22 protein-coding genes and 1 tRNA gene (2 of these 23 cut by a window edge) are annotated in these 57,671 nt (G+C 69.0%); 16 read left to right on the forward strand and 7 right to left on the reverse strand.

The window, feature by feature from the left end; translation table 11 throughout:
• Positions 1 to 1,879, forward strand: partial view of an ATP-binding protein gene (locus K8O92_27380; GenBank protein ID UAK31467.1) — the 3' portion only. Its footprint begins 2,531 nt before the window's first position; the window shows 1,879 of its 4,410 coding nt (coding positions 2,532–4,410); the start codon falls outside the window, past its left edge; it ends in the stop codon at positions 1,877 to 1,879.
• Between the two features lie 224 nt (positions 1,880 to 2,103).
• Here K8O92_27380 and K8O92_27385 read toward each other — a convergent pair whose 3' ends face one another.
• The 6 genes from K8O92_27385 to K8O92_27410 form a co-directional block, all read right to left on the reverse strand.
• Entirely contained in the window at positions 2,104 to 4,392 is a 2,289-nt protein-coding gene (locus K8O92_27385) for a hypothetical protein (GenBank protein UAK31468.1), read from the reverse strand.
• Between the two features lie 360 nt (positions 4,393 to 4,752).
• Entirely contained in the window at positions 4,753 to 6,156 is a 1,404-nt protein-coding gene (locus tag K8O92_27390; protein ID UAK31469.1) for a hypothetical protein, read from the reverse strand.
• Positions 6,153 to 7,238: a site-specific integrase gene (locus K8O92_27395; protein UAK31470.1), complete on the reverse strand. Its 1,086-nt coding sequence runs from the start codon at positions 7,236 to 7,238 to the stop codon at positions 6,153 to 6,155. Before K8O92_27395 ends, K8O92_27390 begins: the two co-directional genes overlap by 4 nt.
• Positions 7,235 to 7,693: a hypothetical protein gene (locus tag K8O92_27400; GenBank protein ID UAK31471.1), complete on the reverse strand. Its 459-nt coding sequence runs from the start codon at positions 7,691 to 7,693 to the stop codon at positions 7,235 to 7,237. Before K8O92_27400 ends, K8O92_27395 begins: the two co-directional genes overlap by 4 nt.
• 109 nt (positions 7,694 to 7,802) lie before the next feature.
• A tRNA-Leu gene (locus K8O92_27405) sits at positions 7,803 to 7,887 on the reverse strand.
• Between the two features lie 123 nt (positions 7,888 to 8,010).
• Entirely contained in the window at positions 8,011 to 8,880 is an 870-nt protein-coding gene (locus K8O92_27410; protein UAK31472.1) for an NAD(P)-binding domain-containing protein, read from the reverse strand.
• Positions 8,881 to 9,023: 143 nt separating this feature from the next.
• Between K8O92_27410 and K8O92_27415 the strand changes: the two genes are divergently transcribed.
• From K8O92_27415 to K8O92_27440, 6 genes are all read left to right on the forward strand, one after another.
• Positions 9,024 to 9,380, forward strand: a complete 357-nt coding sequence (locus K8O92_27415) for a helix-turn-helix transcriptional regulator (GenBank protein UAK31473.1) — start codon at positions 9,024 to 9,026, stop codon at positions 9,378 to 9,380.
• A gap of 172 nt (positions 9,381 to 9,552) precedes the next feature.
• Complete coding sequence (locus K8O92_27420) at positions 9,553 to 31,353, forward strand: SDR family NAD(P)-dependent oxidoreductase (GenBank protein UAK31474.1); 21,801 nt, start codon at positions 9,553 to 9,555, stop codon at positions 31,351 to 31,353.
• Positions 31,350 to 43,514, forward strand: coding sequence for an SDR family NAD(P)-dependent oxidoreductase (locus K8O92_27425; GenBank protein UAK31475.1), 12,165 nt, complete (start codon positions 31,350 to 31,352; stop codon positions 43,512 to 43,514). Before K8O92_27420 ends, K8O92_27425 begins: the two co-directional genes overlap by 4 nt.
• Positions 43,511 to 45,313 carry an acyltransferase domain-containing protein gene (locus tag K8O92_27430; GenBank protein UAK31476.1) on the forward strand — a complete coding sequence of 601 codons (1,803 nt, stop codon included), beginning with the start codon at positions 43,511 to 43,513 and terminating at the stop codon, positions 45,311 to 45,313. The genes K8O92_27425 and K8O92_27430 overlap by 4 nt, the downstream gene beginning before the upstream one ends.
• A gap of 15 nt (positions 45,314 to 45,328) precedes the next feature.
• Complete coding sequence (locus K8O92_27435; GenBank protein ID UAK31477.1) at positions 45,329 to 45,742, forward strand: hypothetical protein; 414 nt, start codon at positions 45,329 to 45,331, stop codon at positions 45,740 to 45,742.
• Positions 45,743 to 45,854: 112 nt separating this feature from the next.
• The gene (locus K8O92_27440; GenBank protein UAK31478.1) at positions 45,855 to 46,580 is read left to right on the forward strand and encodes a hypothetical protein; all 726 of its coding nucleotides are present in this window, start codon (positions 45,855 to 45,857) and stop codon (positions 46,578 to 46,580) included.
• On the opposite strand, the gene K8O92_27445 is transcribed toward K8O92_27440, so the two are convergent.
• Positions 46,558 to 47,316, reverse strand: a complete 759-nt coding sequence (locus K8O92_27445) for a polyprenol monophosphomannose synthase (protein ID UAK31479.1) — start codon at positions 47,314 to 47,316, stop codon at positions 46,558 to 46,560. The two genes, K8O92_27440 and K8O92_27445, sit on opposite strands and share 23 nt — an antisense overlap.
• 86 nt (positions 47,317 to 47,402) lie before the next feature.
• Here K8O92_27445 and gmd point away from each other — a divergent pair, with 86 nt between their 5' ends.
• From gmd to K8O92_27490, 9 genes are all read left to right on the forward strand, one after another.
• Positions 47,403 to 48,425, forward strand: a complete 1,023-nt coding sequence (gene gmd / locus K8O92_27450) for a GDP-mannose 4,6-dehydratase (protein UAK31480.1) — start codon at positions 47,403 to 47,405, stop codon at positions 48,423 to 48,425.
• Positions 48,422 to 49,675 (forward strand): class I SAM-dependent methyltransferase, encoded by a 1,254-nt coding sequence (locus tag K8O92_27455; protein UAK31481.1) that lies wholly within the window; start codon positions 48,422 to 48,424, stop codon positions 49,673 to 49,675. Before gmd ends, K8O92_27455 begins: the two co-directional genes overlap by 4 nt.
• Before the next feature lies 1 nt (position 49,676).
• Positions 49,677 to 50,630: a GDP-mannose 4,6-dehydratase gene (locus K8O92_27460; GenBank protein ID UAK31482.1), complete on the forward strand. Its 954-nt coding sequence runs from the start codon at positions 49,677 to 49,679 to the stop codon at positions 50,628 to 50,630.
• A complete protein-coding gene (locus tag K8O92_27465) occupies positions 50,627 to 51,811 on the forward strand; it encodes a class I SAM-dependent methyltransferase (protein ID UAK31483.1) in 1,185 nt (394 codons plus the stop codon). Before K8O92_27460 ends, K8O92_27465 begins: the two co-directional genes overlap by 4 nt.
• 4 nt (positions 51,812 to 51,815) lie before the next feature.
• Positions 51,816 to 52,991, forward strand: coding sequence for a DUF1205 domain-containing protein (locus K8O92_27470; GenBank protein ID UAK31484.1), 1,176 nt, complete (start codon positions 51,816 to 51,818; stop codon positions 52,989 to 52,991).
• Positions 52,992 to 53,016: 25 nt separating this feature from the next.
• A complete protein-coding gene (locus K8O92_27475) occupies positions 53,017 to 54,582 on the forward strand; it encodes a DUF2029 domain-containing protein (GenBank protein UAK31485.1) in 1,566 nt (521 codons plus the stop codon).
• Between the two features lie 220 nt (positions 54,583 to 54,802).
• On the forward strand, positions 54,803 to 56,080 hold the full coding sequence (locus K8O92_27480; protein UAK31486.1) for an NAD(P)-binding domain-containing protein: 1,278 nt from the start codon (positions 54,803 to 54,805) through the stop codon (positions 56,078 to 56,080).
• Positions 56,081 to 56,091: 11 nt separating this feature from the next.
• Complete coding sequence (locus tag K8O92_27485; protein UAK31487.1) at positions 56,092 to 57,441, forward strand: cytochrome P450; 1,350 nt, start codon at positions 56,092 to 56,094, stop codon at positions 57,439 to 57,441.
• A 115-nt stretch (positions 57,442 to 57,556) separates the two neighbouring features.
• A protein-coding gene (locus K8O92_27490) for a hypothetical protein (protein ID UAK31488.1) crosses the window boundary here: on the forward strand, positions 57,557 to 57,671 show its 5' portion. Its footprint extends 59 nt past the window's final position; 115 of the gene's 174 nt are visible here — the first part of the coding sequence; its start codon is at positions 57,557 to 57,559; its stop codon lies beyond the right edge, outside the window.

Here is a 57,671-nt window from a genome sequence, read left to right on the forward strand (position 1 = left end):
CTTGCAGACCCAAACCCCTTCCCTCAGCCGCTGGGGCCGACCGCTCAAAAACGCCCGCACGGTGGACGATACGATCTTCGCGGCGGTCGAAAAGGCACTTCAGAGTCTGGCGATAAGCAACCCACAGGCGGCTTCGGAGGCAATCGGCCCATACCGAGGCGCAGCAAGCGAGGCACTCCGGTTCCTGGTGTGCAGAACGTTGACTGCATCGCCTGACTCCGATGATGCCATCGACTGGCTTATCGCCGATCAGCGCAACCTCATGCTCGGCTGGTACGACAGTCCAAGATACGCCTCTTACCAGCTCATCGCCGCCCATTCAGCGCGGTGCGCTGAGCAGCTTTGCAGGCAACTAGAGACAGAAATTCTCCGTGGCGACAAAGGATTCAGACCTCACCATGGGCAAGTCGCCCTGCTGTATGGCATCGATCCCGAACGAATGAGCACTGCGGCTCGTCGTCGATTAGAGGAGCTGAAACGACTGTTCGTTGGACCGCCCCTGAGCCCCACACCCATTGTTGCGTCGTTCGTCGGCCCGCCGATTTCCAGCGACGCGTCCAAGCGGATGGGCGACAAAAACTGGCTATCCGCGCTACGAAAGCACACCTCCGAGCACACCAGAGAGCGTAGCGGTGTCACCGTTGGAGGCGCATCGAATCTCGCGGTAGTGCTGGGTACCAGGGCAAATGAAGACCCAGAGAGATTCGCTAGGCTAGCGCTGCAGTTCGACAGCAGTATCCCCATGACCGCGACCAAGCATGTCATTCAGAGTGTCGGCTCGAATATCGACCCTGCTCTCTTCGCTCTACTCTGCGAGCACGCGCTAACAACCTACGGCGATGAGGTATCTCACGCTGTCTGCACAGCCATATCGGACTTCTCCGCGATCGACGACCGCTTGATCTCGCTCATCGATCAACTCTCAACCTCCACCGATCCGAATCCCGAGCACACATCGGCTGACCTTCGTGATCTCTACATCACCGGCCTCCGCTCCACGCGCGGTACCGCCGCCCTCGCAGTTGCGGCCGCGCTATTCCAAGGTGCACAGCATCTCGACCGGCTCCTGACACTGGTCAGGCGACTCGCGAACGATCCTTCCGTAGCAGTCCGAACATGCGCTTCGCACGCTGTGGCAGCACTTCTCAACCACGACCAAGACGCCGCTCTGAATACCGCCGAGAGACTATTCGATGCCCCGCTGATCGTGTTCGACACGCCCGCGACCGAACGGCTATTGACCTACTGCCTCTTGCGTTCACCGACTCGCTTCATCCCTCACCTTCAGCGTGCCCTCGAAGGACCCACCAGCATCGCCACACGCGCAGGCCGCGTATGGGCGGTGGCACACCACCGCGGCGCGATCGCCCATCCGATCAGCGAAGATGTACGAACTCTGGCAACCCCCTCGCGGCTCGGAGCCGCGCAAGTACTGGCCGAAAACATCGCAGACAGCAGCCAAGAACTAACGGCGCTCTTCGCAGATCCGGACCCGGATGTCAGGGAAGCCGCATCCGCAGGTCTGCGCAAACTCTCTGATGTGCAACCGAACTTGCAGGACGGATTGGTAGATGGCTTCCTCGCCAGACCGGCCTTCACTGAAAACATAGAGACGCTCATCGACGGCCTGGAGAACCTCGGGACAAGGTTGCCACGAGCAGCGCTTCAAGCCTGCGAGAAAGGAATAGAAACGGCAGGCACTGGACTAGGCAGCCTTCAAGGGCGCGGCAGCTATGTCGGCAGAGAAATAACAACCATCGTGCTTCGCTTATATCGTCAAGCTGACGAGATCACACGGACACGATGCCTTGACATCATCGATCGGCTATTCGACCTCAACGCATACGGTCTCGATAAGGCATTGGCTGAGGAACGGTAACTCAGCCGCCCCTAACAGCAGACGTTCTGGAGGACTGGTGCAGGGGTGCGGTGCTGTGCTCGTCGAGCCATCATCGCGTCAAGCCGGTTTCGGCGTCGATCGTGGGCGCGATGGCACCCTGATTGGGCCTCATACGCGTTCGGTCGTCAACCATTACATGCCGAACACACCGAAACATTGTGGACTCTCCGGTTTACGTAGGGCTCCGCCTCGGCTGTCGCCCGCTACGAACCTGTGTCAGGAACGCGTTCCCACGATGGTGAGTTCCGAAGGAGAGCTGCCGGAACAGTGGAAGGCACCTTCACCCCTGTGGGGCGCTCGTAGATTACAGTCGCGTCTGCTTTGATCAGCCAACGGCCACCAGCGATCGGCGCGTCGGATGTCTCCACGTAGATCTCGACTGGGACGCGCGCGTGGGGAGGGTCGGATGTCGTGTGCGCGCGTTCATCGATGGTGCTGGCCGACGATCGCGCGCGCTGAGCGGACAGGCCGGGCCATGCACTGCGCTCGTAGTCGCCGGTCTCGGGCACGCCGCGCGCGGATCCGCCCCGCACGGTGGGCGCAACCGCCACGGCACTGGGTGTGGTCACGTGGGGCGGGCATTCCGCCCCACGGGCGTTCCCGAGTCGGGGTCTGTCGGACGCCGCGGTGCATGCGCAGGGGTTGAGGTTTCTTCTTGCCTCGGGTCGATGGAGCACAGTGGCTATGCCGTTCGGCCGCTGCTGCCCGCTCATGGAGCGGAGTTGAGGGTCGGAATGGTCGGGTCCGGTGTGCTGGTTGAGCCAGTGTTTCCAGGCCGCGCGGTGTTGGTGGTGGCGGGTGAGGCGTTCGATGCGCCGGTGGTGGAGGCCATGCGCGTGGGCGATGTCATCGAGGCTGGTTGTTCCAGGTTGTAGCCGCCCGTGGGTATGGGTGAGCAGTCCTGCGGTGGTGAGGACGGCCAAGGCGTTGTATCCGGCGCTCGAGCTGATGCAGGCCGCAGCGAACACATCGGCTGGAGTGCTGAGCCCCTCGCGGGTGACGAGTTCATACACATGTCGGCAGTGCAGGCCGAGGACCGACCAAGCGGGATGGACGGGTTCAACCCTTGTGCGGCCGGTTTGGCCGGCGTTGGGGCGAATGGGGCGGACGCCGTGGTGTGGTGTGACCAAGGCGTAGCGGTCGGCGAGCAGTTCTTGGCCTGGGCGGATGCGGAAGATCGGTGCGCCGGGTAGTTCGCGCAGTTCCCGCAGGACGCCCCAGACGGTGGATTCGGGCAGATGACCCGCGGCCACCGACAGAGACCGGCCACCGAACTCGACGACAGGCACACCACGCGCGACCTGCCCGCCCACTGCTGAGGCCCACGCCAATGCCTGCAACACCGCCAGCACCGTCCACCGCCGCGGGGACCGCGGCCACTGCGCGTGCGCCCACGACGTCGCGGCCGCCAGCCACCGCTGCTGCGGGTGCGCCGACGGCCGGGGCCCGGTGGATCCCCCTGTGTCTTTCCTCTTGTGCGCCACAGACAGGAATTCGGGGACAGTGCGCTCGGCCCACCGGCAAGCCGAGACCCAGTCGCGGCGCATCGCGGCATCGGCGCCACGTCCGTAGCGGCGGTAGGCGTCGGCGAACCCGCGCCAACTGCCGCCAGCGGCAGGTAGTTGCGCACGCACGTCCAGGTAGCAGTAGCCGCGCACGAGGGCGGCTGCGAGCACGGATTGGCGTGCTGCGGAGCGATCCAACCGGCCCGCGCGCGTCATCCAGCGGCCATCAGCGGGCGCGACGCCGCCGCGCGCGAAGGCCTCGACGGTCGCAGAAATCGGACCGTGGCGGCGGTATTGCGCGCGCAGCCGCGCGCGCTCGCCCTCGCCCTCCCACAGCTGCATGTCGCGCGCGATTGCGTCGGCTGTGCGCGGTGCGCGCGGTGTCGTGCATGCTGTGCGCGCGGTGGTCGTGTCGTGCGCGCTCCCGGCCACCAGTTGTTGTAAGTGGGAGAGGAAGCCGGGCGCCGATCGGGTAGCGAGGGTGTCGAGGGCGTCGTCGATGCTGCCGTCGAGGCGGCGGTATCCGCCTTGTTTGCAGCGTGATCCGGGAGGGGTGATGCAGCCACTGTCCGCGTTGAGCATCGGTGTGATGTCCAGGGTGGGCAGTCGCTCGGCCAGCAGGCGCACGACCGATTCGGCCTCGGCGAGATCGAGGGTGACTCCGAGCGGCAGCGGGATGAGGATGTGACGGCCGCCGCTGGTGGAGCGGTCGGTGATCGCACGGCCGCCGGCTTCCCGAATCCAAGCCAGGCACCGGTCGACGTCGCGCTCGACCGCGACGGTGTGGTCGCGGGTGCTGTCGAAATCCAGCGCCAGCAGGCGGGTCCGGCCGTCACGATAGATCGGAACCGCCGCCGGCTGGTCGGGCAGTTTCCGGGTCAGTGTTTGGGCGCGGTCGTTGTAGCCGTCCAGGCTCGGGTTCCACAGGCGCATCGAGCGACGCGCGGCCAGCAGCGGCGCCAGCCGCAGGAACACCGCACGCGCCATCGCGTCATCCGCATGATCGTGACCGGTTGTGCGCGAGAACGTTTGGGGAAGCGGGGGCAGCTCGGCCCTGGTGTGGCGCGCGTGGTCGCCGCTGCGGTCGGCAGCGGTTGATGACGCACCCAGGCGTGAGCTACCCTTGGCAGTGCTTAGCATCAGCAGCCTTCAGGGTTGTGTTGTTGGTAGTGCCCTCAGCCGCTAACTGAGGGCACTACGCGTTTTCGGGGCTGTGGACCGAGCGGCGAAGCCAGCCCACCGCGGTATGTCTCTGTAGTAGCGTCCTTTCTGACCGGAACTAGTGCGTCTGCAAGGGGGGTGCGACACCAACAGTGTCCGCGGGCACCACGCCAAGCAAACAATGGGCTAGGCGGCCACCCCCTGGTCGGCCGTGGCGGGGTCGAAACCCAGGGATTCGGCACGGGCGATGATGCGGTCGACTGTGGAGCGCGCCCACGGCGTCGAGGTGATTGCGCTCATTTCGGTGGCGATCCGGTTGGCATTGAACCCTTGGGCGGCCAACTGCAGAATGGCCACGATCTGCGGGGCGGGCTTCTGCACGAGTTTGCGCAGCACCAACTGCTCGGCGATCTCACCGCACCGGTCGGCCGTCACCGTGGTCATGGTGTCGCCATCAGCTCTCGCCGTGGCTTCAGCGGCCGGGTGAGATATTGCCTGCGCACCGAGATCGACTGGCGTGGCAGCAGCGGTTTCCATATTTCGGGGAACCGGTGCGGAACCCACCGATGTGGACGCAGCGGCCGCGATGGTGGTCGCCGAGGCGTCATACACCGGACGCGGCGTCACCGGCGACAGCACCGGCCGACCAGACGATGCAATCGCGCGCTCCGCAGAGCCTGTGCCGCTGGCGTCCGATGCAGGAGATTCGTGCGCGGCGGTTTCGGTGCGGCGGGCAGCGACCGCAGAGATCATTTCGGCGTTGCGGGCGGTGAGCCAGGCGTGCAACCACATCAACACCACCACCATGATCGGGGCGACGGAGTATTCCGCGGCGCGGCCGAGATCACCGGCCGCCAGGTGCGGGCCGCTGTTGAGTCCGACCGTGGAGGTCAAGAGCACGGCTTCGAACAGCAGGATCTTGGTGCGTTGCACGGTGATACCGAGGCGTGCGGCGGTGGCGGCCTGGGCCATGATCTCGAGGATCGGCACCGAGATCATCGCCTCGATACCGAAAGTCAGCGCCCACAGCAGCCACCAGCTCACCTCCCCGGGCGCGCCGTCGGGGGTCAGGTTGCGGCCGACGTTGACCGCTGACCAGAGCAACCCGATGGCCATGACCGCGCGCAGCCGCCACGACGAGCGGGTCGCGCGACGGTGCAGCATCCCCTCCAGCGCATCAGGGTTGGTTTCGCGACGCCGCTGAGCGCGAGCGCGCCGGTGCCAGCGTTGCTCGGTGGCGTCCTCGCGCTCGATCGCAGCCGAGGTGCGGCGGTCACGCTCTGCATCGGCCAGTTCGGCACGGAAGACGCGTTTGCGCTGGCGGCGCTGCTTGGCGCGCATCCACACGTGCAGGGCCCGTTCGGCGGCGATCTCCCGTTCACTGTGCACGTCATACAGCGCGCTGTGGCCCTGCCAGGGCACCTGCTGCTCGGCCAGCGCGACCCGCTGCGCCAGATCCGTCGGCATCAAATTCTGGCCACGACGCGTCCACCACCGGCCGGACTGGACCATGAATCCGTCGTGACCCGTGTCGGATACGTTGGAAGCGGGTTTGTAGGTGGATTGGTCGGTGTGAAGGCTCTTGGTCATCGCGCACCTTCCAGAGCAGGGATGGTCGCCACGCCGCTCCCGGCCGGATCCCGGGCCGGGTCTGTGGTGGCCAAGGGGTGGGGTTCGCCGGTGAGGTGGGCGAGGGCTGCGGCGACTTCGTTGATGGTGGCGGTGGTGTAGATGCCGGTGGTGCCGCTGCCGTTGTGGGAGTGGCGGGCGAACTCGCTCGCTACGGCCGGGCCGTAATGGCGTTCGACCCACGTCGTGGTGGTGTGGCGCAGCCAGTGAATCGAGATTCCGTGAGAATGAACCCAGGGCAGGTGGCGGCCGAGGCGTTCGAACAGTCCGTTGTAGCGGCGGCGGGTGATCGGTTTCCCGTTGCGTGCGCGCAGCAGCTGCTCGTTCGGTGCCGCGCCGCGCTGCTCGGCGTGACGGCACAACGCGCGCATCAGGGTGGGGGAGACCGGCTGCCACAACTGGGTGCCGCCCTTCTCCCGCAGCAAGATCAGCGACTGCACCGGGTCCAGATCCTGCGGCCGCAACGCCAGCGCCCCACCGCGGCGGCACCCGGTTTCGGTGTGCAGCCGCAGCAGCAACGTATCCAGTTCCGGATCGTTGCCCGTGGTGGCCGCGACGTGAACGATCTGCGCGAGCAGATCGCTGTGCAACGCGCGACGATTCGAGCGAGTGCGCTTCGGCTTGGTCAACCGGACCGCTGGATTGTCGCGCGGGTCGATGACGCGGTTGTCCTCGGCGTGCTTGTACAGCCGCCGCAACGCATCGATCACGTGACGCAGCACCTCGCGGCCACCGCGGTCGCTGCGGCGGATCACCCGTTGTGCGCGGATCGCCTCACACAGCACCTGTAGGTCCGCCGTCGTCGGCTCGTCCAAGCGCCGCTGCGCCCACCCGGGCTGGGCGAGAATCTTGTTCCAATACGTGCCGTAGTGAGTTCGGGTCCGTCCCTCTGGCATCGCCGCCAGCACTGTCGGGACGTACTCGGCGAAAGCCGGTGTCGCTGGTGCTGCCCCGGTCCCGGCCGACAGGTCGGCGATCGTGAGCCCGAGACGTTCCATCATCATCTGGATCGTGGCGATGTCGGCCGCGGCGCGCGCGCTCATGCGTGCGCTCCCTCTGCGAAGCGGCGCGCGAGGATCTCATCGAGCACCTGCGGCGGGTAGACAACCAGCAGCTCCTGCTGCGGGTCCGCCGCCAGCAGAACCCGGTCATGGATGCGGATGCCCGCCCCGCGACGGACCGGCGCCGGTAGCGACAGGTGCCCGTACTTGGTGACACCGCGGCGGCCGTACCCGGGGCGGTTGATCACGATCAGCCCGCCCGCGAGCCGCCACGACAACTGCTCACCGGGCCGCCAACCCAACGCGGTCAGCACGGCCTTGTCGACCACACGGCCATTGGAATCAACCGGGCGGATGCTGTACACCGCCGTGCGCGCGGGAGGTTGCTCGACATTGCCCAGAGGCAAGCCAGGCACACCGCAAATCGCTCGATTGCCTGCGGGCTGATCGACCGCGGAGAAGGACGGAAGGACCGACAGGAGTGTGTTCTCGGTCACAATTTCACCCCGCCCAGGGGTAAAACCGCAGGTCACGGGCTCTGCCGAAGGACGAGTGTCCGGTCAGTGCCCGGACACGTTTTCTGTAGCAGAAATGGGTCGTTTTCTGTGTCCGGAGGGGGACTTGAACCCCCACGCCCGATAAAGGGCACTAGCACCTCAAGCTAGCGCGTCTGCCATTCCGCCACCCGGACCGGTGTGCTCAGCAAGATTATCGGATCCCTCCGCGTGGACCAAATCGCGCCTGGACCTGCGCATTCTCCGGAGGCGGGGAAGGGAGTTGCGCGGGCCGCGAGGAGTGCGGCCCGCGCGGGGAATCAGCGCAGTTCTTCGAAAATGCGTTCGAATCCCAGGGCGCCGTGGCCGTCGGCCACCTGGCGGTCGAGGAGGGTCTTGATGGGGGCGACGAAGTCGAGGGTGACGTTGGCGTCGCGGCTGGCGCGGGTGATCGCGTCGAGTGCGGCTTTGTGGAAGGCGATGGACTGGACGGGGTCGGTGTAGGTGGCGCTGTCGATGACCTGCCCCTGGTCCGGCAGGAACTGGGCCATCGCGGTGACCCATGCGGTGGCTCGCCTGCCGAAGTCGGCGGCGGAGACGCCGACCGAGCGCATCATGGCCGCGCCGTGCATGAAGCCGCCGAACATGGCGTACATGGTGGCGAGCAGGGCGAAGTCGTAGGTCGAGGCGAAGCCGGCGTCGTCGCCGAAGTACTCTGCGGCGGCGAGCAATTCGAGGGTTTCCCGGTGGGCATCGAAGACCGCTTGCGATCCGCTGTAGAGGATGGAGGCGCCGTGCTGCCCGATCATGGGTGGCACCGCCATGATTCCGCCGTCGAGGTAGTCGCAATCGTGGCTCGCTGTCCAGGTGGCCAGTTCGCGGGCCTCACCGGGGGCGGTGCTGGTGAGGTTGATCAGTTGCCGTCCGGCCAGTCGGTCGGCTACCGGGTCGAGGGTGGCGTGCACCGATGCGTGGTCGAGCAGTACGGCGATGATCGGGCCGTCGGCGTCGATCGCCTCCGCGACGGTCGCGCCGCCGACGGCTCCGGCCGCGAGGAGGTCTGCGTCCTTGCCGGGGGTGCGGTTCCACACCCTCGTCGGCAGGCCGGCCTTCAGGAAGGTGGCGGCCAGCGCTTGGCCCATCGCGCCGAGGCCCAGGATGGTCACCGGGGTCTTCGTGGTTTCCGCCATTGCGGGTTCAACTCCTAGAGGTCGAGTACGTCCTGGTCAGCGCGCTGCAACCAAGAGTGCTAGTTTCCCGGCAGAGGAGCAAGTACCTACTATTTTGTCGGGTACTTACCAATTGGTTTGTGAACAGGTAGAGAGGGCGGGCAATGGGCACGAAGCGATCGGGACCATACATCTGCGGCATCGACGCCGCGATGGATGTGGTCGGCGGCAAGTGGAAGGCGCTGATTCTCTGGGAACTGGACGCGCACGAGGTCCGACGCTTCGGTGAACTGCGCAAGGGGCTGCCGGGAGTTTCGGAGAAGATGCTGATCCAGCAGCTGCGAGAGCTGGAGGAGGACGGCATTGTCAGCAGAACCGTCTACCGCGAAGTTCCGCCGCGAGTGGAGTACCGGCTGACCGATGTCGGTGCCGCGCTCAACGCCGCGCTGGAGCCTTTGGGGGCGTGGGGACGCGCACGGATCGATCGGATCGGCGCGCAGCGAGTGCCTCAGCAGGCCTGAAGTGAATCCTTCGAATGTGAATGTTTCATCTGGGCAACATCATCGAGCGGAAGATCAAGCTACTAGTTGGTAACTTCGGTTAACTTTGTGCATACACAAGTCAATTGACGCATAACCGGGCCCGTCGTATGTTCCACGTCACAACTTTTGCAAGATGTGGGTGGCTGTGCAGATGTCGGAAGATGGGTATGACCTACGGGTCTTGCTGACGCGGGCACTCCGCCGAATTCAGGAGTTGGAGGCACGGCCGCAGCGCGAGCCGATCGCCATTGTCGGGATCGGTTGTCGCTTGCCCGGCGGCGCGGAAACCCCGCAGCAGTACTGGGAACTGCTGTCCTCAGGCCGCGACGCGATCGTCGAGGCGCCGGAAAACCGTTGGACGGTAACGGATTCGGCGCCTCGGCGAGCGCGGCGACGGGCCGGAATGCTCGCCGGTCCGATCGATGCCATGGACGCGGAGTTCCTCGGCATCGCGCCACGCGAAGCGGCCTCGATGGATCCGCAACAGCGACTGGCGCTCGAAGTCGCTTGGGAGGCCATGGAAGACGCCGCACTGGCGCCGGACGGCCCGGACGCGGCGCGCACGGGAGTTTTCCTCGGCGTCAGCTGGCAGGAATACCAGCGCACGATCACGCCGGACTGGGTGAGTTCGGTAAACGCGCACACGCTCACCGGGACGATGTCGAGCATCGTGGCCGGGCGGGTGTCCTACGTGCTGGGGTTGCGCGGCCCCGCGGTGACGATCGATACGGCGTGTTCGTCGTCGCTGGTGGCCGTGCACCAGGCGTGCCGCAGCCTGCGCGCGGGGGAGTGCGACGTGGCGCTGGCTGGGGGAGTGAATCTGCTGCAATCCGAACTCACCTCGGAGGCGCTGGCCCGCATGGGCGCGCTTTCGCCGGACGGGCACTGCCGGCCCTTCGACGCGCGGGCGAACGGTTATGTGCGCGGTGAGGGCGCGGGTGTCGTCGTTCTGAAGACGCTTTCGCGGGCCATCGCCGACGGCGACGCCATCAGGGCCGTGGTCCGGGGGTCGAGCGTGAACCACGACGGTCGGTCCATGGGGTTGACCGCGCCGAACCCGACGGCGCAGCGTGAGCTGCTACGCGACGCGCTGACCGATGCCGGGTGCACCGCCGACCAGGTCGGCTACGTCGAAACCCACGGCACCGGAACACCGCTGGGCGATCCGATCGAGATCGAGGCGTTGTCCCAGGTACTCGGCGCGGCGCGGGCGGACGGGTCGGTGTGCCTGCTGGGTTCGGTCAAGTCGCAGATCGGGCACCTCGAGGCGGCCGCGGGCATTGCCGGGCTGATCAAGGTGGTGCTGCAGCTCGAGCACGAAAGAATCCCACGCCAGCACGATTTCGCCACAATGAACCCCAAGATCGCGCTCGACGGCACGGCGCTGGCAGTGCCCACCCAGGAGACCGCCTGGCCGCGCACCGAGCGGCCGCGGCTGGCGGGGGTGAGTTCGTTCGGCTTCGCGGGCACCAACGCGCACGTAGTGCTCGAGCAGGCACCCGAACCGGAGCCGCGTCTGAATTCCGAAGGGGCTGCGCTGCTCGTTCTTTCGGCGCGCACCCCTTCCGCGCTCGATGCGCTGTCCCGCCGGTACGCAGAGCACCTGGACCGGCACGAGGTGCCGCTCGCCGACGTCGCCGCCACCGCGGCGCTGGGACGCACGCATTTCGCGCACCGGCGCGCGGTCGTTGCGCGAACGGTCGAGGAGGCTGCGCGCGAGCTCGCAACCCCTTCGAGTCGGTCGACCGACCCGGTGTCGGAGAAGCCGCGCGTCGCGATGCTGTTCACGGGGCAAGGCGCCCAGTACGCGGGGATGGGTGCGGCGCTCGATCGCAAATATCCGGCGTTCCGCGCGGCGCTCGATCGATGTGACGAGCTACTGGGGCCGCTGCCCGGCGGGATTCGCTTGCGGTCGCTGCTGTTCGATGCGGACGAGCAGTTGCTGACCCGCACCGAATACGCACAACCGGCCCTGTTCGCGATCGAATGGGCGTGCGCCGAACTGTGGTCGGCGTTCGGTATTCGCCCTGATGTGGTGCTGGGACACAGTCTCGGTGAGCTGGTGGCGGCGACCGTCGCGGGGGTGTTCGACCTTGCTGCGGGGCTGCGTCTGGCCGCCGAGCGCGGCCGGTTGATGCAGGCGGTGACGCAACGCGGGGCGATGGCGGCGGTCTTCGCCGCGCCCGCGCAGTTCGAAGCGCTGCTGGATGAACTCGCGGCGGGTGTGTCGGTGGCTGCGGTCAACAGTCCTGGACAGTTCGTCGTTTCCGGAGCGGCGGACGGGGTGGACCGGGTGATGCGGGCAGCCGAGGAACGCGGAATCCGCGTTGTGCGACTGCCCGGCGCGACCGCCTTCCACTCGCCCTTGCTCGACCCGATGCTGGACGACTTCGGGGCCGCGGTGGCCGAGTTGGTGCCGAGCCCGCGGGCGGCGGCGGTTCCGCTGGTGTCGAACGTGACCGGCGCGCGGATCGAAAGCCCGATGGATGGCGCGTATTGGCGCGCGCACGCCCGTGGCACCGTCCGTTTCGCGGAGGGTGTGCGTTCGGTCGCCGAATTCGGTGTGGACGCCTATGTGGAGGTGGGACCGCAGCCGGTACTGCTGGAGTTCGGACGGCACACTGCCCCCGACGCGTTGTGGGTGCCGAGTATGCGCCGGACATCCGCCGACGACGAGGTGCTGTTGACCGGTCTGGGCGACCTGTACTGCGCGGGCGCGGAGATCGAATGGACGGCGGTGGTGCCCCGTGACGCGCGGCGGCGCAACGGCCTGCCCACCTACCCTTTCGAACGACAGCGGCTCTTCGTGCCGATCGCGGGCGCGCCGCCGAACATCGACTACCTTGCCGAGCATCGTTTCCGGGGTCGCGCGGCGGTCCCGGCGGCGGAACTCGCGCTGCGGGCGTTGCGTGCGGCCGGAGACACCGGCCACGAACTGATCGACTTCGTCGCCGCTCGGCCGGTGCCGCTGGAGGAATTGGCCGAGCCGCTCGTATCCGACGCGGGAGACCGCACCGAAGTTCGTTTCCAAGTCGGCAACGGCGGCGTCACCGCGGTGTCCGCGGCCGTTCGAGCCGCCTCGGATCGGCCGCGCGATGCGAGCGAACTGTCCTCGGCACGGCTCGCGTCGTCCACCGATGGAGACGTGGACGAGTTCTACCGACGATGCGCGGACGGCGGGTTGACGTTCGGTCCACGGTTCCGCTGGATCACACGACTTCGGCTCGGTGCGAACAGCGTGCTCGCCGAACTGACGCGTCCGGCGGAACTGGCCGACGAACCGGACGCCTGGCTGCCGTGTCTGCTCGACGCCGCGGTACAAACCGGCCTGGCCCTGGTGTCCGGGGAAGGTCACGTGGACCGATTGCCGGTTGGCATAGGCCGTTTGCGGCTGTCCGGCGCGGACGCGGGGGCGACGGCGTGGGCGCTGGCGCAGCGCACCGGCCGCACAGTTCGCATCACCGTCTTCGATACCGCCGACGAGATGGTCTGCGATATAGAAGACGTATGGTTCGCCGAGTCCGGCACTGCCGGGCGATCGCAGGATCGGGATCGTATGTCCGGCCTCATTCACCGTCCGACTTGGGAGTCCGCCGCGCCACGTCCGAGCGAGCGGAATCTCGCCGACGCGCTGGTGATCGGCGTCGGCCCGCAGGCGGACCGGCTCGCCGCCGCGTTGCGGTCCGCGGGCACAGACTCTGTGGCGGTGGACCGTACGACCGATCCGGACGTCTGGCCCGACGGCCACGGGGCGGTGATCTACCTCGCGGATGCCGAGGCGGACGACAGCGCCGGCGCGGCGCGGGTGGAGACGGAGTTCGCCCTCGGTGTGGTGCGGGCAATGGCTCGGACGGTCGACAGCGGACCGCTGTACCTGGTGACCGTAGGCGCCACCGGAGCGCTGCCCGGGGAACCCGTGCGTCCGGCTGCCGCGACATTGTGGGGACTCGGCGCGGTGGCGCGGACGGAACTGCCCGAGTTGAGCTGCCGGCTGATCGACCTGCCCGTGGGCGCCCGCTGCGACGACCATCGGCTGGTAGACGAAATCCGATCCATGGCAGGGGATCACGCGGTCGCTTTGCGTGGACGTCACCGGTACACGATGCGGATGCAGACCACCGAGGACGTCGAGGCAGTCCCGTGGCTGGATCGCGGGGGAGCGTATCTGGTAACCGGGGGGCGTGGAGCGCTGGGATCGGCAGCCGCGCGGACCCTGGCCGAGGCCGGGGCGGGCACCATCGTGCTGGCCGGTCGCAGCGCGCCCGGCCCGGAGTATGAGCCGCAGCTGGCGGGAATTGCCGCCCTCGGTGCGCGCGTCGAGAATGTGGTGGTCGACGTCGACGACCGGAACGCTTTGTCCGAGTTGATCGCTCGCTTCGGCGGCGAGTTCCCGAGGCTGGCCGGGGTGGTGCATTGCGCTGGTGTGCTGGACGATGCCCTGCTGATCGAGCAGACCTCGGGGCACATCGAGCGGGTATTCGCGGGGAAGGTCTCGGGTGCTTGGCATCTGCACGAGCTGACCGCGGGTAGATCGCTCGACGTGTTCGTGCTGTTCTCGTCGGTCAGCGCTGTGGTGGGCACCGCGGGGCAGGGCAACTACGCCGCGGCGAACGCCTATCTGGATGGCCTGGCCCGCCTGCGCTCGGCTCGAGGGCTGCCCGCGGTGAGCATCGCGTGGGGTCCGTGGGCGGGCACCGGCATGGCCGGGGGCCTGAGTGACGCGGCCCGTCGGGCGTGGGTGCGCCACGGCGTCGCCGAACTGGCCGCCGCCGACGGTGCTCGCGCGCTGCGCTCGCTGGTGTCGGCAGAGGGAGTCGTCGCGGTATTCCCCGCTATCGCGGGTGTTTCGGCGGAACCGGAAACGGTCTCCGAGGTCGACTCGCAGGACATCCAGGACCCCCGCGACCCGGCGGAACTGCTGGAGTTGGTGCGTACGCACGCCATGACGACGCTCGGTCGCACGACGGCCGTAACCGACCGTACCCCCCTGCGCGAACTCGGACTCGATTCCATGATGGCCGTGGAACTGCGCAACGCGCTCGCGGCCGATCTGGGGGTACGCCTGCCCGCGACCTTGCTGTTCGATCATCCGACCGTCGCCGCGGTGTCGGAGGAAATCGCCCGGCTCGGCGCGAAGTCCGCGCGCGAGCGCGACGCCCCGCCCTCTAGGGCGCGCGAGCAGGCCGCGCAGCGACCGATCACGCGCATCTCCGAGCAGCTCACCACCCCGTTGTACCCCACCGAACTCCCGGTTACACCTACTACCCCCAACATGTCTCACCTCACATCGGGCGAAGCCGACTCTGATGCAGGCGTTTACGCCGACGCGATAGCGGTGATCGGCATGGGCTGCCGCTATCCCGGTGGTGTTCGCGGTCCTGCCGACCTGTGGCGCCTGCTCGCCACCGAGACCGACGCGGTGACCGAGGTCCCGGCACAGCGCTGGGATGTGGACGCCGTCTTCGATCCGGATCCGGATGCCGAAGGCAAGACCTACACGCGCTGGGGCGGTTTCGTGGACGGTGTCGAGGAATTCGACGCCGGATTCTTCGACATCTCCGTCGGGGAGGCGCGGATGCTGGATCCCCAGCAGCGGCTACTGCTCGAAACAGCCTGGGAGGCACTCGAGCACGCCGGATATCCGGCGAGCCGCCTGGAAGGCAGCAAGACCGGCGTTTTCGTCGGATTGATGTCCAATGACTATGCCGAGCGGATGGCGCGGGCCGATGTCGCCCCCAATGCCTGGTTCGGCACCGGCAACCTGTCCAGCGTCGCCTCCGGTCGGCTGTCGTATTTCCTCGGCGCGCACGGTCCGAGCCTCACCATCGACACCGCGTGCTCCTCGTCGCTGGTGACGGTGCACACGGCGGTGCGCAGCCTGCGCAGTGGTGAATGCGATCTCGCGCTGGCCGGTGGGGCGACCGTGGTCCTCACACCCTCGCTCGACATCTACTTCGCGCGGGCGCGCGGTCTGGCGGCCGACGGCCGGTGCAAGAGCTTCGACGCGCGCGCCGACGGTGTGGTCTGGAGTGACGGCGCAGGGGTGCTGGTGCTCAAACGACTGGCGGACGCGCAGCGGGACGGCGATCGGGTGCTGGCCCTGGTGCGCGGATCGGCGGTCAATTCCGATGGGCGTAGTCAGGGGTTGAGCGCGCCGAACGGTCCGGCACAGGAACGGGTCGTCCGCGCCGCGCTCAGGGACGCGGCGGTCGAGGCCGCGGATATCGATTACGTCGAGACGCACGGCACCGGCACGGCACTGGGTGACCCGATCGAGGTTCACGCGCTCGCCTCCGCGCTGGGGGAGAACCGCACCGAGGCCGCGCCGTTGTGGATCGGCTCGGTGAAGTCGAATCTCGGCCACACCCAGGCCGCGGCGGGCATCGCCAACATCATCAAGGTGATCGAGGCCCTGCGGCACGAGCGCATTCCCGCCTCGCTGCATTTCCGTTCGGGCAATCCGCATATCGACTGGGATTCGGTCGCGATCCGCGTGGTCGCCGAGGAGCGTCCGTGGCGGCGTTCACGGCGGCCGCGACGGGCGGGTGTGAGCGCGTTCGGGATCAGCGGGACGAACGCGCATGTGGTAATCGAAGAGGCGCCGCGGGCGCCCGAGGCCGGTGTCGCCGACGATTCCGGGCCGTACCTGCTGGTTTTCTCGGCGAAGACCACCGATGCCCTACGCGAACTGGCGACACGCTACCAGGATCTCCTGGCCGCCCACCCGGAGACGGCACTGGGGGATTTGTGCGCGTCCGCGGCGGTAGGCCGTACCCATTTCGGCGAGCGGGTGGCGATCGCCTTCGACACCGCCGCACAGCTGCGCGCGGCGCTCGAGGATGTCGCCGCGGGGATCACCGCGAGCGGGTCGGTAGCCGAGATGTCGAGCGGTGCGGTAGAGCTGGCGCGCCGGTATGTCAGCGGTGCCGAGATCGACTGGGTGACGGTGTATTCCGAACGTTCGTGGCGCCATATCGACCTACCGGGCTATCCCTTCCAGCGCAAACGGCACTGGCTGGAACTGACACCACGCCCGGAGGGCACGCACTCGTCGCGCACCCTGCGGCTCACCCCGGAGATGTTCGCCGGGCACCGGCTGCGTGGTCTGCCGACAGTGCCCGCGGCCTGGCTGTGCGCTCAGCTGAACGAAATCGCCGCTGAGCTGCCCGGAGCATGGGACGTCACCCAGCTGCGGCTGATCGCGCCGCTGGAGGTCGCCGCCGAGTCGACGGTGCGGGTGACGCTGGATCCCGGCCCGGACGGGTACGGGGTGCGCTTCGTCCGTCCCGAGGACGCTCAGTCCAGCTATGCGCAGGCGAAACTTTCCGCCGCCGCGACGGCTCCGCCGGAACCGCCCGCGGGTGTGGCGGCCGGCGCGGACGCGGGCAGATGGCCCGCCTATTACGACACTCTGGCCGGGCTGGGCCTCGAGCTGGGCCCTGACTACCGCTGCGCCGTCGAGTTCCGGCGGATCAGCGAGTCCGAAGCCGAGACCGTGTTCCGGTTGCCGGACAAGGCCTCGGCGATGCTCGACCCGATCCTGCTCGATGCCTGCCTGCACAGCATCGTGGTGACCGCCGCCGCGGACGGGATGTTCCTGCCCTCTGGGATGGATCGTGCTCGATTCTTCGGTAGCCGGGCTGTCGCGGATACGACCGTCCTGTGCCGGGTGCGGGTGACCGAACGCGGTGCGCGCGTTGTCGTGGGCGACGCGACACTGCACTCCGCGTCCGGGCGGCTGCTCGCCAGTTTGGAAGGGGTCAGCTTGCTGGCGGCGAAACCCGATTCCGCGCCGAAAGCCGTTGCCGGGACCGATCCCTCCAGGCTCGCGCGCTTGCTGCATCACGTCGAATGGGTTCCCACGGACAGCGGCGCGCCTGCCCGGGACGAGCCCGTGGGCCGCTGGTTGGTCTTCGGTGACGGGCCGGTCGGCGACACCGTCGCCGCCGGACTGGCCGCGCGAGGCGCCGCGACCGTGGTCGTTCGCCCTGAGAACGCAGCCTCCACTTTCCCCACCCTGCCTTCGGTGCAGGGCGTCGTCTTCGCCTGGACCACGGTGTCCGCGCAGACCCGCGTCGACGCCGCCCTGCGGTTGGCGCGCGCGGTGGACTCGGCAGCGCACCAGCCTGCCGCGCTGTGGTTGTTGACCGTGAACGCCCAGCGCGTCACCCCAGCCGACCGGCCGGATCCCGATCAGGCTCTGTTGTGGGGCCTCGGCCGCGCAGTGGCCACCGAGCATCCCGAGTTCGGGTGCCGGTTGCTGGACTTGCCGACCGAATTCCTCGAGGACAGCACGATTGTCGAGGGTTTGCTCGGCGTCCGCGCCGCCGGTGAGTTCGCGATCCGCGACGGACGCTGGCTGACCGCTCGCCTCGCCGCCGGTCCCGCGCCCTCCGATGACTACCGGTTGGTCGCGCACCGCTCCGGCGAATTCGACCGGATGCGATTGGAGTCCGGTGCCCGCCGCGCTCCGGCCGCAGGGGAGGTCGAAATCGCGGTCGCCGCCACCGGCCTCAACGCTCCCGACCTGTGGGTTGCCTCGGGCATACATCCGGATGGCGTGCTGCCGCTGGGTGCGGAATGCGCGGGCCGGATCACCGCAGTCGGTGCGGATGTCGAAGGTCTCGCGGTCGGCGACCGTGTCGTCGCTTTGGCGCGTGACAGTTTCGCTCGCTACGTGACGGTCGACCAGGGCACGGTCGCCGTGCTGCCGGATCACCTCGCCTTCGCCGAGGGCGCGACCGTGCCGTACGCCTTCACCACCGCATGGCATGCGCTGTTCGACGTCGGCGGCGTGCGAGCCCGGGACCGGGTGCTCGTGCACGCGTCCGCCGACGGCGTCGGCATGGCCGCTGTGCAACTGGCCGTGCACGCCGGCGCCGAGGTGTTCGCGACCGCCGCACTGTGTCGCTGGGCAGGGAAGGAAGGCTTGCCGGTCGCGCGTATCGATACCTGGCGGGACGACGAGCTGGCCGAACACGTCCGAGCGGCGACCGCGGCGCACGGAATGGACGTCGTCGTGCACACCCTCGGAGACGACTTCGCCGCGCACGCCTCCGAGGTCTTACACGCGGGCGGTCGACTCGTCGAGGTGGTCGACCCGGTGCAGACCGCAACCGCCCCCCGGAGCGGTCGTGTGGATCACCGGGAGATCGATCCGGCCGCTGTGGACCAGCGACGGCTCGGCGCGATCCTGCGCAGCGTGATGACGCTGTTCGAGCAGCGTGCATTGCGTGCGCTGCCGCACGCGGTGCACGGTATCGAGCGGGCCGCCGAGGCGTTCCGCGCCATGTCGCAGCGGAATCATCCCGGCCGCGTCGTCCTGCTCGGCAGGGACACCCCGGGCGCCGCGCATGGTGACCGGTTGACCGAGGGCACCTACCTGGTGACCGGAGGATTCGGCGGTCTCGGTGCCGCGGCCGCACGGTGGCTGGCCGACCACGGAGCCGGCCACCTGGTGCTGGTCGGCAGACGCGCACCGGACGCGGCGGGGTCGCGGCTGCTGGAGTCGCTGCGCGCCAACGGCGTTCACGTGACGGCGCGCCAGGCGGATATCAGCGACCGCGCGGCCGTCACGGCACTGCTGCGGGACATCGCGGACTCCGGGTTCCCGCCGCTGCGCGGCGTGGTCCACTGCGCGGGAGTGCTCGACGACGGTGTGGTGACCGAGCAGACCTGGTCGCGGTTCGAGACCGTGCTCGGACCCAAATATCACGCGGCGCGCCACCTCGACGAGCTCACCCGCGACCAGCCGTTGGAACTCTTCCTCACCTATTCGTCTGTGGCGGGCGTGCTGGGCACCCCTGGTCAGGCGAACTACGCGGCGGCCAACGCGGCCTTGGACGCGCTCGCGTGGCGGCGTCGTGCCGAGGGATTGCCCGCGCTGAGCATCGCGTGGGGGCCGTTCGCCGACGTGGGTATGGCCGCAGGCCGGGCTGATGTCACCGCGCGGCTCGTGCGGCGCGGTCTACCGCCGCTGTACGAGGACGACGCGGCCGCGGCGCTGACGCATCTCCTTCGACATGACAGCACCACCCCGGGCGTCTTCGAATTCGTGCCGGAGCGGTGGCACGCGAACCGCGCTGGCCACGTCGCGGGAACGACCGCGCCGTTGCGGAGCGAGCCGGAGGCCGAGACGACCCTCGTCGGCCCCGGGCTCCCGGCTCCCCGCGGCGTCCGCGCCTCGGAAACCCGTGGCGCGTCCGACGATGTCGCTGCCTGGGAGGCGCTTGTGCAGCGCGTCGCGATGCGGGTGCTCGATCGGGCGAGCGAACTCGACCCGGATGTGCCGTTCCACGACACCGGAGTCGACTCCTTGACCGGGATGGAATTGCGGGCAGCGCTTGCCGCCGAGATCGGGATGCCGCTGCCCGCCGGACTGGTCTTCGACTACCCGACGGTGCGTGACATCGCACGGTTCCTGCACCGTAAGGGCGCGGCCGCGCCCACCGTGGACAATGCGGCCGGGTGGGGGCGGCTCGCCCATGACGAGCACAGGGCTGTGCCGACAGCGAGCATTTCGGAATCGATGACGTCGGCGCCGCCCGCATCGCGGATTTCGCAGTCGACGACACAGACATCCCAGATGCCGGAGGCGACTACGCAGACACCGCCGGCGCCCGAGGCGATTACGCCGGAACCAATTGTGCAGCAGAGTGCTTCGGCGTCCATTTCGACAGACGAGAGCGATCAGACCCACCACGACGACGACCCGATCGTCATCGTGGGCATGAGCTGCCGCTTCCCCGGCGGGGTGCGCACGCCGGAGGACTTCTGGGATCTGCTGTGGCAGGGCCGCGACGCGATCACCGAGGTGCCCGCGCAGCGCTGGGACATCGACGCCTACTTCGACCCCGACCCGGCCGCCCTGGGCAAGATGTACACCCGCTGGGGCGGTTTCGTCGACGGCGCGGACGAATTCGATCCCGCCTTCTTCGGCATCGGCGCGTCGGAGGCACGCGCGATGGACCCGCAGCAACGCCTGCTGCTCGAGACCAGCTGGGAGGCGCTGGAGCGCTCCGGCCGCGCACCCGGCGGTCTGGCGGGCAGCCGCACCGGGGTGTTCGTCGGACTGTGCTTCAGCGAGTACCCGGCAACGCCGGTCCGGGCCGCCCATCCGACCGCGATCGGCGCCTACTCGGTGATCGGTTCCGCGCCGAGCGTCGCGGCCGGGCGGCTGGCCTACGTGCTGGGGCTGCAAGGCCCGGCGATGACGCTGGACACGGCGTGCTCCTCCTCACTGGTAGCGCTGCAAGCAGCTTGGGACGGCCTGCGCGCAGGCCGTTGCGATCTCGCGCTCGTGGGCGGTGTCAACCTTCAGCTGGCTCCGGAGACCACCATCGGATTCTGCCGTCTGGCCGCGCTGTCGCCCGACGGACGGTCGCGGGCGTTCGACGCCGACGCCAACGGATACGTCCGCGCCGACGGTTGCGGCATGCTGGTGCTGACCCGGCTGTCGGAGGCCCGCCGCAACGGCGATCGGGTGCTGGCCGTCGTTCGTGGCGTCGCGGTGAATCACGACGGGCGATCGAACGGGCTCACCGCGCCCAACGGTCCGGCCCAGCAACGCGTCGTCACCGACGCGCTGGACCGGGCGGGCATGCGGCCGAACGCGGTGGACTACGTCGAGACACACGGCACGGGCACCCCGCTCGGTGACCCGATCGAGGCCACCGCGCTGGCCGAGGTCTACGGCGCGGGACGCACGCAGCCGCTGCTCATCGGGTCGGTCAAGACCAATATCGGGCACACCGAGGGTGCGGCCGGTGTCGCGGGAGTCATCAAGGCCGTGCTCATGTTGCAGCACCGCCGGATACCGCCGAGCCTGCATTTCCACACACCGAACCCGCTGATCGATTGGTCGGCAGCACCGATCGAAGTCGTGCGCGAGGCGCGAGACTGGCCGCGCACCGGGCACGAACCGGCGATCGGGATCAGCTCTTTCGGAATGAGCGGCACCAACGCGCACGTCGTCTTGACGCAGGGAGACCCGGCACCGGCAGCGCGCCCGGAATCACCGACCCCGCAGGTACTCGTACTTTCCGCACGTGACGAAACCGCCCTCACCGACGCAGCGCGACGCTGGGCGGACGAAGCCGACTCCGCACGCGCGTACCTCGGCGATCTGGCCTACACCGCCGCCACCGCGCGCGACCATTTCGAAGAACGGCTCGCGGTGGTCGCCGAGACCGGCGCCGCCGCCGCGCGACACCTGCGGGACCGGTCGCCTGCCCTGCTCCGCGGCCGGGTGGCGCGAACAGCGAGCACGAAGGTGGGGCTGCTGTTCACCGGTCAGGGATCCCAGTACCCCGGTATGGCGCGCGAGCTGTTCGACTCCGAACCGGTCTTCCGTGAGTCACTGCGGCACTGCGACGCGGTGCTGGGACCGATCGAGGGCGGCGTCGGGCTCCTGGATGTCGTGTACGGCGAGCACGGCGCGGAGCTGCTGCGCCGCACGGTGTTCACCCAGCCCGCGTTGTTCGCCGTCGAATGGGCGCTGTGGGAGCTGTGGCGGAGTTGGGGGATCACCCCGGCGGCGGTGCTCGGGCACAGCGTCGGGGAGTACGTCGCCGCCTGCGCCGCGGGCGCCATGACCATGGAGGACGCTCTTCGGCTCGTCGCCGTGCGCGGCCGGCTCATGCAGCGCCTGCCGGACGGGGGCGGGATGCTGGCGGTCGACGCTTCCGCCGAGCAGGTCTCGCCGCTGGTGGCGCGGTATGAACCGGCGGCGTCGATCGCCGGATACAACGGGCCGGCTCAGGTGGTGATCGCCGGGCAGCGAGCCGCGCTCGACCTGCTTCGCGACCGGTTGTCCGCAGACGGCATCCGGACCGCGGCCCTCACCGTGTCGCATGCCTTCCACTGCGCGGCGATGGATCCGATCCTCGACGACCTCGCCGCGGCGGCCGCGCGTGCCACCATGACCGATCCCGCGATTCCGCTGGTCTCGAATGTCACCGGTGCGCCGTTGCGCCCGGGGGAGCTCACCGCGGAGTACTGGGCGCGCCACGCGCGTCTGCCCGTGCAGTTCGCCCAGGGCATGCGCGCCTTGGCCGAGGTGGGGATCGAGGCATTCCTCGAGATCGGTCCGCAGCCGACGTTGTCCGTCCTCGGCGGGCGAGTGCTGGGGGACTCGGTACGGTTCATCGCGTCGCTGCGCCGCGGACGCGGTGATCGCGAGACTATGATGACGGCGCTCGGCCATCTCTATGTCGGTGGCCTGCCGGTGAACTGGGAACGAGTTCACCGGCCGCACGACCACCGGCGGGTCCTCGCTCCCACGTATCCGTTCCAGCGGCAGCACTATTGGATCGAATCCCGCTCCGCGCTTCCGGCACCGAGCAGCGCTGCCGCAGGGCACCGGGATCTCCTGGCGCACACCGGGGTGTTCCCGGGGCCGAGCGCCACACCGACGCGAGACGCAGCGATCACCCCGCTCGGCGACGCCCTGTGTACGACCTCGAGCGTCGCTACCGTAGAGCATTCGTGGTCCCCGATGGGCGCTCCGAGTCCGGACTCCACGCCTACCGTTGCGGCGCGATCCGATCACGCGCTTCCCGGTTCAGGTATCACGCCCGCAGACCACCCCGGCGGCGCGGCTTCCACGCCGGACGCGAGCCTTCCCGCCCGACCCGGGCACGCGCTGCCGGGTTCCAGCACGGCTTCCCTCGGGCAGACGAGCCGCCCGATGCGAGCCGCCGACACTGCGATTCCGGCCGCCGTTCCCCAGGAACAAGCAGCGCCCACCGAATCAACGGATACAACAACATGTTTCGACTTCACGCTCGGACCGGATTCCCCGCGCTACCTGGCCGACCATGTCGTGAATTCGGCTGTCGTCGTGCCGGGCGCCTGGTTCGTCGCGACCATCGCCGACACCGCGCGCGAACTCGTCGCTGATGACGTCATCGCGATCGATGACCTCGTGATCACCAGCGGTCTCACGCTGACCGGCCCGCGGCAGGTGCGAGTGAGCTTTCAGCCGTCCAGCGGCGGGTGGGCGGTGGAGGTGACGACGCAGCGATCCGGTATCCACGCCCGTGCCCGCCTCCTCAGCGCGACGCACCGCGTTCCGGCCGGTTCCAGCCCGGCGGAGGTCCTTGCCCGGTGCCGGGAACAGCTTGCCGGAGTGCACCTCTACGAGCTGCTGGCCCGAGCGGGGCTGCTTTACGGTCCTGCGTTCCGCCGTATCGCCGACGTGCGCTTCGGGCAGCACGAAGCCCTGGTGACGCTGACGGATCCCGACACCGGAAACGGCGCGGGCATCGTGCACCCCGTTCTGCTGGACGCGGCGTTCCAGGCGGCATACGCGGCGATGTCGCCGCGGGCCGCCGAGCGCACGTGGGTGCCGTTCGCCGTGGACCGGGTGCTCGCCTCGGTCGCGGCGGGCACCGTTCGATTCGGCCATGTGCGCGTCGTCGAGCAGACGCCACAGCTGTGTGTCGCCGATGTTCGACTGCTCGATGAGGAGGGCTGTCCGGTGCTGGTCGCGAACGGATTGCGAGTGATGCCGTCACCCACGCCGAGCTCGTCCGGGCAAGCGCCCGCCCGTGTACCCGATGATCGGTCGGTCGCGGACACCTACCGAATCGACTGGCGCGAGGGGGAATCGGTGCTACCGGCCACGGCGACCGGGCGCTGGCTGGTCATCGGTGCGGCCGGAGACTTCGCCGACGGTCTCGCCGACGCCTTGCGGGCGCGCGGCGCGGACTGCGTACTCGCTCGGCCCGGTCGTGGTTTCGCGTTCCGAACCGACAACGAGTTCGAAGTCGACCTGGGCGTGCCCGCGGCGGTCCGTGCGCTACTCGGGGCGGTCGGCGACGGACGCGCACCGCTGCGCGGGATCGTCTCCGCCATCGCGCTGTCGGCCGACGACGCACCCGCGCCTGTCCGCGCCGAACGTCTGGTGGTAGGTGCGATGCATCTGGTGCAGGCCGCGCCACTGGCGGGAGAGCCCGCACTGTGGCTGCTGACCCGTCGCGGGCAGCGGGTCGATGCCTCCGACCTGGTGGCGCCGGAGCAATCAGCGCTGTGGGGTTTCGCCCGCAGCGCACAGCTCGAGCATCATGAAATCACCTGTCGGATAGTTGATCTCGACGACAAAGCCGATATCGGCACAGTGGCCGACGCCCTTGTCGCGTCCTCGGCACCGCGCCAGCTCGCGCTGCGCCAGGGAAGCATGCGCGTGCCGCGGCTCGTGCCGTTGGCGGCCTCGCCGGGCGGCCTCGGAGTTGTGTCCGGCACGGGGACGGTGCTGATCACCGGTGGCCTCGGTGGTGTGGGGTTGCGGCTGGCTCGCTGGCTGGTCGACCGGGGCCGGCCGCAGGTGGTGCTCGCGGCGCGGTCCGCGCCCGACGCTCGGGCGGAGTCGGTCATCGCCGAATTGCGGGGACGTGGAGCGCGGATCACGGTGCGGTCGCTCGATGTCACCGATCGTGGCGCCGTGGCGGCCACGCTGGACTGGATCGACCGCGAGCTGCCGCCTCTGGCGGGAGTGGTGCATCTGGCCGGAGTGCTCGACGACGGGGTGATCGCCGAACAGACCGCGACACGGGTAGGGCGGGTTCTCGCGCCCAAGACATTCGGAGCGTGGAACCTGCACGAGCTGACCATGTCTCGTCCGATGCGCTTCTTCCTGTTGTTCTCCTCTGCCGCGGGAGTGGTCGGTTTGCCCGGCCAGTCGAGCTACGGCGCCGCCAACGCCTTCCTGGACGGACTGGCCGAGTCGCGAAATGTGTCGGGCTCGCCCGCGCTGTCGATCGCGTGGGGGCCGTGGGCGGACACCGGAATGGTCGAGCGGCTCAGCGGCGGCGCGGTGGAGCGGCTCGCCCGGCGCGGCTACGGCATGTTACGTCCTGAGCAGGCCTTCGACACGCTCGGCCAGTTGATCGATTCGGCGACGGCGGCAGCGGTCACGACGATGCCGCTCGCGCTGCCGAGACCGGCCATCGATGTACCGGACGTGCTGCTGGATTCGGTGGCAGCTGTCCCTGCGGCTTCCGAAGACGCTGCCGCTGCCACGGATCTGTCCGCCCGAATGGAATCCCTGGTGCGGCGCTGCCTCGGACTGGCGCCCGGCGCCGATCTCGATCGCCCCCTGCACGAACTCGGGCTCGACTCGGTCGCGGCCCTCGAGATCCGCGACGAACTGTCGCGCTCCAGCGGTCACCGACTGCCCGCGACGCTGGCCTTCGAGTACCCCACACCGCGCGCGGTCGCCGGCCTGCTCGTGCGGTTGGAGTCGGTGCGAGAGCCGTTCGCGCCGGAGCACGGCGATCCGTCCGATCACACGGCACGGACGCCCGCTCCCACGGGCGACGACATCTCGGTTCCAGGGATCACCTCGACTGCGCCGAACGGAGCCGTCCTGCCGCAAGTGCCGGACAGCGAATTCACGATGCCCGCGAACGGCGCGTCGGTCGCTGCCGATCTGCCGCCCGCCGACGGACGGCTCAGTTCCGAACAGCGACCGAGCACCTCGCGTGTATCGGCCGACTCGGTCACGTCATGGGCGGCACCGACCGCGCCCGACACGGCCGCCGACTCGGAGCCCGGCCATCATCCCGACGCGGTGGGGGATATCGCGATCGTGGGCGTAAGCGGGCGGTATCCGGGCGCGGACGGACTCGACGAGTACTGGCGGGTGCTGATCGAGGGACGCGACTGCGTCACCGAGATCCCACCGCACCGCTGGGACCACACCCGCTATTTCGTTCCGGACCGGCACAACCCGTTCACCTCCTACACCAAGTGGGGCGGGTTCCTCGACGACGTCGACTGTTTCGATCCGCTGTTCTTCGCCATCTCCCCGCGCGAGGCGGAGATACTCGACCCGCAGGAGCGGCTTTTCCTGCAAACCGCCTGGGCCGCCTTGGAGGACGCCGGTCATTCCCGGGCCGACCTGGCCCGTGGCGGCCTGCGACCGGAGCAGGCCGGGGTGTTCGTCGGCGTCATGTGGGGCACCTATCAGATGTTCGGAGCGGAGGAGTCCCGGCTCGGGCGCGGCACGCTGCCGGGCTCGACGTTCTGGAGCGTCCCGAACCGCGTGTCGCACGCCCTGGACTTCCAAGGGCCCAGCATGGCGGTGGACACCGCGTGCTCGTCCTCGCTGACCGCGTTGCACCTGGCCTGTCAGAGCATTCGCACGGGCGAATGCCGGTTGGCGGTGGTCGGCGGCGTGAATTTGTCGCTGCATCCCTACAAGTTCGTCGCGCTCAGCCAGGGACAGTTCGCCTCCACCGACGGCCGCTGCCGCTCCTTCGGCGCGGGCGGTGACGGATATGTGGCCAGTGAAGGTGTCGGCGCGATGGTGCTGCGGCCGCTCGCGGACGCCGAAGCCGACGGCGACACCATCTATGGCGTCATCAAGGGCACCGCGATCAATCACGGCGGCCGGGTCAACGGGTTCACGGTGCCCAATCCCGACGTGCAGGCGGCGGTGATCCGCTCGGCGCTGCGCGTCGGCGGGGTCGACCCGGCGTCGGTGTCCTACATCGAAGCGCACGGCACGGGCACCGCGCTGGGTGATCCGATCGAGATCGCCGGTTTGGCGAAAGTTTTCGGTAACGCGGGAGTGGCCGAGTTGCCGATCGGGTCGGTGAAGTCCAATCTCGGCCACCTGGAGGCGGCGGCCGGTGTGGCGGCGCTGACGAAGGTGCTGTTGCAATTGCGCCACGGGGTCATCGTTCCGTCGCTGCACGCCACACCGCCGAATCCGAATATCGACTTCGCGGTCACTCCGTTCCGGATTCCGGCCGAGCCGCTGCCGTGGCCGGGCGGAAACCCTGCCCGGCCGCGTCGGGCGACGGTGAGTTCGTTCGGAGCGGGCGGGTCCAACGCCAACGTGGTGATCGAGGAGTACGTCGACCGCAGGCCGCGGACCCGGTTCAGTGGCGGGCAGGTGGTCCCGGTCTCGGCTCGCGACCGGGAGCGGCTCGCGGATTATGTTGCGGCGCTGGACCGTTTCCTGGCCGCCCAGCAACCCGACCTCGCCGATCTGGCGTACACCATGCAGGTCGGCCGTCAAGCCGGCAGTGCTCGCGCCGCGTTCGTGGCACGCGACATCGACCAGCTGCGCGCCGCCGTCCGCGGGTGGGTCGACGACGCACCCGGCGCCCGGTCGTGCCGGGACGCGGCGGAGGATTCCCGCCTCGCGCGCTGGCTCGGCGGCGGCGACGTCGATTGGAGCACTGTCCGCGATCCTGGACCTCGACGCCGTATTCCCGCGCCGACGTATCCGTTCGCCCGGGAGCGGTACTGGATTCCGGACGTCGCGCCCGCGCCGAAATCCGGCCCCGGCTCACAATTCGGCCCGGCCTCGCGGACCGCGCAGGGGTCGCAGTCCGCGGCCGCACCATCGTTACGGGCCGCATCACTGCGCCCGTCGGTGCCGGGATCCGGTTCGATGACCGATCCTGCGCGGTACCAGCCCAGCTCTACACCGCAGATGACTCCGCTGCCGCAAGCCGACCCTAGGGAATCCGCGCCCCATACGGTCATGCCGTCGCCGCAACCCCCGCCCAGGCACGGGTCGGCACCTCTACCAGAAGCCACCCGGCCGCAGACCTCGCCGGGTCGACAATCGGTGCCGGAGTTCACGCCACTGCCGCAGTCCGGATCAGCCCAATGGCCCACGCCCATCGCCCGACCCGCGCTTACGGAACGACGATCGCTGGTTCCGGTCTGGCGTGAAGCTCCGCTGTCCAGCGCTGACCTGCGCTCCCGGCACACCTTGGTCGTGTACGACGCACGGACCCCACACCACTTGGTCGAGGCGCTGGGCGTCGCGAGCGGCGATCCGGGACGTCTGGTGCGGATCTCGGACGTGCCGGGCGACCCGAGCCGCGACGACTTCGCCGCGGGCGCGGCTCTCGGAAGGACGCTGGCGGCGCGCTACCCCGACACCGACTGCGTGCTGGACGTGTGTGACCTCGTTCCCGCGCCGTCCGGCCGTCCCTCCGGCGACCTCGGCCGGATGGGGCTCTACCAGGGCGTAATCGAGGCGCGCACCGGTTCGCTCACGCTGGTGCACGTCACCGCCGGCCACCCCGGCGCGGGCGGCCCGGAGTCCGCGCCGCTGGGCGGTCTGGTCGCCGCGCTCGCCGAAGAAATCCGTGACGTGCGCACCCGCAGCGTCCACGTGGTCGCGGAGCACGACGCGGTGTGCGCCGATCCGGCCCGGTTGCTGGCGATCCTGGGCGCGGAGAGCGGCGCCGCCGAGGACAGGTCGCCGCGAGTGCGGTATCGCGGCGGAGTACGCGAAGCGGTCGAACTGGCGGACGCGACGCCTCGCGACGGTCTCGTCGTGGACCCCGCCCGCACCTATGTCGTGACCGGCGGCACGCGTGGCCTCGGCGCGGAGTTCGCCGCGGCGCTGGTGGAGCGCGGAGCGCGCCGCTTGGCCATCCTCGGCCGGGAACCGCTGCCGCCCGAACCGGAATGGGATCAGGTGGCCGCCGGGGCCGGGGCCCTGGCGGACAAGGTGCGGCGGCTGGTCGCGTTGCGTGATCGCGGCGTCGCGGTGCGCACCTACTTCGGCAGCCTGACCGACGAGACCAGCTTGTCCGGCTTCCTCGACGCGGTGCGGCGCGAACTGGGCCCGATCGGTGGCGTGCTGCACTGCGCGGGAAGCGTTTCGACCGAGAGTCCGGCGTTCGTGCGCAAGACCGGCCCCGCCGTCGCGGCCGTGCTCGCGCCCAAGCTGGCGGGCACCGCCGTCCTCGCCGACGTGCTGGCCGCCGACCGGCCGGATTTCTTCGTGTTGTTCTCGTCGGTGTCGGCCGTCCTGCCCGGTCTGGCGGTGGGTCTGTCGGACTACGCGATGGCCAACGCGCACCTGGACCGCTTCGCCGAGGCCCAGCACGCCGCGGGACGGCCGTGGTTCCGGTCGGTGAACTGGCCTTCGTTCCGCGACACCGGGTTCGGTGAGGTGACCACCGCGGCCTATCGGGCTACCGGCCTGCCCGCATTGACCGCCGCGGAGGGGTTCGAACTTCTCGACGCCGTGCTGGGCCTGCCGGATACTCCCGTGGTCTTGCCGTATCACGGCGCGCTGTTGCGTCTTTCGACGCGCACGAGTGTGCCCCCCGCGCGCGAGATGACGTCCGCGGCGGCTGCCCGGTCCGCAGTGGCGAACGGGTCCGCGGTGGCGTATCGGGAACTGCTGCAGATCTTCTCCGACGAGCTGAAGCTGGACCCGGCCCGTTTCGAGGGCGACAAGCGGTTCGAGGAGTACGGCGCGGACTCGGTGCTGATCGCCTCGGCGGTGCGCCGGATCGAGCAGGTCGTCGGTCAGCCCTTCGACCCGGCGCTGGTGCTGGAATTCCCGACGCTGGACGCGCTGGCGGGTCTGTTGACCGAGCAGTTCCCGGAACGCTTCGCGCCCGAACCGTCGTCACAGTTGGCGGCTGATCCCCAGCCGACCCCGGATGATCCGCCGCGCGCGGGGGAGACCGCACAGTCCCGTCTCAGCGCGGCCACCTGGGCCGCCGACGCCCGCCGCGGCCGAGCGGCCGAACCCATCGCCGTGATCGGCATGGGCTGCCGCCTGCCCGGCGGCGATACCCCGGACGCGTTCTGGCGGCTGCTCGCCGCGGGCGAGTCCGGCATCCGCGAGGTGGACCCGGCGCGCTGGGATCCCGCCCGCTTCTACCGCCCCGGCGGCGGCCCCGGTCTGACCAACAGCAAGTGGGGCGGGTTCGTCGACGGTGTCGATCTGTTCGATCCGGAGTATTTCGGGGTCACCGACGAACTGGCCTGGCAGATGGACCCATTGCAGCGGTTGCTGCTCGAGGCGTCGGTGCTGGCCACCTCCGATGCCGGATACCGGCGCGACGAGCTGGCGGGCAAGCGGGTCGGCGTCTACGCGGGCAGTCGTTCGGCGAACTACTTCCACCGGATCCCGGTCGCCGATCGGCACACCATCATCGGCATCGGGCAGAACTTCATCGCCGCGCGCATCTCCGACTTCTTCGATTGGCACGCGGGCAATGTCGTGCTCGACAGCGCGTGCTCCTCGTCGCTGCTGTCGGTGCACCTGGCCTGCCAGGCACTGCGCGCCGGAGAGGTCGACGCCACGCTGGCCGGTGGCGTGGAGGTGCTGCTCGACGAGTTGCCGTTCGTCACCCTGGCGGCGGCGGGCGTGCTCTCACCCCACGGCCGGTGCGCGACGTTCTCCGAAGACGCGGACGGTTTCGTGCCGGGCGAGGGCGCGGCGCTGCTGCTGCTCAAGCGGCTCGACGACGCGCTCGCCGACGGCGATCGGGTCTACGCGGTGCTGCGGGGCTCGGCGATCGGCAACGACGGGCACACCATGGGCATCACCACACCGAATATGCGGGCGCAGATCGAGGTGGTCACCGCGGCGCTCGAGGCAGCGGGAATGTCGCCGGATGCCCTGTCGTATCTGGAGGCGCACGGCACCGGCACCATGATCGGCGACCCGATCGAGCTGAAGGGGTTGGCGACCGTGCTGGGCGACCGCTCGCGCGGCCCGGAGCCGTGTGCGGTCGGCAGCGTGAAAACCAATATCGGGCATCTGCTCTCCGCGGCCGGCATCGCTGGGGCCGTCAAGACGATCTTGGCCGTGCACCACGCGGCGCTGCCGCCGTCACTGCACTGCGACAACCTCAATCCGCGCTTCAAGTTCGCCGGTTCGCCGCTGCGGATCAACCGGGAACTGCGCCCGTGGCGGCCCGCCGACGGCAGGCCCCGCGCGGCGGGCGTCAGCTCGTTCGGCTTCGGCGGCACCAATGCCCACCTGGTCGTCGAGCAGGCGCCCGACGGGCACCGGCCGGCGCGCCGCCCCCTGGATCCACCTGTCTTCCGCAAGAGGAGCTTCATGCTGCCGAAAACGGTTTCCAGCACATCGACGGAGCCCACGCCACGCATCGTGGTCCCGATGACGCAGAGCGCGCCCGCGCCGTCGTTCCTCCGTGTGGAGCCGCTGCGATGAGCGGGATCGACCTGGACAGCTTCGCCACCACCCTGCGGGCCGAGGACCCGGTGGTGCGTGACCACCGCGTGCACGGTGTCCGGATTCTGCCCGGCGTGGTGTATCTCGACATGATCCTGCGGGCGGCGATGTCGGCCGGCTACCGGCCCGGCGACCTGACGATCCGGGAAGCGCTGTTCCAGCGTCCGGTGGCTCTCGGTGACGACGACGCGGTACGCATCGCGTTCCGGATCGACCGTCCCACCGGACGTGTCGCCATCGACGTGCAGCGCGTGGACTCGACGGGCGCACCAGCCGGGGCGATCGAGCCGGTCGCGGAATGCGTTGTGGTGGAATCGGATTCGTCGGACGAACCGAGCGGCATCGATGTGGCCGAGTTCCGGGCGGCGGCGCGGGACCGCGGTATGGCCGAGCTGTACGCCCAGAGCGGCAGCCGCGGCATCGAACATCGCGAGTTCATGCGCGCCACCGGGCATTTCGCCCGCCGCGACGACCTGGTCACCGCCACGATGGGGCTGGGACCGGAAGCCGCCGCGCATCTGCCCGGCTTCCTGCTGCATCCCACGTTTCTGGATGCCTCCACGATCGTGCCGTTCATCGACCCGCACCGGCTGGGCGTGGACGCCGAGAGCGCGTTCATCCCGATCTACTTCGGTGACGTCCGCGCCTGGCGGGCCACCCCCGAGGAGGTCTTCGTGCGGGCCACGGTCCGCGGTGGCGGCCCGGACCTGCTCGAAGCCGATGTGGCGCTCTACGACCAGGACGGATCGCCGGTGGCGCGTTACCGGCTGACGTCCAAACGGGTGCGGGGCAGCGAGGACATTCGACGGTTGCTGACGCGGACCGACGCGGTAGTCCGGTCACAACCCGCACCACGATCCGGCACCCATTCGGCTCCGGTGACGCCGTCAGATGACCCCCGTGCCGTGATCACCGCCGACTTGGCCGCTCTGGTCGCCGGTGAACTCGGCGCCGATCCCGCCGCAATCGCGACGGACGTGGGGTTCTACGAACTGGGCCTGGATTCCGGTCGCCTGCTGCGGCTGACCGCGGAGCTGGAGGCCAGGGTAGGCGAACCGCTCTACCCGACACTGCTGTTCGAATACCAGACCATCGAAGCGCTCGCCGGACACCTCGCCGACACCGTCGGCGGGAACTACCGGCCAGACGCTGCCGTCACCATGGCTGCGCCGGAATCCGAAATCGACACCGAACATTCTGAACGATTCGCAGGCTCGACAGGATTCGACTCGGGCCAGGCAACGGTCGCCTCGACAGCGGCTCCCGCACCGGAAATCTCTGCCCCAGCCGAGACCGGACACGCCGCCGCGGCCGGCGAGGACCTGATCACCTTCGGGTTCGACTGGGAACCCGACACCACCACCCACCCGCGTCGCGAACCGACCAGCCTGCTCGTCTTCGACACTGCCGACCATCCGTACCCCCACCCCGGGGCTGCCACGGTCGTGCGGGTGCGGCAGGGTGGTGAATTTCGCTCCGGTGCAGACGATTTCCTCGTCGACCCGGTGAACGAACAACATATGGAGCTGCTGGTCGCACAGCTGACGGCCCGTCGGCTCCACTTCGACGCCGCGTTGTACTTGTGGCCCGAATCCGCGACCGAAGACGACCCGCAGGCGCTGATCGAGCGGGTGTACCTCCCGCTGCGTGATCTGCTGCGTGCGACGGCCGGGATCTCCGAACCGCCGGTGCGCCGGGTGCTCGCGATCGCGCCCGCGAGCCCCGCGGGTGCATCGACTTGCGCCCTCTTGGGCGGTCTCGCCCGCACGCTGCGGCTCGAGCAGCCGCAACCGATTCTGCGTGCCGTCCAGCGCGACCCCGCCGCGCCGATCGACGAGATCTTGGCCACCGAACTGGGCATCGACGAACGCGACCCGGCGACCGAGATCCGCTACCACGGCCGCCGACGTGAGATCCGCCGGACGCGCCTGCTGACGGACGCCACGACGAGTTCCGGCGACGCGGCGCTGCGTCCGGGATCGGTGGTCGTCGTCACCGGCGGATTCGGTGGCATCGCCCGGCATCTGGCGCGCCGCCTCGCCACCGAGTACGGCGCCCGGCTGGTGCTGGTGTCCCGCCGTCCGCTCGACGCGGCGGCCGCCGGTCTGCTCGCCGACCTCAACGACCTCGGCGCGGAAGCGGTGCACGTGCGCGCCGACGTCTCGATCGCCGCGGACGCCGAACGCGTCGCCGCGATCGCCCACGCCACCTTCGGACCGGTCGACGTGCTCTACCACGGTGCGGGACAGTTGCGCGACGGACTGTTGTCCGGCACCGGCCGTGACGCGGCGCGGTCCGTGCTGGCACCGAAGGTCTCCGGCGTCGGGCACTTGACCCGGGCGCTACCGGAGGCCCGCCTGACGGTGCTGTTCTCGTCGGTCTCCGCGGTGCTGGGCAACCCCGGGCAGGCCGATTACGCGGCGGCCAACCGCTATCTGGACGTCTTCGCCGAACAGCGTGACCGGGCCGGAAACAGGACGATCAGCATCAATTGGCCGCTGTGGGCCGAGGGCGGCATGCTCCCGCCTGCCGAACAGATCACCGCACTGCGGCGGGCCGGTGTCGGACTGCTGCCCACCACGACCGGCCTGGACCTGCTGCTGTCCTGCACGACATCCAACCGCGCCCACTTCGCCGCGGTATGGGGCGACCCCGAAACCCTGCGAACACGACTACAGCCGCCAATTCCCTCGGCGAACGCCCCTGCCGCCGAACCGGTGTCGGCGAACGAGCACCGTGTGTCCACCGGCGCCGAGGAGCCGATCGCGATCGTCGGAATCAGCGGCCGCTATCCGGACGCGGAGGACATCGAGGAGTTCTGGCGCAACCTGCGTGACGGGCATGACGCGGTCGGACCGGTCCCCGCCGAACGCTGGTGGCTCACCGCCGCCGGGGAGGCCCCCGGCGCGCCCCCGATGATCGGTGGCTTCCTGCGCGACGTGGGCGGATTCGACCCGCAATTCTTCCGCATTCCGCCGGTCCAGGCGCCGCTGCTGGACCCGCAGGAGCGTTTGTTCCTGCAGCAGGCCTACGCGGCGCTGGAGCACGCCGGATATCACCACACCGACCCGGCCGTGCGGGATCGCCGCGTCGGGGTGTTCGTGGGCGCCACCTGGAGCGACTACCGGCTGCTCGGGGTCGGTGCCACCCGCGACGGCGATCCGGTCGCGGTGGCCTCGATCCCGTCGTCCATCGCCAATCGCACCTCCTACACCCTCGGTCTGCGCGGCCCGAGTCTCACCGTGGACACCGCGTGCTCGGCGTCGCTGACCGCGCTGCATCTGGCACGGCGCAGCCTGCTCGGCGGCGAATGCGACGCGGCGATCGTCGGCGGAGTCAACCTGCTGCTGCACGAGGACAAATTCCTGCTGCTGCACAGCCTGGGCATGATGTCCGACAGCGGCCGGTGCCGACCGTTCGCCGCCGCCGCCGACGGCTATGTTCCCGGCGAAGGTGTCGGCGCGCTGTATCTGAAGCCGCTGTCGGCCGCCCGCGCCGACGGTGACACCATTCACGGCCTGATCCTGGGCAGCGCGATCAACCACGGTGGGCAGACGTCCGGATACAGCGTTCCCCATCCCGGAGCGCAAGCCGAGGCGATCGGCGAGGCACTGCGGGCGGCCGGTGTCGATCCCGACACGATCGGCTATCTCGAAGCACACGGCACGGGGACACCGCTCGGCGATCCGATCGAGATCGCCGGATTGGCAGCGGCTTTCGGCAGAATCAGTGACGCCGGTCGCTCCCGCGCTCTCGGGTCGACCAAATCGAACATCGGCCATTCCGAAGCCGCCGCGGGTGTCGCGGGCCTGACCCGGGTGCTGTTGCAGATGCGGCACGGCCGGATCGCGCCGACACTGCACGCGGCCCGGATCAACCCGGCCATCGCGTTCAACTCGGTGCCGTTCCATCTGCCCCGGGAAGTGGAGGATTGGCCGCGCCGCACCATCGACGGGGTCGTGGTGGCTCGGCACGCGGGCATCAGCGCCTTCGGCGCGGGCGGCGCGAACGCCCATGTGGTGCTCGCCGAATTCGTCGATGACCGCGTTCACCCGGCCGGGACGATCGGACCGGAGGTCTTCGTGCTGTCGGCCCGCACACCGCAGCGGCTGCACCGATACGCCGAGCGGATGGCGCGGCACTTCCGCACCCTCGATCCAGCGGATTTCACCGACGCGGTGCGCACCCTGCAAGTGGGCAGGCCGACGTTGGCGCACCGTCTCGCGGTGGTCGCGTCCGCACCGGTCGAAGTGGCCGACGCGCTCGACCGATATCGCACCGACCAGCTCGGCCCTGTGGTCACCGGCACCGTCGACGCTCAGAGCAGGCCGCCGCGGTACGCTCCGGCGGCCGACGAGCAGGAACTGGCCCGCCAGTGGGTCGCGGGGGCCGAGGTCGACTGGCGCGGGCGCGGCGGCCCGCAGCGCCGAATTCCGTTGCCCGGCTATCCCTTCGAACGCACCGACTACTGGATCATCGCACCGCCGCGCTCGGAGTTCGACGCTGCGGTGGAGCGCTTCGATGCCTCCGTCGAGCTCACGGGCATCGTGGAGCCCGGCAAGGCCGAACTCGGCCGCTACGCGGCGATGCTGTTGTTCGCCACCTTCGCCGGAATGGGACTCACGCCGGGGGAGTGGACCGTGCGGTCACTGGACGCGCACCTGGGTGTGCGGCCCGAATTCGACCGGCTGCGCACCAGCTGTCTGAACATCCTGCGGCGACACGGGCTCGTGCGGTGGCAGGACGACCGGATCGAGGTCCCCGGCCCGCCACCCGGCACGGGCGGGATGCGCGCCGATCTGATCGCGCGCTTCCCGGAAACCGAGCCGTACGTGGCGTTGCTGGACGCCTGCCTGGCAGCCTATCCACGCGTACTGCGCGGGGAGCTGTCGGCGACGGAGGTGCTGTTCCCCGGCGGCGACATCGAGATGGTGAGCGCGATCTATCGTGGCAACGCCGCCTACGACTTCACCAACGGCCTACTCGCCGAACTGGTATCGGCGCTCGCGCAGCGGCACGACGACGCGCGGCCGTTGCGGATCGTGGAAGTCGGCGCGGGCACGGGCGGTTCCACGCACGCGGTGCTCGACGCGCTCACCGAGCGCGGGATCGCGTTCGACTATCACTACACCGACGTGTCGCACAGTTTCCTCGCGCATGGGCGACGCACCTTCGGCGCGCGCCCGAACCTGCGTTTCGCGGTGCTGGACATCGACTCCGACCCGGTCGCGCAAGGATTCCCCGCCCACGAAGCCGATCTGGTGGTCTGCGCCAACGTCCTGCACGCGACGCGGTCGATCGATGCGACCTTGCGCAATGTCCGGCGCCTGCTGGCGCCCGGCGGTGTGCTCGCGTTCACCGAGGCGACCACCGACCTCGAAGTGCTCGCGCTGACCTTCGGGTTGCTGGAGGGCTGGCATGCCTACCGCGATCCCGGGATGCGTATCCCGCACTCTCCGTTGCTGTCGGAAGCACAATGGCACGCCGCCATGACCGCGGCGGGGTTCTCGGGAGCCCGTTCGTGGGGACCGGGTCTGTCCTCCGATCCGGAACCGAGTTTCCGGCTGCTGGCCGCCGTCAGCGCCACCACGCGGCCCGCTGCCGGGGACACGGCGCAACCGACCGACGACGTGCAGCCCGAACCCGCCGCGACCGCTCGAGTTCCTCTCGCACCCGCCGTGGAACCCGGCGCGGGCGTGCAGGCCGAATACACACACGCCCCGAAGCCGAGCGCCCCGGTCAGCTATGCGGCCGATGCCACGGCCTTGGAAGCCGAACTCATCGCCATCGTCGCCGACGGACTCGGTGTGGCACGCGGCGACGTGCGAGCCGAACTGCCCCTGTCGGAGTACGGCGTCGATTCCATTCTCGCGATCAAGATCATCGACCGGGTAAACGCCCGCTACGGCCTCACGCTGCGACCCACGGTGGTGTTCGACCATCCGTCCGTGCGGCTGCTCAGCGAGCACATGGCCGCACAAGGCGCCACGGCGACCAGCAGAACATCTCCGGTGTCCGGCGCGTCGGTTCCCCGAACCGTCACCGCCCAGGCCGCACGGCCCAGCGAAAGGTCAGCATCGATGGACATCGCCATCATCGGCATGTCCGGGCAGTTCCCGGGCGCGCGGAACCTCGACGAGTTCTGGCGCGCTCTCGCCGCCGGGCAGGATGCGGTGACCGAGGTGCCCGCGTCACGCTGGCCGGTCGCCGACTACTTCCGGCCGGGACCGGCGGCACCCGGTAAGACCTACTCCAAGTGGGGCGGGTTCCTCGACGGCGTGGAAGAGTTCGATCCGGCGTTCTTCGACCTGGTGCCCGCCGAAGCCGACTACATGGACCCGCAGCAGCGCTTGTTCCTCGAGCACAGCTGGCTGGCCCTGGAAGACGCCGCCATCGATCCGAAGTCGTTGCGGCGCAAGCGCTGCGGGGTGTTCGCTGGATCACCGGGGTCGGACTACGCCACCCTGCTGCGCAACCACGGCACCGTCGGCTCCCATCACCTCTTCACCGGCAACAGCCCGGCCATCCTGCCCGCCCGGGTGGCCTACCACCTGGACCTGACCGGTCCGTGTCTCGGTTTGGACACCGCCTGCTCCTCGGCGCTCGTCGCGCTGCACCAAGCCTGCCGCAGCCTCGTCTCGGGGGAGTCGGAGCTCGCGCTGGCCGGTGGTGTCGCGGTTTTCGTGACGCCCGAATACCACCTGCTCGCTTCCTCGATGGGCATGCTGTCGCCGCGCGGCCGCTGCGCGAGCTTCGACGCGGGCGCCGACGGTTTCGTGATCGCCGAAGGCGTCGGTGTGGTGGTGCTCAAACCGCTGGCCGCTGCCGAACGCGACGGCGACCCGATCCACGGCGTGATTCGCGGGATCGGCATCAACCACGACGGCCGCACCAACGGCATCACCGCGCCGAGCGTTCGCGCGCAGACCGAACTGGAACTGGCGGTGTATCGCGACGGCGGGATCGACCCGTCCACCATCGGCTACGTCGAAACTCACGGCACCGGAACACGTTTGGGTGATCCGATCGAGATCGAAGCGCTCACCGCCGCCTTCCGCCACCACACCGGCGCGGTCGGCGCCATCCCGGTGGGGTCGGTGAAATCGAACATCGGCCACGCCTCGCACGCCGCCGGGATGGCGAGCCTGTTCAAGGTGCTGCTGGCCATGCGCGCCGGACAGTTGCCGCCCTCGCTGCACGTCGATTCGGTGAGCCCGCTGCTCGGGTTGGACGAGTCGCCGTTCTTCGTCAACACCGAACTGCGTGGGTGGGACGGAGCGCCGCGGCGTGCGGCGATCAGTTCCTTCGGTTTCAGCGGCACCAACGCGCACGTGGTGGTCGACGGCGCACCGGCGGCGCGCACCGCCCGGCGTGACGCACCGGGCGGACCGCAGCTGATCGTGCTCTCGGCGCGCAGCGCCACGAGCCTGATCCGGATGGCGCGGACGCTGCGCAGGCATCTGACCGCGCATCCGGACACGGCGCTGGCGGATGTCGCGTGCACGCTGGCCCATGGGCGCAGCGGATTCGAGCATCGGCTGGCGGTAGTCGGCGACTCGGTGGATGCGATCGCCGCCCGGCTGGCTGCCTTCGCCGAGGGCGATCGTCCTGCGGGAGTCCGCACGGGAACGCTCGACGCCCCGACCGCGCACCGGCCCGGCGCCACCGTGCTCGACGACCCGGTAGCGGTGGCCCGGCAATGGGTCGAGGGGGGACACGTCGAACACTCCGGTTGGAACGACCCGCTCGCGCGCCGTATCCACCTGCCCGGCTACGAGTTCGATCGGCAACGGTGCTGGGCGCCCGAGCTGAGCGTTGCCGCTTCGTCCACACACGAGACCGGCTCCGTGCGCTTGCCGAACGGGATCTTCGGGCCTCAGGACCTCCACCGAGCCGCGGCACGGAGTTCGGCACCACGAAGTGCCACGGCACCGAACGAGGCCGGCGCACTCGAGGGGGTAGGCGCCTCCGGCGCGGCCGGCACACCGGCACCCGTCGAACCCGAAGCCGCGGCCGTTACGGCACGCGGGGAGACCGAAGGCTCGGTTATCCCTGCATCCCGCACTGTCGGTGAGATCGGCAACCATAGCGCGCCCGGCACTGCCGCTCACGAGAATCGCGCGCTCGCGACACCCCGTACCGAGCCCTCCTCCGTGGCAGATCCCGCAGCGTTGCGGGGCGACGCCGAGACCTATCTGCAAGGCCTGCTCGCCGAGTACTGCCGCTTGGACCCGCATCGGATCCGCACTCGTATCCCCCTGCAGGACTATGGGATCGACTCCGTGCTGATCAGCAAGATGAACGATCGGCTGGAAACCGATTTCGGGCCCCTGCCCAGCACTCTGTTCTTCGAGTTCCAGACCGTCCGTGACCTCGCGGGCTATCTCGTCGAGCAGCACGCGCCACGCCTGGCCGTGCTCACCGCGGGCCCGCCCCGCACCGGCAGCAACCCGGAAGCGACGCGCACGGTGGCGGCGGATCACCCCACCCCTGAACGGGCACCGGAGCCAACCGAGCTCGCCACACACGATGCGGACGACTCCGACGACATCGCCGTGATCGGTATGGCGGGCAAGTTCCCGATGGCGGGGGACATAGAAGAGTTCTGGACCAACCTGGTCGCGGGCCGCGACTGTATCGTCGAGGTCCCGCCGCAACGCTGGGACCACAGCGAATACCTCTCCGACGACCCCGACGAACCGGGCACCACCTACGCCCGGTGGGGTGGGTTCCTCGACGACGTGGACAAATTCGACGCCCGCTTCTTCGGCATCACGCCCAAGGACGCCGAGGAGATGGACCCGCAGCAGCGGTTGTTCCTCGAAACCTCCTGGGCGGCACTGGAAGACGCGGGCTATTCGCCGGATCGGGTGCGCCGCAGCGCCGCGGCGCGCGGTCTGCCCGATGCCGGGGTCTTCGCCGGGGTGGGCTACGCCGAGTATCAGGCGTTCGTCGGCGTGCCGATCTCGGGATATTTCGCGGTGGCGAATCGGGTCTCCTACCATTTCGGTTTCGACGGACCCAGTCTCGCGGTCGACACAGCGTGCTCGGCGTCGCTGACCGCGCTGCATCTGGCCTGCGCGAGCCTGCGGCGCGGCGAGTCGGCCTACGCGCTGGCCGGCGGGGTGAACGTGTCGATCCACCCGGGCAAGTATCTGCTGCTCGGCTACGGCCGCTGGGCCTCCACCGACGGCCGGTGCCGGTCGTTCGGCGCGGGCGGCGACGGCTACGTGCCCGGTGAGGGAGTGGTCACCCTCGTGCTCAAACCACTGCGGCACGCGCGCGCCGACGGTGACCGCGTCTACGGCGTGATCCGGGGCAGCACGATCAACCACGGCGGGCGCACCAACGGGTTCACCGTTCCCAACCCGCTCGCACAGGCCGACCTCATCGGCCGGGCGCTGACCGCGGCCCGCGTCGACGCGGCCGACATCGGCTACGTGGAAGCCCACGGCACCGGCACCGCGCTGGGTGATCCCATCGAGATCGCGGCACTGACCAAGGCCTACCGCAGCGCGAGGTCCGAACGCGGCTATTGCGGCATCGGCTCGGCGAAATCCAGTGTCGGGCATCTGGAAGCGGCGGCGGGCGCCGCGGGCGTGGTGAAGGCGCTGCTGCAACTGCGCCACGACACCATCGCGCCGAACCTGCACAGCGACCCGCCGAACCCGGGGATCGATTTCGCGGCGACGCCGTTCCGGGTCATCGACCGGCCCACGGCCTGGCCGCGTCCCGACGACGGCAAGCCCCGTATCACCGCCGTCAGCTCGTTCGGTGCGGGCGGCTCGAACGCCCACATGATCCTCACCGACGCCGAGCCCACCGTGCCGACCGCCGAAGACGGGCAACCGCGAATCGTGGTGTTGTCGGCGCGCGATGGTGACCGGCTCACGGAACTGGCCGCTCGCACAGCGGACCGGCTGCGCGAACACCCGCTGCCGCTGCCCGATGTGGCGTGGACGCTGGCCGTCGGGCGAAGCGCGTTCACACATCGCCTCGCGGTGGTGGCCACCTCCACAGCCGAACTCGTCGACTTGCTCGACAGTGCAGCCGAGCCGAGTTCCCCGGCACCGGCCGAAGGGCTGCTCATCTTCCGTGGCGTGGCCCGCACCCACCGCGAACTCGACGAGTTGCCCGGCGAGTCGGACGCCGACCGCGCCGAAGTGCGCGCGCTGCTGCGCTCCGGGAATCTGCCACGGGTCGCCGAGCTGTGGGCCGGCGGCTGGAGCGTGGACTGGGAACAGGGCTACGACCAGCCGTTCGGCCGGACCGTGAGCCTGCCCGGCTACCCGTTCGAGCGGCGCAGGTACTGGATCGTTCCCGAGGACTACCGCAAACGCAGCCACCCGGCTCCTCAGGTGGTCGCGAAAACAGTGGTCACGCAGGAAAGCGGGCCGCCTCGGGCACAGCAGCGCAACGGCCGTTCCACGAACGGCACCGCGCACCGAACCGAACCGACGTCGACCGAACCGATCGAACCGCGCACGGACCTGCCCGCTCCGACCGGCGCCACCGAACCGGTCACCCACGCCCCGACCGGCGGAACCGACTCAATTACCCCCGACCCAGCCGACGTCGCCGAACCGGTCACCACAGCCCCGACCGGCGACGAATTCGACAGCGAGATGTGCGATCGGCTCGCTGAGCACATCCGCGACATCTTCGCCGATCTGACCAAGTCCGACCCGGCCGATCTCGACCTGGACGCGGATTTCACCGACTTCGGGTTCGACTCGGTGGCCACCGTCCGGATGCTGAACCGGCTGATGAAGCACTACGACGTCAAGATCCCGGCGGAGTCGACCGAGCTGCATCCCACCATCGCGTCGCTGTCGCACTACCTGGTGGCCGACGGCATCATCGCCGGGACGACGCGGGACGATGTCCCGCGCGCCACCGCGGTGGACCAGGCCGCGACAGTCCAGCAGGACATCCCGCCGGTGCGCATGGACGCTCCGATCGCGGTGCGGTCGGTCTTCATCACGGGCGTGACCGGCGTGCTGGGCGGCAAGCTGTTGCACGATCTGCTCACCCGCACCGACGTGCGAGTGACCTGCCTGGTGCGCGGCAAGACCGTGGCCACGGCCGAGCGCCGGGTCAAGCACTTCCTCAGCACCTACGATCCGGACGGAACGCTCGACCAGGCGTTCACCGATCGCGTGACCACGGTGCTCGGCGACGTCTCCGGCGAACGGCTCGGCCTGGACGAGACGACCTGGCAGCGGCTCGCCGACGACGTGGACCTGACCATCCACGCCGCCGGCCGCACCACCCTGGTCACCTTCTACGACGCGCTGGCCCCGATCAACGTCGAAGGCACCCGGCGCGCGGTGGAATTCGCACTGCGCTCACGCGGCAAGTACCTGGTGTACGTGTCGAGCTTCAGCGCGCTTGGTGATCGGCTCAACTTCAACAACCCGCCGTTCACCGAACGCGATCTGGAACTGGGCCAGGGCTACGACCATCTGCCCTACCAGCAGACGACGTACGAGTCGGAGAAGCTGATCCGGGCGGCGAGCGAACGCGGGCTGCTCTGGGACATCGTGCGCCCGGGCAACATCATGGGCGACAGCCGCACCGGCCGGTATCCGTTCTCCGAGGTCAGCGTGAAAGGCGCGTACTACGACATCCTCAAGACGATGATCGAGACCGGCGAGACGATGCTGACGCCGGTGCACTGGGACATCACCCCGGTCGACTACGTCAGCGCCGCGATCGTGCACATCGCGATGCACCGCCCCACCTACCGGGAGACCTACCACCTGACCAACCCCGACATCCGGCGCTATTACGACGTGGTGCGCTATGTCCAGCGCGCCGGGTACGACGTGACGCTGGTGCCGTTGGAGGAATTCCACCGCAGGGCCACCGACCGGCAGATCTACCGGCTGGGCACCGACGAGGTCTACGACAGCCAGACCCTGGAGATGTTCAAGTACGGCATCGAACTTTTCGGCACGATCCACTACGAGGAGAGCTCCTACGCCGACTGCGCCTACACCCGGCGCGTGCTCGCCGCCGCGGGCATCGATTGCCCGCCGACCGAGGATCTGGTGCGGGTGTATCTGGCGCACTGCGCGGAGGTGGGCTACATCCCCGCGCCGCGCGCGGCCGAGCCGACCGCGGAGGCGTTGCGATGAGCGGCGAGTGCACGATCGTCTTCCCGGGGCAGGGCGCCCAGCGCACCGGGATGGGCGCCGACTGGTGCGCCGAGTTCCCGCTCGCGCGAGAGACGTTCGCCGAGGCCGCTGCCGCGGTGGGCGAGGATCTGCTGCGGATCTGCGTCGAGCGCGATCCGCGGTTGCATCGCACGGAGTACACCCAACCGTGCGTGCTGACCATGGAGATCGCCGCCTACCGGGTGCTGGTCACCGAATTCGGCGCCCGGCCGGTCGCTTTCGGCGGCCACAGTCTCGGCGAGTACGCCGCGCTGGTCGCCGCGGGCGTCTTCGAACTCGCCGACGGGGTTCGGCTGGTGCGCACCCGCGGTGCGCTGATGCAGCGGGCGGTGCCCGAAGGCCAGGGCGCCATGGCGGCGCTGATCCTGCCGGACATCGCCGCTTGCGGGGTGGCCGAACTGGTGGTCGAGGCGGGCGCCGAAGTGGCCAACGACAATTCGACCGACCAGCTCGTCATCAGCGGCGACAGCGACGCGATCGCGGCCGCGCGCGCCGTCTTGGCCGACCGCCATCCGGACCTGCGGTTCGTCCCGCTGCGGGTGAGCGCGCCGTTCCACTCGCGGTGGATGCGCGGGATCGAGGCCGACTTCGCCGGACATCTGGCCGACTGCGCGCCCCGCATGCGCGCCGCACGCGCGGTCGCGGTGACTTCGAACTACACCGGTGAGTTCCACCGGCCCGAAACCCTCGCCGAGCATCTGGTCCGCCAGATCTCCGCTCCGGTCCGTTGGACCGCGAACATGCGCGCGTTGCTGCGCTCCGGCACACCCCGGTACGAGGTCGGTCCGTCTGCTCCGCTGTCGAAGTTCTTCGCGACGCTCGGTGCGCCGGTGATCCGGATCGCGACGGTGGGTGATCTGCGTGCCCTGTCTGACGAAGCCGGATCGAAAAGTCCCATGGGTGAAACCCTTTCGGCTTCTGCGACCCTCGAACCGCAGATCCCTGCGGCGGATCCTGTTCCGGCTTCTGCGACCGTTTCGGTTACCCCCGAACCGGCACGACGCCCGGAGACGGGCAGGCTGACCATCCACCGCAAAACCGCGGGCACGCCGCGCCTGCGATTGTTCTGCTGGCCGTTCGCCGGAGGCAAAGCGGCGGCCTACACCCCGTGGCGGCAACAACTGCCCGACTGGGTCGAGCTGTGCGCGATCGAACTGCCCGCCCGGCAGCGGCATCTGGCGCAGACGCCCATCCGCCGCTTCACCGACCTGGTCGACGCCGCACTGCCGCTGATCCTGCCGCTGACCGATCTTCCGTTCGCCTTCTTCGGCCACAGTCTCGGCGCGCTAACCGCCTACGAGGTCGCGCGCCGCCTGCCCGCGGGAGTCACGCCGCGGGCGCTGTTCCTCGGCGGAGCGGTCGCCCCGCACCTGCCCAGGCCGGGGCGCTTGTCGGACCTGCCGGATCACGAATTCACCGCCGCGGTCGGCCACTACGGCGGAATCCCGCCGGAAGTGCGCGAGACCCCTGAAGTGATGGCGCTGTTCCTGCCCGCTTTACGCAGCGACTTCGAGATTTTCGACGACTACCGGTTCACACCCGCCGACGCGCCGTCGTGCCCGGCTCATTTGTTCGGCGGTCGTGACGACCGTCAGGTGGCTGTCTCGCAGTTGGAGGCCTGGCGCGATGTCCTGCCGGGGCTGCGCTCCACCGAGCTGCTGCCCGGCGGTCACTTCTTCCTCGTCGAGCAGCGGGCAGCGCTGCTCGGCTCACTCGCGGACAAGCTCGACGCTGTCCGCCCCGACGCGGTACCCGCCTGATGAAGGGATGCAGTAATGAAGGTCGAAGTCCTCACCCCGTCGTGCAACCTCGACACCGTCCGTGACGGGCGCGGCGGCATTTTCACCTGGGTCCCGCCCGAACCCCTGCTGGAGTTCAACCTCATCTACATGCACCCCGGCAAGGTGCGCGGGCTGCACTACCACCCCCACTTCGTCGAGTATCTGCTGTTCGTCGAGGGCAACGGCGTGCTGGTGACCAAGGACGACCACGAGGATCCGGACTGCCCGGAGGAGTTCATCCACGTCTCCAAAGGCATCTGCACCCGAACCCCGATCGGGGTGATGCACACGGTGTACTCGATCACGCCGCTGACGTTCGTCGCGATGCTGACCAAGCCGTGGGACGAGTGCGATCCGCCGATCGTGCAGGTGGCGCCGCTGCCACACACGTTGGAAGGCAAGTCGTGAGCCGGCGGACCGAGAGGCGGGCAAACAGGCGCATTCGGATGCGCTCGCCGCGAGGTGCGGCGATTGCGGGGCGGCCACGAAGCGTGACCGCTCACGCCGGACGGGACACCGCATGAGCGGGGTGCGGGTGGCGGTGGTCGGGGCAGCCGGATACGTGGGTGCCGCGCTGGTCGAAGCGCTCGGCAGGCGCGGAGGTTTCGAGGTCGTGCCCGTGGTCCGCGCCGATCACGAGTCCCACCGCACGGCGGGTCGCTACGACGTGCTGATCAATGCCGCCTGCCCCTCGAAGAGGTTCTGGGCCGAGCACAATCCCGAAGCCGATCGTGCCGAGACGGTGGACAAGACGCGGCTACTGCGCCAGCGGTGGCGCTGGGACCGGTTCGTGCAGATCAGCAGCATTTCCGCGCGCACCCAGCTGGATACGGTGTACGGCCGTCATCGGGCCGAAGCCGAGCAACTGTGTTCGGGTGCGGACACTTTCGTCGTCCGCCTCGGTCCGATGTACGGCGGGGACTACCGCAAGGGCGTGCTGGCCGACATGGCCGCCGACCGTCCGGTGTTCGCCAGCGGCCGCTCGCGCCAGAGCTTCGCCCCCGTGGACTGGTGCGCCGACTGGATCGCCGGCCACCTCGAGGACACCGGGCTGCGGGAGGTCGGCGCGCGCACCACCGTGACGCTCGCCGAGGTGCGGGACGCGGTGGGCTCACGGTCGGAGTTCGCCAAAGATCATGTCGACGACCAGTTCCCGATCACCGCCCCCGCTGCCGACTGGCCGGAGGCGGCGGCGGTGATCGACTGGCTGGCCGGGCGGAGGGTCAGCGGTGCGCGGGCGAACTGATGCGATGCCTGCTGGGGCGCAGATACTTCTCCGCGCACAGCACCAGCAGGAAACGCACGCTGGTCGCGACGTCGCGGGTGCGCATCTTGGACGCGCCTGCCGTGCGGTTGAGAACGTGGATCGGTACCTGCTCGATCCGGTAGCCATTGGCGGCGAGAATGTAGAGACTTTCGAAGAAGAAGGAGTAACCGGTCGAACGAACCCGATCGAAAGCGGCAACCGGAACGGAGTCCAACCGGTAGTATCGGAACGCGCCGGTGGCATCGTATGGCATGCGCAGCAATGTCACGGTGAGGAAATGCCCGACCCGGGTGAGGACCTTGCGGAAGGGAGTCCAGTCGGCGAGGCTGTCCTCTTTCAGATAACGCGACCCGACCACGATGTCGAAACCGTCCGCTGCGGCGCGCAATGCCGGAAGATACGACGGCGGGTGCGCGAAATCGGAATCCATCGTGACGATGTGCCGATACCCCTGAGCGTAGGCCCAGCGGATACCGGCCTGGTGCGCGGAGCCGACGCCTTGGCGGCCGGCCCTGTGCAGCACATGGATTCGGGGCGAATGCTGTCGGGCCAGCTCATCGAGCAGGTCACCGGTGCCGTCGGGGGAGTTGTCGTCGACGAACAGGACATCGAAATCGGTGCCCTGTTCCAGGATCTGAGCCAGCAACGGGCCCACGTTGCGACGCTCGTTGTATGTCGGAATCATCACCAGAGTTTTTTCGGAGGCCGCGCTCATGCAATCGAATTCTAATACCGGCGGCGACCGAAAGATAGGTATTGCCCGCTGTTCGACGTCCCGTTAGTCTCGGGGTTGGAGGTTTGATGAGAAAGGCGCTGATAACCGGCATCACCGGCCAGGACGGGTCTTATCTGACAGAATTCCTGTTGCAGCAAGGATATGAGGTGCACGGGATTATCAGGCGTGCGTCGAATTTCAATACCGACCGCATAGACCACCTGTATTCCGATTCACATAGTCAACGCCGGTTGTTTCTGCACTACGGGGATCTGATGGACTCCAGCAGTCTCAACCGGATTCTGGAGGACGTGCGCCCGTCGGAGATCTACAACCTGGGCGCGCAATCGCACGTGCACATCTCGTTCCAGATCCCGGAGTTCACCGCCGAGACCAACGCGATCGGCACGCTGCGCATCCTGGACGCCATCCGCAAGACCGGCATAGCGACCCGGTTCTACCAGGCATCCTCCTCGGAACTCTACGGCGGCCTGCACGACGTGGCGCTCAGCGAGGAGACACCGTTCCATCCACGTTCGCCGTATGCCGTGGCGAAGCTGTACGCGTACTGGATCACGGTCAACCACCGCGAGGCCTATGGGATGTACACGGTCAACGGCACCTTGTTCAATCACGAATCACCGCGGCGCGGGGAGGTTTTCGTCACCCGGAAGGTGACACGGGGCGCGGTGCGCATCGCGCAGGGCAAGCAGGAGAAGCTCTTCATCGGCAATCTGGACGCCCGCCGGGACTGGGGCTACGCCAAGGAGTACGTCGAGGCGATGTGGCTGATGCTGCAACAGCCCGAACCCGACGATTACGTGATCGCGACCGGTGAGACGCACAGCGTGCGCGAGCTGTGCGAGACCGCGTTCTCCGCTACGGGCGTCGAGTTGATCTGGGAGGGAACGGGTTTGGAGGAAAGGGGCATCGATCGGCGCACCTCGCGGGTACTGGTGGAGGTCGATCCGACCTATTTCCGGCCCGCCGAGGTGCATTATCTCACCGGTGATCCGACCAAGGCGCGCCAGAAACTGGGCTGGCAACCGCGTACGAGTTTCACCGAACTGGTCGAGCTGATGGTCGCCCACGATATGGAGAACGCGTGACGCAAGCAGTGGCGGTGGAGTGCTGCCGGGTGTGCGGCAACACCCGGCTCGAAACGGTCGTCGACCTCGGCACCATGGCGTTGACCGGGGTGTTCCCGGCCACCGACCCGACCGGGGTGCCGCGCTACCCCTTGGAACTGGTGCGCTGCGTGCCCGCCGGCCCCGAGGAGTGCGGGTTGGTGCAGTTGCGCCACACGGCCGATTTCGACGAGATGTATTCCCCCGGTTACGGATACCGCTCCGGCCTGAACAAGTCCATGATCGATCACCTGGCCCACCGGGTGGCCAGGATCCGGCAGCGGGTGACGTTGTCGCCGCAGGACGTGGTGATCGACATCGGCAGCAACGACGCGACACTGCTGCGCGCCTACCCCGAAGGGTCGGCGACGATTCTGGGCATCGACCCGCTGGGAGAGAAGTTCCGCCGGTTCTATCCGCCGCACGTGCGGTTGGTGACCGGCTACTTCACCCCCGAGCTGGTCGCATCGGTGCTGGCGGAGCGACGGGCCAAGGTGATCACCTCGATCGCCATGTTCTACGACGTCCCCGACCCGTTGCGGTTCATGGGCGCGGTGTACGACAGCCTCACCGACGACGGCATCTGGGTGCTGGAACAGAGCTATCTGCCCGCGATGCTGGCCACCACCTCCTACGACACGATCTGCCACGAGCACCTGGAGTACTACACCCTCGACCAGATCGAATGGATGGCGCGGCGGTGCGGATTCGTGGTGCTCGAGGTGGAACGCAATACCGTCAACGGCGGCAGCTTCGCGCTGACGCTGGGTAAGCAGGGCGTGCCGTCGCCTGCCGACGCCGCCGCGCTGGAGCGGATGCGTCAGGAGGAGTCCGCGCTCGGCCTGCATACCGCGCAGCCGTACGCGGATTTCGCCGAGCGGGTCGACCAGCATCGCGAACAGGTCCGCGATTTCTTCGACCGCTCCCGCAAGGCCGGTCTGCGCACGCTCGGCTACGGCGCCTCCACCAAAGGCAACGTGGTGTTGCAGCATTGCGGGATCGGGCCGGAGGACATGGCGTGCATCGCGGAGGTCAACGACGACAAGTTCGGCAAATTCACCCCGGGTAGCGCGATTCCGATCGTGTCGGAAGCGCGGGCGCGTGAGCTGGCGCCCGACCAGTTCTTCGTGCTGCCCTGGCATTTCCGCGCCATGATGCTGGAGCGGGAGAGCGCTTTCCGCGCGGCGGGCGGACGGCTGGTGTTCCCGCTGCCGGAACTGGACGTGGTCTGAGATGACCGTCGTCGTCACGGGCGCGGCGGGGCAGGACGGCACACTGCTGTCGGACCTGCTCGCCGCGCGCGGTGAGCGAGTGCTGCGGATCGGCCGCGACGGCCCGGTCGACATCACCGACGCGGCCGCGGTGGAGCGGCTGATCGCGTCCGAACGCCCCGAACAGGTATACCTGCTGGCGGCGGTGCAGCACTCCTCGCAGGACGACCCGGGCGACCCACACGAGCTGGCCCGCGCCTCGCATCGGGTGAACACGCTTCCGGTGCAGCATTTCGCGGAGGCGATCGATCGTCACCGCACGGGCACCCGCCTGTTCTACGCGGCTTCTTCGCATGTCTTCGGCTCCGACGGCTCCGCGATATGCGACGAGAACAGCGGGCTGCGACCGGACTCGATCTACGGGGTGACCAAAGCGGCGGGCCTGCTGGCCTGCCGCGCCTACCGCGCCCGCGGCGTCTTCGCGGCGACGGGGATCATGTTCAACCACGAGTCACCCTTGCGGGCGGAGAAGTTCGTCACCCGCAAGATCGTGCGCGCCGTCGCGCGCATCCAGCGGGAGCAGACCGGCACGCTGGAGGTGGGCAGGTTGGACGCGGGCGCCGACTGGGGGTACGCGCCGGACTATGTCGAGGCGATGACCCGAATCCTGGCACTCGACGAGCCCGACGACTTCGTCGTCGCCACCGGCGAACACCACACGGTCGCGCAGTTCTGCGCGGCGGCGTTCGGCTCGGCCGGACTGGACTGGAAAAACCATGTCCGCGAGCGCTCCTCGGTGCTCACCCGCAGCGGGCGGCCGCTGGTGGGTGACGCGACGAGGCTGCGGGAACGGACCGGATGGCGCCCTTCGGTGGACTTCCACGGCATGGTGCGGGCCATGCTCACCGCCGAGGGTGTGCGCCTGGCAGAGGAATCGAGGCCGGTGCGCACCGGCGGAACGGATTGGATGACGTGACCCTGAACGACGAGAATGTCCTTGCTGCCCAGTTGATCTCCGTCGCCGACGGGATCTACGAGGAAACCGCCGCGCGCCTCGGTGAGATCGGCACCGAGGCCGTCGCCGACGCGGTGCTGAAGGAGATCGCCTGGCGCGCGAGCCACGGCAGGCGGCCCGAGCAGCCGGTCACCGCGGTGTTCGAGCTGACCCACGACGGAAAGCAGCTGGACTACCTCGTGACATTCGGCGCCGAAGACCCCGCGGTCGGTCCCGGCACCCTGGAAGATCCGTGGCTGGTGGTGCGTCAGGATCTGGTGGAGCTGCTGCGCACGGTCTACGGTCCGCCCGACGCCGCCCTGGCCACCCGCGCCATCGCGATCAAGGACGAACCGGGACCGGGCAGTTTCGCCCCGGACGATCCGTGGCGACTGGCCCGCGACGCCGCCGCCGTCGCCGCCGACCGGATCGTCGCCGCATGCCGCCCGCACCATCACGACCTCGACGCGCTGTCACTGCACTTCGGTTCCGACAAGTGGGGCGGGCACTGGTACACCCAGCACTACGAGCGGCACTTCGCGCCGCTGCGCGACAGCCGGGTGCGGATTCTGGAACTGGGCATCGGCGGATACACCGCACCCGATGTGGGCGGAGCGTCGCTGCGGATGTGGAAGCAGTACTTCCGCCGCGGCCTGGTGTTCGGCCTGGACTACTTCGACAAGTCCGGCATCGCCGAACCACGCCTGCAACCACTGCGCGGCGACCAGGGCGACCCGGCGTTCCTCGACGAACTCGGCAGCTCGCTGGGCCCGTTCGACATCATCGTCGACGACGGCAGCCACATCAGCGGTGACGTGATCGCCTCGTTCCAGGCGCTGTTCACCCACCTGCGGCCCGGCGGGCTGTACGTGGTGGAGGACACCCAGACCTCCTATTGGTCGGGTTGGGGCGGGAGCAGCACCGCGACCGACGACCCGGCCACCACCATCGGCTATCTGAAAACCCTGGTGGACGCCCTGCATCACCAGGAATTCGAGAAGGAATCCGGCCGCGCGGCAGGCGCTTTCGACGACTGGATCGGGGCGCTGCACTTCTACCACAACATCGTGGTCATCGAAAAACGCCGCAATGCCGAGCAATCGGCTCCATCATGGGTGCCGCGGCACACCAATCCGATGGAGTGGATGAAGCCGAAGGAGTGATCGGATGAAGTTTCTCGTCGTGCCGGTGCCCTCGTCGGGTCACCTGCTCGCCATGGTGCCGTTCTGCTGGGCGCTGCGGCTGGCAGGCCATGAAGTACTGGTCGCCTCCCGCAACGACGTGACGGCGACGGCGCTGCGCTCGGGCCTCAACGCCGTCGAGCTGACCGCGCTGAACGTGCCGATGGACCAGCTGCGCACCCAGGTGCACCCGGGCATGTTCCCGTTACCGCTGTTCGCCGACCGCGATCAGTCCAGCGGGCAGGGTCTGTGGCAGGTCGCCGCACAGAACTGGCACAACCACGCCCGCCAGTACCTCGAGACGTTCGCCGCGGTGGCCACCGACTGGGGAGCGCAGGTGATCCTCACCGACCCGCTGGCCACCATCGGTCGCGCACTCGGCGCCGAACTGGATCTGCCGGTCTTGGTGCACCGGTGGGGTATCGACCCCACCGGCGGCCCGTTCACCGAACGCACCGCCGTGCTGGCCGAGGAGGGGGGCACCCGTTTGGCCGACCCGGTCGCCATCCTCGACATCTGCCCGCCGCGCCTGCAAGCGCCCGACGCCCCGCCGGGCACCCCGGTCGGCTACGTCCCGTTCAACGGCACCGGCGCGCTGCCGCCGTGGCACCGCAATGACGACGGCCGCAAGCGGATCGCGGTCTGTATGGGCGGCAGCACGCTCGGCCTGACCGGTCCGCGGCCACTGGAGTCGGTGCTGGCCGCGCTGAGCGGAATCGACGACGCCGAGGTCGTGGTCGCGCTGTCCGCGTCCGACCGGGCTACGGTCGGCGAGCTGCCCGGCCACGTCCGGGTCGTGGAAGAGGTACCGCTCAACCTGTTCCTACCCGGCTGCGACCTGCTGGTGCATCATGGCGGCTCGACCACGGGTCTGACCGCGGGCTGGTTCGGTCTGCCGCAACTGGTGCTGCCGCAGATGTTCGATCAGTTCGACTACGCCCGGGGGTTGGTGCGCGCCGGCGTGGGCCTGGCCGCCGAGACGCCTGCCGGTCAGGGGGACATCGAAGCGCTGACCACCTCGGTCCGCGCCCTGTTGCAGGAATCGCGCTTCCGCGACGCCGCCGCGCGGATCGGCGCCGACCTGCGCGCCGCGCCCACACCGAACGACGTGGTGACACAGGTCGTTCCGCTGCTGGCCGAGCACGCCACAGCGACCAGATAGACCATCCGAAAGCCGTAGGTTGCAGATGATATCCAGGACATGGACCAGGTTCCGGGGTTCGCTCGACTACTACGCCGCGATGTACGCGGTGTTCGTCGTCGGCATCCTCGTCCCCGTGGTGATGATCGTGCTCGCGCTCACCGGCCTACCCGGCCCCGCGACCGCCGTACTCGGCATCGTCTGCGGCGCGGCGCTTTTCGTGCTGTTCGTGCCGACCGTGCCCACCGAGTGGCGAGAGGCGGTGCGGGGCAGACCGATCGTGGTCCGGGTCCTGTGGAGCGTGGTCATCCTGCTCGTCGTCGCGGTGCTGGCCCGGTTGACGCAGTTCATCCTCGACGCCGACAACGTCGATGCCTCCTTGTCGGCCGATGACGACTTCCTGGTGAAGAAATCCCACTTGTCCGGCTACATCAGCGGCGCGCTGATGGCCGAGCACGAACCGGGCAGCCTCTACGACCGGCACCGCTACGCATCGCCGCAGGCGGATTCGGCGCTGCCCGCCGTGACCCCGCAGGACCGCGACGCCTACCTCTACCCGCCGCCGTTCCTGCTGCTGCCACGACTGCTGCTGCTGTTCAGCCACGACTTCGCCACGCTGCGGGCGCTGTGGTACTCGCTGTATGTCGCGATCGTGCTGGTGGCGATGTTCGCCATCGCCCGCTGGATCGGCGGCAGGCAGGGCGGGGTGCTGGCCGCGCTCACTCCGGTCGTATGGATCAGCCTGCCGACCCTGGCGACCCTGCAGATCGGCAACATCCACGTGTTGCTGCTGTATGTCGGCGGTGCGGGCGCGATGGTCCTGTTCCATCTGCGGCGCAATATCTTCGGCGGCGCGGCGCTGGCGTTGGCGATCATCGCCAAGGTGTCACCGGCGATTCTGCTGGTCTATCTGCTGGTCCAGCGGCGCTGGCGGCCCGCGATCTGGACCGCGGCGTTCTGCGGGTTCTACTCGCTTGCCACGCTGGCGATCTTCGGCCGGGAGCCGTGGCGGCAATTCCTGTCCGACGGCACCTGGCAGCGGCTGGCCAGCGGGGAGTTCCACCAGTTCGTACTCGTGGAACGAGCCAACCAGCTGGTCAACTATTCGCCGTTCGGGCTGCCTTACAAGGCGAACATCCTCGGTTGGGACATCGCCGATCCCACCGGGCCCGCGCGCGTGATCACCAACATCTACACGCTGCTGCTGCTGATCCTGGTGGCGGTCACCGCTGTCCGCATCCACCGGCGGTTGTCGGCGGGTGCGCAAGGCCCGCGGGTGTGCGCCGAGCAACTGGCCATCTGGCTGGCAGTGCTGACACTGGCCTCTTTCCGCGCCCCGTTCGGGCCGTGGGTGTACATCGCCGTCGGCGCGGTGTGGATGCTGGCGGTGTACGCCGGACTGCTGCGCGGCGGAAAACGCGCCGTCGCCCTGCTCACCCTGGCCTGGTTGATCGTCGCGGTCTACAACGAGAACGTCTACTTCACGCTGGTGGGTCAGACGGTCATCTACGTCGCCTGCTTCCTCGTGGCCTGGCGGGCGAGCGCGGGCACCGACCCGCAACCAGCCCCGCGAGAGGATGCCCCGCACACCGAACGGGTCGGCGCGGCATGAGCGGTCAGGCCTGGAGGTGGCAGCGCAGCGTGACCCCGCAAGGCCCCGCTCATGCCGACAGAAGACACAGCATGAGCGGTCAGGCCTGGAGGTGGCAGCGCAGCGTGACCCCGCAAGGCCCCGCTCATGCCGACAGAAGACACAGCATGAGCGGTCAGGCCTGGAGGTGGCAGCGCAGCGTGACCCCGCAAGGCCCCGCGTGTGCCGGAAAGGATGTGGCATGAGCACGTATTGCGTGATCGGCGCGGGTGCGGCCGGTTTGGCGACCGCGCGCGGGTTCGCCGCGCGCGGATTGGATTTCGAGGTGCTCGAGGCGGCCGGCGGAATCGGCGGGATCTGGGACGCACGGCGCCCGGACTCTCCGGTCAGCCGCAACACGCACGTGATCGCTTCCAAAAGTGTGCAGGCTTTTTCGGGTTTCCCGATGCCGGAGGACTATCCGGACTATCCCGGGCACGAACTCGTGCTGCGCTATCTGCACTCCTACGCCGACGCGTTCGACCTGTGGCCGCGGATCCGGTTGAACACCGCGGTTCAGCGCGTCGAGCCCGCCGACAGCGGCTGGACGGTGACGTTGTCCGACGGTACCGAGCGGCCATACGCGGGGGTCGTCATCGCGACGGGTCACGACCGCACCCCGCGACGCATCGAGATTCCCGGCTCGGGCACGGTGCCCGTGCTGCATTCGAGTGAGTACCGGCATCCCGAACAGGTGCTCGGCAAGCGGGTGCTGGTGATCGGCGCCGGGCAGTCGGCGGCGGACATCCTGTCCGATTGCGCGGTCAATGCCGCGCTGACCTTGCACAGCAGCAGGCGCGGGTTCTATTGCATGCCGAAGTACATGCTGGGCCGCCCGACCGACAGCATGCTTCAGGGCCGGATGTGGCGGCCGCTGCGCAAGCGGGCCTTCGAGCGGCTGTTCTCGTATCTGCGCGGCCGCTCGCGCTCGTTCGGGTTACCGGTGCCCGATTTCGGCGAGGGCATCGTCATCCCGATGCTCGGCGACCAGTTGCACCATCACTACACCCACGGCGATATCACGCCCAAGCCGGACGTCGCCGCGATCGATGACGACCGGGTGACCTTCACCGACGGCACCGAGGAGAAGCTCGACCTGGTGGTCCTGGCCACCGGATTCGTTCCGAACTATCCCGTCGTCGACCGAGCCCATCTGAACTGGTCGGAGGGCGAGCTGCGACCGGGCTTGTATCTCAACATCTTCCCGCCGCACGCCCGCGACTTGTTCGTGGTCGGCATGGTGCGGCCGATCGGCTCGCACTGGGACGTCTACGAGAAACAAGCCGATCTGGTCGCGGAGTATCTGCGCGTCAAAGCGAGCGATCCCCGGCGGGTCGAGCGGTTCGACCGCGCCACTCAGGGCCGCCAGCCCGACCTGTACGCCGGGTTGCGGCTCTACCACGCCGACCAGTACCCGCTGGTGGTGGAGAAACAGGACTACGTGAACCAGCTGCGCAAGCACGCGAAGCTTTTGAAGTGAAAGGTCGGACCATGAAAGCACCCGGGCCAGGTCTGGTGGAGACCGGACGCATGCTGCCGAAACTCGCGAAGAACCCGCTGGCGACCGTGGGCGCGCTGCTGGACGGCTACGGCGACGTCGTGCGGGTCAAGGCGGGCCCGATGCTGGTCTACCTCGTCGCGGACCCGGCGCTGACCGAGTATGTGCTGAAGGACAATTACACCAACTACCGCAAGAGCCCGATCTACGACGAGTTCAGCATCCTGCTCGGCGACGGGCAGTTGACCACCAACAACCTGGAGTACTGGCGCAAACAGCGCAAGCTCATCTCGCCGGCGTTCTCCCATTCGCACGTCAAGGGCTTCGCCGACGACATCACCGACAGCGCCGCGGCGATGCTCGACAACTGGGACGCCGCGGCCGGGGAGTTCCGCGACATCTACGACGACTACGTCAAGCTGCTGCTCGCGGTGACCGGCCGGATCCTGTTCAGCATCGACCTGTCCACCGGCACCGCCCAGGTGACCGACGCGATGCGTGCGGCGTTCGCGCTCATCATGAAAAGGGTGAACGCGCCGGTGAAGCTGCCGCAGTCCTTCCCGACACCCGAGGCACGGCGGGTCGCGCGCAAGGTCGGCGAACTCGACGACGTGGTGCGGCAGCTCATCGAGGAACGCCGACGCGGCGGCGACACCACCGACGTACTGACCGCGCTGGTGCGCGCCCGCGACGAAGGCGGTCAGGGCATGCGGGAGGAGGATCTGCTCAACGAGATCAAGACCCTGCTGGTGGCCGGCCACGAGTCGCCGGCGAACGCCCTGTCGTGGGCGTGCTATCTGCTGGCCACGCATCCGGAGATCCAGGAGCGGCTGGCGCGGGAGGTGCGCGCCGTGCTCGGCGACCGCGCCCCGGCCTTCGCGGATCTCGGGCAACTGAGCTACTGCCGCATGGTGATCGAGGAGACCATGCGGCTGTATCCGCCGGCGTGGATCGTCGAACGCACCCCGATCGCCGACGACCAGATCGGCGGCTACCACGTGCCCGCGGGCGCGCGAGTCACGTTGTGCATGTACTACATCCACCGCGACAAGCGCCTGTGGGACGACCCGGAGGAATTCCGCCCGGAGCGTTTCGCCGACACCGAGGTGGCCGAACGGCACAAGTTCGCGTTCTTCCCGTTCTCCGGCGGCCCGCGCATCTGCCTGGGCAAGGACATGTCGATGACGGAGATGGTGCTGATCCTGGCGATGACGGTGCAGCGTTTCCGGCTGGAACTCGATGACGACCATCCGGTGGTGCCGCTGGCGTCGGTGAACCTGCGTCCGGAGTTCGGCATCCGCCTCCGGCCGGTCCGCCGCGTCACCGAGCCGGTGGCGACCTGACGGTCCTGGCACCGGCGTCGACGCCGAGCACCGTGCTGCGCCCGCTCGCGGAGCCGGCGTCGCGGCGGACGGCGGTTTCTACGTCTCCGGTGCGCCGACGCCCGCGGAGGCGGCGGTGGCGCGCCACGCCTCGCGGGCGGTGGGGTATCGACGCACTCGCGCCGACATCTACGCCGGGCTGTGCAACATCGACGTCTACACCACATTCACCGTCGAACGCGGCTGGTCGC

The organism is Nocardia asteroides, from assembly GCA_019930625.1.
GTDB lineage: Bacteria > Actinomycetota > Actinomycetes > Mycobacteriales > Mycobacteriaceae > Nocardia > Nocardia sputi.

Bases quoted from the DNA above. Each gene is read 5' to 3' on its own strand.
- K8O92_27415 (UAK31473.1), top strand. From the start codon at position 9,024: ATGGGCACGAAGCGATCGGGACCATACATCTGCGGCATCGACGCCGCG.
- K8O92_27395 (UAK31470.1), bottom strand. From the start codon at position 7,238: ATGAGCGCGCGCGCCGCGGCCGACATCGCCACGATCCAGATGATGATG.
- K8O92_27410 (UAK31472.1), bottom strand. From the start codon at position 8,880: ATGGCGGAAACCACGAAGACCCCGGTGACCATCCTGGGCCTCGGCGCG.
- gmd (UAK31480.1), top strand. From the start codon at position 47,403: ATGAGAAAGGCGCTGATAACCGGCATCACCGGCCAGGACGGGTCTTAT.
- K8O92_27440 (UAK31478.1), top strand. From the start codon at position 45,855: ATGAGCGGGGTGCGGGTGGCGGTGGTCGGGGCAGCCGGATACGTGGGT.
- K8O92_27435 (UAK31477.1), top strand. From the start codon at position 45,329: ATGAAGGTCGAAGTCCTCACCCCGTCGTGCAACCTCGACACCGTCCGT.
- K8O92_27425 (UAK31475.1), top strand. From the start codon at position 31,350: ATGAGCGGGATCGACCTGGACAGCTTCGCCACCACCCTGCGGGCCGAG.
- K8O92_27485 (UAK31487.1), top strand. From the start codon at position 56,092: ATGAAAGCACCCGGGCCAGGTCTGGTGGAGACCGGACGCATGCTGCCG.
- K8O92_27475 (UAK31485.1), top strand. From the start codon at position 53,017: ATGATATCCAGGACATGGACCAGGTTCCGGGGTTCGCTCGACTACTAC.
- K8O92_27460 (UAK31482.1), top strand. From the start codon at position 49,677: ATGACCGTCGTCGTCACGGGCGCGGCGGGGCAGGACGGCACACTGCTG.
- K8O92_27385 (UAK31468.1), bottom strand. From the start codon at position 4,392: ATGGCGCGTGCGGTGTTCCTGCGGCTGGCGCCGCTGCTGGCCGCGCGT.
- K8O92_27480 (UAK31486.1), top strand. From the start codon at position 54,803: ATGAGCACGTATTGCGTGATCGGCGCGGGTGCGGCCGGTTTGGCGACC.
- K8O92_27430 (UAK31476.1), top strand. From the start codon at position 43,511: ATGAGCGGCGAGTGCACGATCGTCTTCCCGGGGCAGGGCGCCCAGCGC.
- K8O92_27445 (UAK31479.1), bottom strand. From the start codon at position 47,316: ATGAGCGCGGCCTCCGAAAAAACTCTGGTGATGATTCCGACATACAAC.
- K8O92_27470 (UAK31484.1), top strand. From the start codon at position 51,816: ATGAAGTTTCTCGTCGTGCCGGTGCCCTCGTCGGGTCACCTGCTCGCC.
- K8O92_27390 (UAK31469.1), bottom strand. From the start codon at position 6,156: ATGACCAAGAGCCTTCACACCGACCAATCCACCTACAAACCCGCTTCC.
- K8O92_27420 (UAK31474.1), top strand. From the start codon at position 9,553: ATGTCGGAAGATGGGTATGACCTACGGGTCTTGCTGACGCGGGCACTC.